A 57671-nucleotide genomic window follows, 5' to 3' on the forward strand; every position below is an offset into this window, starting at 1 on the left:
TTGGCTTTCATCGCTTTATCGGCCTCAATACCAATTCTTTTTGCATCAACAGTGTAGGTTTTATCCGTGTCTCCATAATTAAACAGGGCAAGGTAAAAGTTGTCGCCGATTTTAAGTGTAAACTGTTCTGATGTTCCGGTTTCGGTATTCCCTTCAACCGGTCTGAAAGCTTTTCCATTTTGAACAACCTTTAAAATTTCGGGATTTTGATACATGGCTTTAGCCCTTTCACTCCACTGTCCGTGTGTCGAAAAATCGTCGCCGGTTATAAAGGTGCCGGTAACAATGGCCGAAAGCATCCTCGCGCGGTTAGCGCCTTCGTTTTCGGTTGAAAGTACGACGTGATCGGCATCAATATAGTTGTACAGGTAGGTTTGCCACCAGCCATAATTTACACTGTTGAGGGTATAGCGGGTATCTTTTATAGTTTTAAAAGCATCGCAGGCAATCCGCCTCATATGTGCATAACGACCGGTTGCCAAGCTGGGGGAGATGGCAGCATAGATCAGCATCTGATCACCAAGCTGGTCAATCAAATGTTCCATGCCTTTTTTATAAGCCTGCATACCGGTGGTGATTTTAGGATCGTAAAAATGACTCGATTCGGCGGCAGCATGGCCAAGAAAATCGATCTTGATCATTTTAAAACCACAGGCTTTTAATTTACCGATTACATAATCAATATGCTGTAAGGTACCGGGGTGAGTTGGATCTGTGGCGCGGGCGCCGTCAATATCGTGGTAGACATCACCAACCTTAGTCCAGGTTTCGCCATAGGTATAGTTGCTGCCTAACACCTTACGGTTAGGGCCGCCCTGCCATCCCCAATCTGTAAAGGGGGCCCAGTAAACACCGGGCTGCAAACCCTTTGATTTACAGTAATCGGCAAAGGATTTCAGCTTGCTGAAATCGCCTTCCCAACCGCCGCTGATCATATTATCCCAAAACGAGTCGAGATCAATAAAAGCGGTATTACCATTGCGGAATGCCGGAATGCTATCGGCAAAAAAGTCGGCTACTTTAATAGCTTTATCATAGTTCAGTTTTTCCTGCATTACGCCCCAGCTGTTCCAGCCAACGGGAGTGGGCTTTGTCCAGTTAAAAGCGTACGGCGGTTCGGCAATACGGTTAGCTTTACCAAACTCTTCCATACCTGTGCGCCAGTCGGCAAACCAGCCCACAAATACTTTTGGCGATTTAACCATATTGCCGTTGACATAACCATGAGCTATTTTATCACGGTTTACGGCCTCGTCAGTATAACCGCCCCATACCTCAAAGGTGTTGGCACTATCTTTCTTGGCAATGGTACGCACGCCTGTTTTCCATATTTCGTGCTCAACAGAACCAAGCACTACTCCATTGCGGTTTTTATTATCAAAAATTGTCCCTACCTCGGCACTGGTATTAGTTAACGGTGCTTTGAAGGTTTTTGAGTTATAGCTGATGAAAGTATCGTTATCAAAAGGTACAAAGAGGGAACGGGTATCGCCGGGTATTGCAGCCATATTACCGGCTATCGGCTCCATATAATTTGTTTTCAGGTTTTTACCCTCAACATAAACCTCCACTAAAAAGTAACCTTTATGCGATGGGTAGGTATAAAACACCTGTACCATGTTAGGTAAATTATTACCGGTTAAGGTAAAAGTATGTTTTACTCCTTTGCCAAAGCCGTCGGTTACCAGTGTTTTATTGTAAGAAATGTTTTTGTACTCCTTTGAAGTAATAAGCTTTCCATTGATACCTGCTTTACTAAAACAATTGCTAAGTACAATTTTGCCGTTTTCAATAACAGAGAAGGTGCCGCCTTTTTGATCGTAACGGATAGTACTGGCAGGGCCGTACGAAAACGATATATCGCTTTGCTGGTTTGGTTGATTGTTAATCTTTTGGGTTGATGCTGAAACAATTGCCGGCTGCCAAACGCAAAGCAAGCCGGACAACTGCACAGCAATTATAAAGCGATTAAGATGTTTTTGCATGAATTTAAGGTTTATTAAATGTCTAAGTTACATTTTATTTATTGTGCACAAAGATTATTTTAAATCATAACGTTTTGTTTACGAATGCTCGTTATGCTTTTTGCGCCATCACCTCTTTTACCACGCCGTTTATCTTCATTTTAACCTTTCGCGGCTGAGTTGAGGTGATACGGTAACTGGTTATTTTACCATCGCTCCATTTAAAATCGACAGTAAAATTGCCTCTCGCCCTTAAGCCTTTAACCTCGCCGGCTTGTTTCCAGTTAGCGGGTACAGACGGCAGCAGTTCAATAAAACCAGCATGACTTTGGATCAGCATTTCGGCCAATGCTGCAGTAGCTCCGAAATTGCCGTCAATTTGGAATGGAGGCCCTGCCGAAAGCATATTGGGATATATGCCGCCGCCATCGCCATAATTCATATTGGTGGCAAGGGTAGGGTGAATGAGGTCGGTAAATAGTTTATATGCCCGTTCGCCGTCATGCAACCTTGCCCACCAGGCAATTTTGTAGGCAATAGCAAAACTCGGACCGTCATCGCCACGGGCTTCCAGCGTTTTTTTGCTGGCTTCGGCAAGGGCAGGAGTAGCTTCGGGTGTAATGAGCGATGCCGGGTAAAGACCATACAAGTGCGAAATACAACGATGATGCGGTTCTATCTCGGTATAATCTTCCAGCCATTCCTGGATGCGGCCATCTTTGGCGATAATGCCGGGAGGAGGTAGTTTTTTGAGTTTTTCCTGTAGTGTTTTACGGAAGGCTATGTCTTTACCCAGCACCTTGCCTGCGGTGATCACGTTATTGAACAGCTCGCGGATGATCTGGTTATCAATGGTTGGGCCCATACAAATGCTGGCGTGGCGACCATTGCCATCGGGCATTAAAAAGCCGTTTTCGGGCGATGATGACGGTGAGGTTACCAACCAGCCCGTTTTAGGATCATTGATAAGCATACTGCTATAAAAAAGCGCAGAGCCTTTCAGTACCGGGTAAATATCGGCCAGGTATTTTTTATCGTTGGTAAAATCATAATGCTGCCAAAGATTATCGCACAGCCAACCCGAACCTACTTTGCAAATTCCCCATGAGGCGGCTTCGCCGGGCTCTGTCCAACCCCAGATATTGGTTATTACGTGAGCCACCCAGCCATCGGCATTGTAATAGGCTTTGGCTGTTTTTTCGCCGTTTTTTACCATGCCTTTTACCAGCTCGGCAAGGGGCAGATTTAGTTCAGACAGGTTGGATACTTCAACCGGCCAGTGGTTCATTTGTACGTTAATGTCGAGGTGGTAATCGCCCGTCCATGGGGTGACTATCTGGTTAGCCCAAAGGCCTTGCAAGTTAGGCGGCAACAGGCCAATGCGGGTGCTGCAAATGCTCAGGTAACGGCCAAACTGGTAATATAAAACGGGCAGGGCGTTATCGGCCTTAGGAGTTTTATGAAAGTTGGCTAACCGGAGGTCGGTAGGAATGGTATCCTGGTAGCTACCACCTAAATTTACCGTAACCCTGTTAAACAGTTTTTGATAATTAGCGATATGCTGCTGCTTTTCCTGATCATATGGCTTTTTCATGGCTGCAGCCAGTATGTTAGCTGCTTTTTGAGTATAGTTAGGCTGTTTATAGTCGGTGCCTGCCGATACATAAATGATGGCCTCGGTGGCATTTTTAATTATCAGCGAATTTTCTGTAATGTTTTGGCTGCCTCCTTTTAAACTGGCTTTTACTTTAGCCAGGTAACGCATCCCTTTGCCATCAATACCGTTATCCAACTGCCCGAACATTTCAAGCTGATTATTTTGGGCGGCAACAGCAAAGCGCTCCGGCCTGTCCATAGCAAGGCTGAGGTTCAGCATACCGGGTTTATCGGCGGTGAGTTTAATGATGCTGATATCATCACCAAAACTGGTAAAGTATTCACGTTTGTAGGTAACGCCGTTCACCGTATAGCTACATTTAGCAATAGCGGTATTTACCGATAACTCACGGTGATAGTTGGTGTATTTAACATCTTTTGCGTCGGTTTCGGCATAGTTAAATGCTATGTTCAGGTTGCCCATGGTTTGATAACAGCCATAATTAACGCCTGCTGATCCCGGGCCTTTGCAAATAAAATCTTTATCAATAATCTCCTGCGCATCTGCATTTTTCCCCGCCAGCAGCAAGGCCCGGATTTGCGGAAGCTTTTTATAAGCCTCGTAATTATTCGCATCCTGCGGCGCACCCGACCACAGCGTGATATCATTTAAGGTGATGGTTTCCTTTTCAACACCGCCATCAGGCATCATGCCCAATCTGCCATTACCAAGTGGCAGGGTTTCTTCCCATTGATTAGCCGGGCGATTAAACCAGATCTTTAATGGTTGTGATTGTGCAAGGCACAGGCCGGGTATGCAGGCGGCTACAATGCTTAGCCCTGTCAGGTACTTTTTAAACATAGGATCTCCTGTTTATAGTGTGTTTTTTTAAAACCCTTCTTGAGAGGGGGCGCGGTGGAATGTGCGGTAGCAGGGGTGTGTTTCGTCGCTTTGTTAAACACACCCCTACACCTCCTGATTAATTTCGGAACAGGCTCTCTCAAGAGGGGAATCGCACGATCCCTACTTGTTGAGTAGGATTTTTGTCGATTTAGCCTTTAGTGGCGATAATGTTTTTCACCTCGCCATTAACTTTCACTTTCACCATACGCGGGGTAGGTGAGGTTACTTTATAAGCGGTTACTTTACCATCTTTCCATTTCATATCCACGGTAAAATTACCACGGGCTTTAAGGCCTTTAACTTCGCCCTGCGCTTTCCATGCATCAGGAATAGAAGGGATAAAATCAATGAACCCGGCGTGGCTCTGGATCAACATTTCGGCAATACCGGCCGTTGCACCAAAGTTGCCATCAATCTGGAACGGCGGACCAGCCGATAGCAGGTTAGGATATACACCGCCGCCCGCGCCATAGTTAATATCTGTTTTGATAGTTGGCTTCATTAACTCTTTAAACAGTTTGTAAGTACGGTTGCCATCATGTAAACGTGCCCACCACAGTATTTTATAAGCGATAGACCAGCTTGGGCCATCATCACCACGCACTTCCAAAGTTTTCTTTGCAGCTTCGGCAAGGGCAGGGGTAGCTTCCGGTGTAATTTCTGATGCCGGGAATAAGCCATATAGGTGCGATACGTGACGGTGCTGCGGCTCGGTTTCTTTATAGTCCTCCAGCCATTCCTGGATGCGACCATCTTTAGCTATAACGCCCGGGGGAGGGAGTTTTTTCACTTTGGCAGCCAGCGTTTTGCTGAAAGCCTCATCTTTACCCAGCACTTTGCTTGCAGTGATCACATTATTAAATAACTGACGGATGATCTGGTTATCAATGGTTGGGCCTACACAGATACTGGCGTGTGTGCCATCGGGCAGATAAAAGCTGTTTTCGGGCGATGATGATGGCGAGGTAACCAGCCAGCCGGTTTTAGCGTCGCTGATAAGCATGCTGTTGTAAAATTGAGCGGCACCTTTCAGTATCGGGTAAATCTGTTTCAAGTAATTCTTATCGCCTGTAAAATCGTAATGCTGCCAAAGGTTGTCGCAAAGCCAGCCCGATCCCACTTTGCAAACTCCCCATGAAGCACTTTCACCCGGTTCGGTAAAGCCCCAGGGGTTAGTGATCACGTGGGCTACCCAGCCATCGGCATTGTAATAAGCTTTGGCTGTTTTTTCTCCGTGTGGTACCATACCTTTAACCAGGTCGGCAAGGGGCAGGTTCAATTCGGACAGGTTGGAAACCTCAACCGGCCACTGGTTCATTTCAATATTGATATCCAAATGGTAATCACCGTTCCAAGGGGTATGAACTTCATTAGCCCATAATCCTTGTAAGTTTGGTGGTAACAGACCAACACGGGTACTGCAAATGCTCAGGTATCGGCCAAATTGGTAAAACAGAACAGGCAGCCCTTTATCCGCATCCGGATTGGCATGGAAAGCGATAAGCCTTTGGTCGGTGGTTAGTTTCTCGGCTTCAGTTGTACCAAGATCAACTTTTACACGATTAAAGAGTTTTTGGAAATTGGCGATATGCTGTTGCTTTTCCAATGCATAAGGCTTATTCAAAGCCGTGCTCATTGCGTTGTTCAATTTGCTGAGGTATTGCGGGTTTTTAAAATCGGTGCCTGCCGATACATAGATCAAAACTTCGGTAGCATCTTTAATAACCAACGACGTAGCCGTTGTGCTTAACGAACCACCGGTTAATTTCGCTTTTACTGCGGCCTTGTAAGATACGCCTCTGCCATCGGTACCATTATCCAACTGACCGATCAAATCAAGTTCATCGCCGGTAGTTAAGGTAACGCCACGTTCCGGGCGACTGATATTGATGCTCAAATTGAGCATCCCCGGTTTATCGGCGCTTAGTTTAATCAAATCCACATCATCGCTAAAACTGGTAAAATACTCGCGCTTGTAAGTAACGCCATTTACCCGGTAGGTGGTTTTGGCAAGTGCATTGTTTAATGAAAGCTCGCGTTCGTAATTTTCATATTTTACATCTTTATCCTCAACGCCTTTATACTGATAACTCAGGTTCAGGTCGCCCAACATCTGGAAGCAGCCAAAAGGTACCCCACCCGATCCTTTGCCTGTACACACAAAAGATTTATCAATAATAGCCTGGGCTTCTACGTTTTTACCGGCTGCAAGCAAACTCCTGATCTCGGGCAGTTTTTTATAAGCCTCGTAATTATTGGCGTCCTGCGATGACCCCGACCACATGGTGATATCATTCAATACCACTTTTTCGGCAGTAACGCCACCATCTGGCATCATACCCAGGCGACCGTTACCAAGAGCAACGGTTTCTTCCCAACGCTGGGCGGGTTGCTTGTACCAAAGTTTTAATTGTTTTGTTTGCGCGTGTGTAAACGTTGTAATACCTGTTATCATTACAGTTATTAGCAGGGGCGTTCTTTTTGGCATGTTTATATTAATTAGGTTTTCTGTTTTAAGCTTGTTTATTTACCCGCGGCAATTACAGGTATTTCTTCGGCGTTTTTATTCAACTCCAATACAATCACATTGCTGTTTGCATCTGGTAAGGTTTGCGGCAAATCAATGCTATAGCCTGTTATATCCTGTTTATAATTTACTTTGGTTCCGCCCAGCACATAGGCGTTGGTTATGTTAACGCCGGGCAGGTTTGGTAATGCAATTTTATCACCTTTTTTCTGAAATATGTGCAAATAGATTTTGTTTCCCTTACGTGTAACAGCATAGTTATCATTTGGAGGATAGGGGCCTCCTTTGGTGCTATAGATACTTTCGCCATATTTTTTTAACCAGGCACCCATTTGCTGCAGGGTTTCAACCTGGCGGGCTTCAATGCGGCCGTCAGGCATCGGGCCAACATTAAATAGCAGGTTGCCATTGCCGGCAGCAGTTTTAACCAGTGTTTGGATACATTCCTGCACGGTTTTTATTTTATCGTTAGGTTTCCAGGCCCATTGCTGGCAAATGGTGATGCAGCTTTCCCAAGGCTCGTTCATATTAAGCTGACCGATACGTTGCTCCGGGGTAAGATAGTCACCTACAGACTGGTCATTTAGTTTTTCGCTCTCTTTACCTAAGCGGTTATTTACAATAACGTTTGGATCAACACTTTTGATGAAATTGTAGATCTCCTGCCCGTCGGCATTGGTCCATGGTTTTTCCCAGTAACCATCAAACCAAAGCAGGTAGGGATGATATTTAGTGATGAGCTCTTTTAACTCATTCTTCATTTGCGTTTTAAAGGCTACCATATCGCCCTTAACATTCTTTGTCGAATCGTAAGGGTTGTGGATAGGGTAGTTGGGATCGTGCCAGTCGAGCACGGTGTGGTAGATGCAAAAAAGTATGCCTTGTTTTTTGCAGGCTATTGCAAGCTCAGCTACCATATCGCGTTTATAGGGTGTTTTGCTGATATTGTAGTCTGTAAATGCGGATGGCCACAAAGCAAAGCCATCGTGATGTTTGGCGGTGATCACCAGGTATTTCATGCCCGCGTCTTTTGCTGCTTTTACAATGGCATCGGCATTAAATAAAACCGGGTTAAATTCCTTATACAGATTATCATAATCTTCCTGCGCTACTTCTTTATTGCGGCTCCAGCCAATTTCGGTGCCGCGTAAAGTTACAGGCCCAAAGTGCACAAACATACCGAAGCGCCTGGTCATGAAATCGTCCAAAACCGCTTTCGGGGTTTTTACAGAAACGGCCTGCTGGCTAAAGCCAACCTGGCTTATCGAAAATAGGTAAAGGAAAATAATTGCCGCTTTTTTCATTGAGGAATTTCTGATTTGGTTATTAATAGAGGTCTTCGTCTTTATAATTTTATAAGATATGACCAGGCCGCAGGGCGGCCCGGTCATAGGGGTGTTGTTATAGTAATGCGTTGTTCCAGAAGGTAAGCTCACTCATATTAGTGTAGTTACCCTCGTTGTTTGAATTGTGTTTGATCCTGATGCGGATGTAACGTACCGGAGGCGGGTTAGGGTCAAAACTAACTTTCAATGGCGCGCTGCCATCGTCAGTTCTTTTGATCTCTTTTAGCAGCTTCCAGCCTTTGGAAATTGCCTCAGCAGTCCAGCCTGCATCATTGGCTTTTAAGTTGGTTGTTGCATTAGTCAGATCGGCTATGCCCCATACTTCAAAATCATCGGGGTTGTGGCAGCAGTTACGGCCTGTTTCTTCAATGGCAACCAAGCCTTTGTAAAGTGCACCCATATCAAAAGTGATAACTACCGGCAGCGGGCCGTTACCATCACTGTGGAAAATGTTAGGGAAACCCTGCGGGCCAACACTGCCATCCCAAAGTCTGTCGATATCTGTATCTCCTTCGTAAGGTTTGGCATCATTTGTTAAATACACTTTTTTGAAGAGACTTTTATCGCAAATAGCTACAGAATTAATTGTTGGAAAGTCTTCATAGGTAGATACATAAAAAGTATCAATAGCGGTTTTGTCAGGCATAAATGCCGAGCGGAACTGGATTTTGGTGTCGGCCTTATAATCGGGCAGAGCAATAGATAAGCTATCTGCATTGATCCTGCTAAAGCTTTCTTTTCCGGCTTTGTTCGTGTATTTAACGTCAGTGAACACGTTATGTGCACTGGTATCCATCAAATTAAAGTTAAGTTTTACTTTACCATCGGCACTGATGCCATAAGGATTTGAAAGGTTATAGTTTCTGTTTGAAAGGCCTGACTGGTAAATAGGCCCATAAACCTTAACATTGTTGACGTCGCTTGGAACAGAACGGTTGCCTTTGGCATCATACGAAAACACCGTGAATGAGTAAATATATTCATTAAGGTTTGGTACAATAACCGTTAAGCTATCCGCCGGGTTATGATTGTCTGAGTTAAAAACAACTGAGTCGGCTTTGTTATTCCAATACACAACGTATCGCGTTATGCTGGGGTCGCTGCTTGGGTGAAAGGTGAGGCCGGCGCGCAGGTTGCCCGGGCGGGGAACTATCTTACTTACTATGCCGGGATATTTAATTTCATGCCCGTTTAAGAATGATTCAAACTGCGTGTCTTGTTTGCTGCAACCGTATAGCAGGTACCCAAGCAAACCTAAAGCAGTTAATCTGATAATATTTTTAATTTTCATTTGATCTGAATTTTTAATGCTTATTGTGGGTTACCATATATTGAAAGCTCCATCATGTGGGCAAAATCACCGTTCGACCACGTGCTATGTGCCATAAACCTGAAATATTTAATAGGTGTGGAACCAGGCGGGATATTGAAGTTCACTCCCGCAGCAACAAACGAAGCATCAGCCGCGTTGGTAAACCCTGGTGTAAGGCCGGATGGCGGATTCGGAAAATGATAATTGCCTATATTCACCCAATTGCCGATAATGGTTCCAACCGGTGCATAATCAGGCAATCTTACATCCTGAGGGGTGTTGATATTCGATCCCCAGATTGAGAAATCCTTGGGGTTACCGTGCCCGTAAGCATATTGATCCGGACGTTCCCATAAAACAAAACGGCTTAACTGGGCCGATACACCCAAACTAAAAGTAACTTGCATTGGCGCAGGCGCGCCCGGTGCCGTATGCCAGCCGTTTGAGTAGCCGTCGGTTTTATTATCCCAAAGGTAGGGCACTTCCCAGCCGTAAGCGGTTGGGCTGTCTGTTGGGCTTTTATAAACTGCGAAGTTTGCTTTGTTTAGCAGTGTTTCAAAAATTGGTGTTAAAGTAACAACGGTAGTATCTGAAATGTTGCCGAATTTATCGGTAACATACACGCCAAATTGCCGCGCTACTGCCTGGTAACCCCTTACCGAATAGTTTATGGTATCTTCACTGGTATAGTGCTGATCGGCAACCTCAAGTGCCTGGGTCGATTTTTGAAAATCGAGCAAAACAACACCTATATCCCTTGCTGTGGGATTTAATGCCTTGACATTGACACCACCAAAATCAGTTGTGATATTCAGGGTAGATTTAATGATCTTATAATAAGGCTCGCCGGGATGAACTTTAACCGTTAATGGGTCTGACTTTACGTTGGCCCTGCTCACCGAATAAAGCGTTACATCATAGTCCTGGCTTTTGGCAAAGCCATCAACCGTAACTGTATCAGAATAATAGCTCGCTTTAGTTTGACGAACAGTTTTATCATTAATGCGATACTCGGCCTGTATGTATAACAGGTTATCTGAGCTTGGCAAGTCATAAGTGATATAAGCGCCGCCGTTAAAGTTTTTAACCTTTACGTTGGTAACTGCCGCGGGTTTACTTAAATCGTTGGATACCTCTTTGATATATCCGTCGTTCTTTTTGCATGAATTTAAACAAGCTGTAAACATTAGCGCCAGGAGCGCTAATGCTGTTACCGGATAATTTTTAATGCGTTTCATAATTCTTATTTATATTGAATTAATTCGTTTATGATCAATAGGGAGAGGCCTACCAGTAGGTTGTTTGTACCAGGTTGTTGTTAACCGTCAAATCGTAATCTTTTATCGGCCAAAAATAATTGCGCAACCCAAAAACAGGGGTCATCACGGTGTTAGGACGATAATAGTTTCCTGCTTCGGTTTCGTAAATATTCCAACCCTGCATAGGTGCGCTCAGCACCTGCTGAATCTCTTTCCAGCGTCGCAGGTCCCATCCGCTTTGCGCTTCAAAACAAAGCTCAATACGTCGTTCTCGGTGAATAATATCGCGTAAGCCCTCTTTGGTTGTTGGCTTTGATGGGTTTCTTGAATACGTAGCCCATGATTCAACCACGCCTTTCAGGCCGGCCCTGCTCCGCACTTTATCAATATAATTATAAACCTCAGGTGTTGGACCGCCTGTTTCATTCAAGGCTTCGGCGTAAAGCAGGTATAAACCTGCAAGCCTCATTAATGGCAAATGAAATTCGATAGATTGAAAACCATCATCATAAACCGAAAGGTAATTAGCCAGTTTTTTTGGCCAGTAGCCGGTAATGTTAAGTGTGTTACGATCTTTAGGGCCGGCTAATGAAGTATTACCACGAGCTTCCACATGGTAGGCCTGGTCCTGGTTGTAGATACCGTTACCATACCAGATACTGCCGTCGAAAGCAATGTTGGCGTAAAAACGTGTTTCGCGGCCATAATGCTCATTAATGGTGGTGTAACCTTTGGCGATATGATATTTGTCGGCATCGCCGGCTGTTTTAAGTGCGTAGCGGTTGGCGTAATCATAATCTTTATCCTCAGTAACCGGCACACCGTTGGCTGTATAAAAAAGCTCCTGTGTTGAAATTGGCACCGCGAAGGTTGAAGGGTTTGAGAATATATTTACCGCCGATTTTGGAGTTAACCTTGGTGTAGCATAACCCTGGCATGGAAAAGTTGGGTTTAAGGCCCAGATTAGTTCCGGGTTTTGGTCCCACTTTTCGGTAACAGCATTTTGGATGGTTAACTCATTACGTAACTCGTCAGACAGGGTACCAACTGTTGGCGGCGAAACGAAGGTGTACAGCTTTAACCCGTTTGCTTCACATGCATCAATAGCGGCTTTGGCAGCATCTGCAGCGCGTTTCCATTTTTGCGGATCGACGGTGGTTGAAAATAACAGCTGCCCGTCCTTGTTTTTCATACTGGCGTAATCAGGGTTGCCGTTAAACAGCGGGCTGGCCTGTGTAGCAAGCATTTCTGCTTTGATAGACATTGCGGTTAGTTGTGTAATGCGGCCCAGCTCTTTTGCCTGGTTGTTAATAACAGTAGGCAGATCGGGAATTGCCTGGTCAAGCAGTTGTACACAATAGTTAAATACCGAATCAACCGGTGCGCGTTTTACCCTTACCTCTTCGGTGCTGGCCGAGATATCAACGTTGGCTTTTATAAGCGGTACCGGGCCGTAAAGGCGGCACAGGTAATAGTGATAATAGGCTTTTAAAAACTTTACTTCGGCAATCCAACGTGCTTTTTCTGTAGGAGTAAGATCGAAGGCTTGGTCGATGTTTTCCAAAAAGATATTACACCTGCGTAGGGAACGGAATAATGCCTGCCCTCCGTTTGCTCCGTCCCACCAGTTAACACCCGGGTTACCGCTGTTTTGCATGCCGCGGATAAGGTTAAAGCCGTTTTCATTTAAAGGCTTATTGGTAAGGTTGTTAGGGTAAATGATCTCAGACGAGGTGGTGAAACCAACGTTTGAAGTGGGGTCATAAAACTGCTGCAGCGTGGCGTAGCAGGTAAACAGGTAGTTTTCGGCCTCATTGCGGTTCCTGAAAGCGTATTCCAGAGTACCGGTATTATCTGGTGTTACATCAAGATATTTTTTACATGATACACCCGAAACCAGGAGCCCTACCAGTAATAAAAGTTTATAATATTGTTTCATAATACTAAGTATTGATCAGTAAAAATTATAAGTTAACGTTGATGCCTAAGTTGAATACCTTTTGTATCGGGTAGGCAAAACCGTTTCCGCGCAGCTCCGGATCCCATAATTTAAAGGGGCTCCAGGTGTACAGGTTTAAGCCGTTAAAATAAATACGGCACTTGGTTACGTTTAAGCGTTTCAGTATCGATGGCGGCAATGAATAACCAATCTCTACCGATTTTAGCCTGATAAAGCTGCCATCGCGCATCCACCACGTACTGCTTTGGCGGTTGTTTTCAATTTGGTTGCCGGTAACGCCTAACCTTGGATAGGTAGCGTAAAGATTTTGGTTTTCCTCGCTCCAGTGGTCATCGGCAAAAGCTTTGATTAGCTGGGTATTACCGTATATGTATGGATCAGGACTTTGAATAAACGGACTAACGCGGTTAGGATCGATAAAGAACGAAACGCGGGCCTGCCCCTGGAAAAAGCAGGAAAGATCAAAGTTTTTGTAGCCGCCCGATAAACCGGCACCATATACAATTTCGGGCACGGTTGGGTTACCGATAAAAGTTTGATCGGCTCCGTCAATTTTACCATCGCCATTCAGGTCACGGTATTTGATATCGCCGCCGCCCGGAGGCACACCATTATTTGAAAATATTTGTGAAGGAGAGTTCCTGGCCTCGTTATCGTCAACAAATAAACGCTCGGCAATGTAGCCGAACTGCCTGTTTATAGTTTGGCCCGATTGATAGCGATAGGCTTCGGCCCATTGCGGTTCTTCATATTTACCGTACTTGCTGGTGGCGAGTGTAAAGTTACCACGGCCCTGCAACCAGCCTTGTTTGCCAACCTGGGCTTTATAATCTAATGACAGGTCGATGCCTTTCGAATCGGCTGTACCGATATTAGCAGTTACGTTAGGGTTGCCATATTGATCAAGTGCCTCAAGGCCCATAGTTGTAGGCAACGATGAGCGTAATTGCAGGATGTTGTAACGATGATATTTGTAAACCTCGGCAACTACGTTAAGGTTTTTAAACATGGTAAACTCAAGGCCGATGTTAAGCTGGCGTGAGGTTTCCCAGGTGATATTAGGATTTTCGTAGTTGTTGATATAAACGCCTTCGCGCCTGTAATTATTAAATGTGCCAAAATAAGCAGGGTTACCGCCGTTGAGGTTAACATCCGAAAGGTAGAAAAAGCGCTGCTGGCCAATGGCGTCGTTACCCACAAGACCGTAACTTGCCCTCAATTTTACGCGGGAAAATACATTGTACAATCCCTGGCCCCAGAACTTCTCGTCGGATACGATCCATGATCCGCCGATGGTAGGGAAGAAGCCGAACCTATGATTGGCCGAAAAACGTTCGGTACCGTTGTACCCAAAGTTAAACTCTAAAAAATAACGGCTTTTAAATGAATAAGTGGCACGACCGGCTACCGTAATGTTACGGTATGGTAATGAATACTGTAAGGTTGGCCTATCCAATATAGGGTCTTTAGCATCCGAGTATACGGTTTGCTGGCGCGTACCAATTAACGAGGCGCTTACGTTATGATCGCCAAAAGCATGGCTATAATCTAAAACACCCTGAAAAAAGATAAAGGTATTCAGATTATCAGTTCTCGGATCGCGGTTATAGGTGAGGTATTCGGTTGGTACATTTGGCACATTGTTACCGGCAGGCTGCGAGTTAAGCCACGTTAAGGTGTATTTGTTTGTAGCCTTATCATAGTTATCTACATTCGCGTTATAGTAAAACGGCGAATAACTCATTTGCGATTGGAAGTACGAATACCTGTTGGTATGGAACAAGCCGTGAAAATTAAGCCCGTCGGCTAAAAAATTCAGTTTCTGGTTTATCTCCAGTTGTGCGGAGAGCCGTGATTCTGAAAAGTTTTTATGTCCGCGTAACAATGCGGCGTACGGGTTATTGTAGGCAATGGAATTTGGCCCCGGAGTACCATTGGCTACATCGGGAGCGGCATTACCAAATAAAATGTGTTTGGCATTGCGGTTTGCCGAATCGGCCGGGAAATACGCCGGGAACAACACCGGGCTGGTGTGTACAGCTACGTTATATAAGTCGGTAGAGAATGAGGCATCAGCGGTAATAGGACCATTATACTCATTAAACGAACCCACCAACCTCACAACAAGCTCAGTGCTTTTGCTTAAGTTGATATTAACGTTTGAGCGGAGCTGGTAGTTTTCAAACTTTACGTTATTGTTGTTATTGTTGGCGATATCCTGCTTTAAAATACCATGATCAACATTGTATGATCCTGATACATAGTAGCGGGCAACATCACCGCCGCCGCTCACGCTTAAGTCTGCACGTTGGGTAGCGGTGCGTTTTTTGAAAAGCATGTCCAACCAATCTACAGCGGGATAAACATATTTATTGCTGCCCGGATCGCCGCGAAGCGCCGCTTCTGTATTTAATATTTTATTAGGTGTAAAGGGTGGTGGGCTTGTAGGATCGCGGGTTACGGTAGCTTCGTTAAAAAGCTTCATATAGGTGATAGGATCACTAAGCTGCAGCGTTTTTGCCGATTGACTTATCGAGTTCTCTACTCGGGCATTGATCTTGGCCTTACCAACTTTCCCTTCTTTGGTGGTTACCAAGATTACGCCGTTTGCGCCACGCGCACCATAAAGGGCTGTGGCACTGGCATCTTTCAATATCGAGAAGCTGGCAATATCATCAACCTGCAAACGGGCAAGATCTGAAGCTGTAAGCTCAACGTTATCGATCAGGATAAGCGGATCTTTTTTATATCCGAAGGTTGTTACACCACGGATAAAGAAGCTTGAGTTATCCAAACCCGGCTGACCGGTGGGCTGGAAAGCGATAATGCCCGCCACCTGGCCGGCAAGTGCATTGGTTAAGTTACTGGCCGGGATTTTCAGGTCCATAGGTTTAACGGTAGTTACCGAACCTACAACTGCTTCACGGCGTTCCTTTTTGCCGTAAGCTAAAACCACAACTTCATCAAGGCCGCGTTTTGATTCTTTCAGTACGATATTAACCACCAGTTTGCTGCCGGTAACTGTAAATGTTTGATCGATAAAAGTCACGTACGATACTTTAAGGATGGTACCCGGCTCGGCATCAATCACAAACTTACCGTTGGCATCGGTAGTTGTACCCAGATTTTTGCGGTTAGTAGCAATAATATTTGCGCCCGCAATTTTCCCGCCCAATGTGTCGGTCACGAGGCCGGTAATGGTTACTTTACTTTGTGCATTTGCAAATTGTGTCGAGCAAATAAAGCTCAGCAGTAATAATACAAAGCAATAAAATCCGGGTACAGGCTTATGAGAGGGCTTAAGCTCGCGCCGGGTTTTGATTAATTGGTAAAATTGTTTCATGAATTGGTTGAATAATTGGTTTTTTGGTTTTGAGTTTAGTTTGGGTGCTTTGGTTTTGAATGCCATTTAAATGCGAAGCAGGTAAAAGGTTTTTGCAATAATTAAAGGTTTGATCATGTTTACTTGGTCTTTAAAATATGTTAAGTTGACATTTAAAAGTTTTGAGGCGCGTTTATAGCTTATTACTATTGTTTGAAAAAAATCAATTGGTTAAAAAATAAACTACCTGGCACGTGTTCCCTTTGCTGTTTTTATTTTTATCGCTGTCAATTTTTAGATTGAGCGTATGTGAGCCTTTTTTAAGATCGGTACTGAAGGTTACATACCATGGCAGGTAGATCCAGGAGCTAAACTCTGTGTACAGGTCCATCTTTTTTTGGGCACCACCATCAATACTGTAGCTGATAATACCTGCGTCAGGACCAGACGCGATGGCCATACCTATAGCCGTACCACTAAATGGCAACGTCAATGACGCGCCGGGTTTAGTGCCGATAAGCATAGGCTTATGAACAAAACCTTCGCGGGTTGCCAGGTTATTATTTGGAGCCCAATCGGGGTTGATGGCCCAATCGTTTAGTTTTTTTGCATTTTGGATGCTGTAATAGCGGCCATTGTCAATATTGAATGTGTTAAGCGGCCATGGTAATGGATTCGTTTTTTGGACAATAGCCTGCTGCTTATCAAAGCAGGTATTAAGCAGTCTTTTTATAGAGGCAAAGTAAAGTTCCTGCCCATAAATGGCCGGGTGCAGGTCTTTAAAATCATATTGCCATGAAAACTCATGGTTGTTGAGTTTGTCGGTAACTTCTTTGGCCAAATTGATGGATGGTAAACCGTAGTGCTCTGCAACCAGTTCATGGTTTTTTATTTGAAGCGGGGTTTTGCCGTTGTTATAATCCCTGATCTTATCCGGATCAACAAACGACATCATCACAATATCCATTTGCGGATTGGCTTTTTTGGCATGCCTTACAATACCTTCTAAAGTGCGTACTTCGGTCAGGCTATCCAGGCCGTTTACATTATCATTTACTGCGGCCTCAACAAATAACAGATCAACTTTGCCAGAGTCAAGCACATCCCGCTGTAAGCGGAAAGCATGGGGAACACTTCCCAATGATGGGATCCCGGCCTGTATAAAATGAAAATCAGTTGATGGAAAGCGTTCGGTAAGGTAGCGGCTTATCTTTTCGCTCCAACCAGGATTAAAGGTGATAGACCCACCCAAAAAGGCTACCGTAGCTTTTTTGCCCGAATAGAATGCGTTAAGGCTGTTGGCCAGGCCGTTGCGGGTGGTAAAGTAATCGGTATATGGTAATGTTTTTTTCACAGGATAGCTGTAACTGATGATCCTATCGGCCCATTGTTCCGGGTGTTCAATAGGGAAGTGGTGCCCGTTCAGTTCCTGCGGACCAGTAGTTACCGGGTAGATCGTCATCGGCCCACCTAAGGCAGTATAGCGTTGTGCAAGGATATTAGTATTATCTGCGTTGGGTACTACCTGGTCGTTTATACCTATGATGTGCATTACAGGTACTTTAAAAGCTGCAAGGCCATCAAGGTTATCAATTGGATTGTCTTTGTAATCGAGCGCCTGTTGCTCTGTTATATGATATACCTGCTGTAGCTGTTTCCAAAGATTGGCATCGCCCGGGGCGCTTAATTTACCACCAGGCCAGCTTTTGATATCGCAAACCGGGGCTTCATTGTAAATGCAACTAACTTTATCGGGGTTGCGTTTAGCCCAGCCATACACATATAAACCTCCGCGGCTTACACCCTCAAGGGCTACTTTAGCGGCAAAAGATTGTTTGGTGGTTAAATAGTTGTAGAATGCATTCCATACCTGTAAAGCGTAGGGACTGCCGTATTGGTCGTCAACATTTACAAATGCTACGTGAAAACCTTTGGTTAGCAGGATACTATCAATATCAGTATGCCAATCCGGAAAGGAAGCCCGCCATACCCATGGATTGCCTTCCAGCGGCTTTTTAGGATTTACGTAATAGGCTTTATGAGGGCCTATGGTGATGTTAACACGTTCAAATCCCTTCCAGTTATCGTTAGCTGTATTTTGAATGGTATATACGGCTGGGGCATTGCCCGCAACCCCATTTTCATGGTTTTGTGCTGAGGCAATACCGGCCGTGAACCCAAATAATAGCGTAATTAGTAAAGTTTTAATCATTCAGTATTGGTTATAGCAATTCCATTTCAAAAACTTCGTCCTTTTTTTGGATTGCTGTTTTCGATTAAAAAATGTTTGGTAAAAACCTTATTAGCTGTTGTTTATAATCAGGATAAAAATATGTAGGGTATTAACAATAAATTGCACTTAAATTGATTTGTTTCGATACTATTTTGACATTGTATTTTTGATTTAGTGCTCAAAATGACCTTTTGAAACAATTTAGTTGTAATAAGTGTGTTTTCTACAACAAAATAATGCTGAAAAAGCTAAAAGTTGCGCAAAATTGTATTGGTTGTATTGGTTTAGTTAATGGTTTATAGTTCATAGCAGGGCCGCTAAAAACTTACGAAGCTTTTAAAACTTCGTAAGTTTGGGTTGCCTAATGCCCGATTGCAGTTAATAACGGTTCTTCAGGCTCATCCGAATAAGCTTTATTCTTTACAACATAACCCTTTATACCATAATAAAATACGTATACATAGCAAACAAGCGGCGCTATGAATGCCATTCGGATACCTGAATTATCTGATATTAAGCCCATTATTGGCGGGATGACTGCTCCGCCTACAACACCCATGATCAGCAGTGACGAAGCTACCTTGGTATAATCGCCTATGTTTTTGATACTGAGGGTAAAAATTATAGGATACATTACCGAGGTAAACAGCCCGACCATTGATAATGAAATTATGGATACGTATCCGCTTGTAAGCACCGATACCAATATCAGTGTAAATGCACCAATACTGCAAATAGTAAGTACTTTATTGGGTTTAACCTGCTTAAGCAAAAATGCTCCGAATAAACGCCCGGCTAAAACCAGCGCCATATAAAGTGTGATAAACAACGCCGACTTTTGTTCGGTAATGCCGGTAATATTCAACGATTTTGTATAGCGGATGATGAAACTTACCACACCAACCTCGGCGCCTAAATAGGCAAAAACCGCCAATACACCCAAGATTGTATGCCTAAACTGAAATACCCCCGAAAGTTTTTGACGACTGTTACCCTCATGTATAACCGGCAGTTTCAAAAAATAGAGTACCACGCAAAGGGCAATAAACAGTGCAGCCAGTGTAAGATAGGGGGGGATAACCAAATGCGCCTCGCTGCTTAAAAATGTTTTTAACTGTTCGGGGGTAAAGGATTGGATGAGGTTTGCCGGGATATCTTTTTCATGCAACAAAAATTTGGAACCGATGAATGGCCCTATAGTAGCTCCCATAGAACCAACGGCAGCAGCCAGGCTTAACCGACTTGATGCATGATCCGGATCGCCAAGTTTTGAAATGTAAGGAGTGGCTGTAACTTCCAATATAGCAAAACCTGATGCCATGGTGAATAATGCTAACAGGAATACCGGGTAAAACCGGGTGGTGGCAGCCGGATAAAATATGGCAGCACCAATAGCAGCCAATATAAGGCCGGTAAGCATCCCTGCCCTGTACCCCATTTTTTCGATAAAACGACCCGCGGGTAAAGCCATCAAAAAATAAGCTCCAAAAAATGCCGACTGGATCAGCGACGATTGCAGATCAGATAATTGGCAGGCCCTTTTCAGGTGCGGGATAAGCACATCATTAATATTGCGGCTCAAATTCCAGAAAAACATCAGGCTCATTACTATTAGTAGCGGAGCCAGGTATTTCGATGCGTTACCGTTGGTTTTGTTCATGGTTAATATCTTGATTTATCGTCTGTATCCTAATTCGGCCCCGCCGCTTACAGGCATGATGCAACCCGTTACAAACCGTGCCGCGTCCGAAAGCAGGAAAACTGCAGCGTCGGCCACTACATCGCCCTCGGGGCAATAACCTAAGGCATGGATATCATTCAAATATTTTTCTATCGATCCGGGATCCGGCTGTTCGGCTGCCCACTGTTTAAGCAATGGCGTCCATACACCGGCCGGCGAAATTGCGTTTACCCTGATGCCATATTGCGCGTAGTCAAGCGCCATTGATTTGGTCAAGGCATTGATGCCGCCTTTGGTTGCCGTATAAGCAGCATGCTGGCTTTGCCCAATATCGCCGGCCATGCTGCTGGTATTTAAAATGCAGCCTTTTGATGCTTTAAGTAAGTCTATGCCATATTTGGTTGTCCAGAAAAGACTTTTTAAATTAATGTTCATCAGGGCATCCCACTCATCCTCTTCCGTTTCATCAACAGGTTTTGAGGGATGGGCTATTGCTGCGTTGTTATGGATAGCATCAAGTCTGCCATAATATTGTTGAATGGCATCAAAAGCGGCTTTTACATCAGCTGCCTTTGATACATCGCCCGGTATGCCCTCATGGCTTCCGCCGAAATGGTCAAGCGCCTTATAAAGGGCACGCTCGTTAACATCCATTATGAAAACGATTGCCCCCTCGCGGATATAGGCTTCGGCACAGGCCAACCCAATGCCCGATGCGCCTCCGGTAATAAATATTACTTTGTTTAATAATTGGTCCATTTTTGGTTTTTAGGTGGTTGCCAGGTCGCTGCTGTTGCCTGCTTCGGCAGGTACGGCGTAATAGCCCCCGCTAATGTTGGCCGGATTTTTAAAGTATTTGGCCAAATGCGGTATGTGTTCCAAAAATAAGTTTTCGTGACCAATAGCCACATGGTTAAACAATACTAAATGCTGATGGATCTGTCCCATATCGCCAACATGCGGCACTACCGGAATGTTAAACTTTTTTGCCAGCAAGCTTATCGTCAAAAATTCAGATACACCGCCAACCCGTACGCAATCAACCTGGCAAAAATCCATGGCGCCGGCCTGCAAAAAGTTTTTAAAGATGATCTTGTTGGGGATGTGTTCGCCGGCTGCAATTTTAAGCGGTGCAATTTCTTTAGCCAGTGTTTGATGGGCCAATACATCGTCAGGGTGGGTAGGTTCCTCTATCCAATAAGGATTGATCGTGCTTAGCTCTTTACAAATGGAGATAGCTTGCGGCAGGTTCCATTTTTGATTAGCATCAAGCATAATGGTTGTTTTGTTACCAGCTTCGGCACGTACCAGTTTCGCCCTGCGGATATCACGCTGCGGATCATTTGAGCCTACTTTTAATTTCATGGCTGTAAATCCCCGGTCAAGGGCGCGTGCTACGTTCTCTTTGATCTTCTCATCCGAATAATTAAACCAGCCTACCGATGTATCATATGCCTTATAGCCAGTTTGCAAAACCCCGTTGCGCAGTGTACGGCCTGTAAAATTGCCTTTTAAAATGTTTTCAGCTTCTTCAACGGTCAATACATCTTCAAGGTAATGCAGATCAAGCGTAGCTACAAGTTCTTTTGGGCTTAGATCAAGTAGAAGCTTCCAAAGCGGCACCTGGCGGCTTTTGGCCCAAAGATCAAAACAAGCATTTACTATGGCCGCCAGGGCCAACTGCATAACCCCTTTGTGCGGCCCCAGCCAACGATAAGTAGGCGAGTCAAGTATCGAACGGTAAACCGAACCGAAATCAGCCATAAGTTCTTCGATCTCGCGTCCTTTGAGTGTTTCAGATAGATATTGTATGGCTTTGCATACCAGGTCGTTACCGGCACCAAGGGTGAACGCCAGGCCAATGCCTTTTATACTGCTGTCAGTATGCAGCTCGCAAATAGCATAAGCATACTGGGTTGAATCGTTCACGGCATCAGATCCGGCGCCATTACCCAAATTAAAACGCTTGTCGGTAACTTCAATTTTATTGATGTACATGTAAGTAAATATATTTTGCAAATAGTTTCAGGCTGTTTCAACTGAAATAGCCACTGTAAAATCTTGTTTCCTGTGTTTATAAATCGGTTTATTATATCTTTTTGGATAAGATATGATATTGTAAAATTAGCGCCGTTTGAATTTTTGCTTTCATTTTAATTGACAACTTTCGATAGTATATTTGCTTATATTTACTTTTTCTGTTCATATCTTGTTAAAATGAAACCAATTTTAGCCGTATTGTCTGACGGGGTGCAGTCAGAAGACCTCTTTGTTGCCAGGGAAGTAAAGCTTCCTTTTTTCTCAAGTGAGTTCCATTTTCACGAAGAATGTCAGCTTGTACACATTATAAAAGGCTCGGGCAAACGCATCATCGGCGATCTGGTTGATTATTTTGAAAGCGGGGAGCTTATTTTTCTTGGTTCAAATATTCCGCATGTTTGGCATAATACCAGGGAACAACCAAACGAGGATGATCCAGAAGCTTACGCGCATTCATTATCTATTCACTTCAACCCATCAAAATTGTTGATGAATCTTTCGGCGTTTGGTAACGTACGTAAAGTTGAGTCGTTTTTAAGTAAGGCGCAAAGAGGGGCGGAGTTAACGGGCCAAAGCCGGGAGCTGGTAATAAAACTAATGTACCAGATAGTACAACAAGAAGGGTTGCAAAGGATCATCACCCTGCTCGAGATCCTTAATATCATGAGTGCAGACACCGAGCACAGCCTGTTGGCCAGTATTAATTATATCAATTACTATCAATATCATGACAGTAAGCGTATGGATCAGGTATTTAAGTACATTTTTGATAATTTCAGAGAGGATATCTCATTAAATACTATTGCTGATGTGGCCAACATGAATACTTTTGCGTTTTGCAGATTTTTTAAAGCGCGTACGCAAAAGTCATTTACCCAGTTTGTAAATGAAACAAGAATAGGCTATGCCTGCAAACTGCTTAGTAATAAAGAAAACAGTATAACAGATATAGCCTATGAGTGCGGTTTTAATAACGTATCGAACTTCAACCGCTTTTTTAAAGTGATTAAAAAGGTTAGTCCGCGCCAGTACCGAAATCAGATATTATCTTAGTTTGCGGTTAATTTAAAGAGTTTTTAAACCTGTTTAATGAACTATTAGCAGGCGTTGTTTCGGCCCATTTTATTTCATCGTTCATGAAATGCTCGGTACGGCAACCATTGTTACGGATACTTTTTATAAAATCAAAATACAAGTCATTAAATACATATACGTTTTCTTTTAGTATAGCGTAATTGCTGAGTATGAAACCGAGTGTATTAACTTTAACTATGATCTGTTTTGAATCGTCGCACAGTTTAATGTGGCTTTTAATATTATTTACAACAGCAAGGTGATTGCTTACAGGCAAAGTTAGCTTTATTTTTAACCCGTCATAAAGCACTCTCATAAAGGGGGTGAAACCGCCAGCCTGCTCACTGTAAATGCGGCTTATTTCATTGAAAATATCCCTTGCCTTGTCTTCATAGCCCGATGCCAGGTATGACTCGGCCATGATAGTTTTCAATATCAATGAATATCCTGCGGAATAACCCTGGTATACCTTATTTAACCCGTTAATAAATTTGGCCGTTTTATTGTGTTTTTGGCAAATGGTTGATGTGTATAAAGCCAACAGGTAAACCACTTCGGTAAAGCCTTTTGAAACACCTGTATTTGGGACCGGATTGAAATAAAACTTGGTGATCTCAGTGAGCGACTCCTTTTTAATAATGCCGTATTTCAGATAAAACAGTATAGTTTCGATGCAATTTACGGGGTTGATTGGCAAATTTTGCAGACCTTTTAAATTATGCTGTTTTAAATCGCCAAGGTGTTTTTCAATCTTTGTCAAATCAAGTTGTATCACCGCAATAACAGCAAGGCAGGTTTTTATAAGTATTTGTTGCTGGGTTGATAAGCGGAATTGCAAAAAAGTTTCCAATACCTCTTCATAGCCAATATCAATAAACTCAAGGCTGATGAAATAATTAAAGAAATCTTCACTGCATACCTGTTTAAACAAATCCTCCATCCGCTCGGTCATGCGTGCGTTCACATGCTGGATTTTTAACAATTCACCAATAAAACTTATGATCTCTGATTTTTCATTTGGCAGTAGCTGCACGTTCAGCAAAGCTTTGAGCTCAAATTTGTAATCCTTATATATGGCGTTATAAATAAACCATTTTATAATCGGCAGTTTTTTATCCCTGCTAAATACAAGGTCGGTTAAGTTTACCAGGTTATCGTCAAATATATAATTGTTGTTATACATAAGGATCATGGCGAGCGCATACTCAAGGGTAGCTTCATCAGCCATTTTAACGATAAAATTCAGCTTATTTTCGCGTGAAAGGTTCAATTCTTCAAGAATCCCGGCGTTGATCATTTCCTGGTAAGCAGATCCGTACTTTTTGATCAGTTCGTAAACCTTTATTTTGCTAACCTCATACACTTTATTATCGGTATCCATTTGGTTGATGATGCCGGTGATGAGCAGCAATTTTTCAATTGCATAATGTCCTTTATAAACACTGTGATAATAGTTTGAGCTTACAAGATCATAGCTGGTAAGCTCATTGAAATGATTTAAGCTAAAGTTATCGCCATAGCGCTGGTAATAATATTGGAAGTATAAAGGATGGCTTAGTTTATCAATAATAGGTAAAGTTATATCATGAGCAATATTGGGGTTTATATTATCACAAAGTTTTTGGATTTCTTCAGAAGTGAACAGCGGCACGTTAAGCTTTTGATTGGTATCCATCATAAAGCCGGTGAACCATACATCGGGCTTGGCGATGACATCTTCCCTGAAGTTGCTCCAGGTTGATGAACGCATGGTTAAAATAACTTTAAACCAGGGATATTTATGGTACATGGCTATAATATCGGCCAGTTGATTAAATACTGTTTCGAATGTATTGTTCCTGAAATAAAATTCATCAAAGCCATCAATGATCAATATGAAACGGCCGCTAAAGTCTTCGGCTATTTCGGCTAATGCCTCAAGGTCTTCATCCGGGGAGAGACCGATAAGGCCCATCAGCCAGTGGTTGAGGTGTATATTTTGCAGCGATGAATTGAGCGTATTGCCATTAAAAAACAATATCAGATCCTTTTCATCTTTTTGCATATTAGCTTTTATCAAATCCTTTACCCAGTGGCATAACCCAATTGTTTTGCCGTAGCCTGCCGGAGCGGTGAAAACGGTAGCAGTGTAAGGTTGCTGCATGAATATTGACAATTGCTCGTTAATAAACTTTCGGGGTGTAGTATACTGAAACGGCATGCCCGAATGATTAACCTGGGTTTGCAAGGTGAAATTGGTAATCCGTTCTGCTTTGGCTGTTATTTTGCCAGGTTTATACGCATGACTCTCCTTTTTGACAATCGTTTTTTGCCGGCTTTGGCAAAACGCATCCCAACCGGTGTATCCACAAAACTCAGCAAGCGCGTTCATTGTGAACAACGACGGGGTGAACTTACTGTATGCAAACCCAAAGATCCGCTTCAGCGTAGTTTCACTAATGCTTTTTTGCGTTTTGTTGAATAACATTAATGACAAGGCCTTACAGTCGGCAGGGGTGATGTAAGCCATGCCCGCTTTTTCCGTTAGTTCTTTTTTTAATAAATCAAAATGATACGTCGAAAATAGATGCATCGGTAAAGGTTTTAAAAAGTGAATATATTAACTATAAAGTCAGTCAAACAAAATAGCACAACCCGTATCGGCAAAAACTCTTGGTAACTTATATAATAAAACTTATAAAAGGTTAAGGTAACTCCCTGGGGTAACGGGAGATTGTAAATACATGGCTAAACAAATATTTTCAATATTTTGTTCATTCAATAATACGTATGTTAACTGGGAATAGATTTATATTTTATGAAAAATGATATTCCGTTAGGTTGTATTTTGTTAATGAATAAAATGAACGGAAAATGAACGGAGAAAACAGAATGAACAAATGTGCAGTAATACTGAATAATATGGCTGGACTGATTTTTAATGAATGAAAAGCCTTTTTTGTATTGCATAGGCTTGATTTAGCTTTACGAGGTCATTTCAAACATCTATGCCTTATGAGAAACCTCGCCTTTAACAAGAACGCTTTTTTAGTGTTATTTATTTTATTGGCATTGTTTAATATTAAATATGCGCAAGCGCAACGGACATATGCCACATCCGAGCAACACGGAGCAACAGGTGTTGCCTGTGTAAACTGCACAATGTTAAATGCTGCAAACGCGGCAGATGGTAATGTTCAAACATTCTCTTCCATAAATGTAACTGTTGGCTTAGCAGCACAAACCTACCAGGAGTTAATATTTCAAAGCGCAAAATCATCAGGCACCCCGGTCACTGTTAAGTTAGGATCGGGTGATAAACTGTTAAGCCTTACAGCCCTCGGAGGGGTTTTCTTACAGGCATATAACGGTAATACATCCATTGGTAGCCCGGTAGCCGTTGCTACATTGCTAACAGCACTAAGCAATAATAACCAGGTTGAGGTAAGTATAACACCGGCCCAGGCTTATGACAGGGTAAGGGTAACGGTTAACGGAGGCTTAGCCGGTGTTTTGGCAAATACTTATTTATATGATGCTTTTACTAACGGCACTGGTGCCGGTATTTGCGGTATGGCGGTTGATGAACTACATGGTATATCATCGGCTTTACTTGGTTTGGGTGCTAACGTGGGAGGCGTAGCAAATCCTCAGAACGCCATCGACGGTAATATTAATACAGCATCCACCTTAAACGCAGGTGTGGGTTTGCTTGGTGCATATGCTCAGCAAACTGTTATATATGAAAGTCCGTCGGTAACAGGCGATTCTGTGAGAATGACATTGTCAGTACCGCAAGCACTGATAGACGTGGGATTGCTGTCAAATATTTCGGTATCAACTTATCTTGGCAATACTTATAATAATGATCAAACGGCAATAAGTGCGTCGCTTTTAAATCTGCGATTGCTCAATCTAACTAATAACAGGCGGAAGGTTACGATAACCTTTGCGCCTACTCAAGTTTTTGACCGTGTGCAGCTTACCCTTGGCGGCGTAGCCAATGTTTTATCAACCCTTGATCTTTATGAAGCTATTAGATTAATACCAAGGCCGGTAACAAAAATTAATAATGCATTGGGCGTAACAGCTCAAATTAATTCTGGTTCAACGGCCACCCTTACTGCAAATGCCGTTGCCAATACTACATTTAACTGGTATACCCAGGCGACCGGCGGTTCGCCGGTTGCAACAGGGCCAAGCTATACAACACCGGCGCTCACAGCATCTACTGATTATTATGTATCTGCTTCGCGTACCGGTTGTACTGATGAGTCAGAAAGGACGAAAGTTTCGCTTACTGTAGGCACTACAACGCCAACACCTCCTGTAAACCCATCAGGTGTGCGGACTTATGCAAATGCACAGCAACCGGGAGCTGGTGGCTTGCTATGCCTTGGTTGTACGGTTACCAACCCTGGTAATGCTTCAGATGGTAACCTGCAAACCTATTCAACTTTAAATGTAACTGTTGGCCTTGCAGCCCAAACCTATCAAACCTTAACATTCCCCGGCGGTACCAAGCCTGTAGGTACACCTGTTACCGTTAAATTAGGTACAGGCGATAATCTACTTAGCCTTACAGCGCTTGGCGGCGTTGTTTTGCAGGCCTACAATGGCAATACGCCGGTTGGCTCGCCGGTTTCTGCCGCAACTTTATTATCGGCTTTAAGCAATAACAATCAAACTGAAGTTAGTTTTGCCCCAACGCAGGCTTATGACGGCATCCGTGTAACGCTTAACGGTGGGCTTGTTGGGGCTTTAAGCAGCATTTACTTATACGAGGGCTTTGTAACCACAGCAGGCCCCGCAGTTTGTAATACTGCTATAGATGAGTTGCATGGCATCTCTTCAGCGCTGTTGAATTTAGGGCTTAATGTAGGAGGCGTGGTCAATCCACAAAACGCTATCGACGGAAACCTGAACACAGCGTCCACATTAAATGCCGGCGTTGGCTTATTAGGAGCTTATGCGCAGCAAACAATCATATTTTCAAATCCATCGGTAATAGGCGATTCGGTAAGATTAACCCTTTCGGTGCCTGAGGCCTTACTGCAGGTTGGTTTACTGGCAGGTTCGTCGGTAAACACTTATTATGGTAATACCGATAATAATGATCTTACCTACTTAAGTTCATCATTATTAAAGGTTCGTTTGCTCGACCTTACCAATAACAGGCGTAAGGTTGTGATCACTTTTGTGCCGGGTAAGGTTTTCGACAGGGTGCAGCTGAGGTTAGGAGGTGTTGCCAACGTATTATCAACCCTCGATTTATATGAGATCCAGCGATTAATTGCCAAACCGGTAATCAAAATAAATAACGTAGCATCCAATGATGCCCAGATCTGTACGGGTACTACGGCGACATTCACTGCTACCGCAGTTCCTAATACAGTATTTCACTGGTATACACAAGCAACAGGCGGATCGCCGGTATTTACCGGGGCTGCCTTTACAACTCCTGTTTTAACGGCTTCGGCAACCTATTACGTTGCCGCCATGCGCAGCGGATGTACCGACGAGTCGGACCGAACTAAAGTAACTGTTACTGTAAATGCTGTACCGGCAGCACCGGTTATAGCCAACAATACTGTTAGCGTTTGTTCAGGGCAAACCGCTACGTTTACCGCCACCAGTGTAGCCGGCGTTACCATAAACTGGTATAGCGCCGCTACCGGCGGTACATTATTGCACACCGGCGATAGCTTTACTACACCGGCCCTAACTGCTGCCACAAGCTATTATGCCGAAGCAGTAGTTGCCGGCGGAAGCTGTGCAAGTGCAGCCCGCACCAAGGTAACTGCTAATATTACAGCGCCACCAGTTGCTCCAACACTTACTGCCGCCAACGTAACCATTTGTAGCGGCGGTGTAGCTACTTTATCGGTAAGCGGAGCGGTGGCAGGTACTACTTATAACTGGTACGCTGCTGCAACCGGAGGCACCCCGGTATTTACAGGGGCGACTTATACTACAGCCGCTTTAACCGCTAATGCAACTTACTATGTTGAAGCTGTAAATGCCGGCGGTTGCAGCAGCACTGCACGTACACAGGCAACTGTTACCGTTACACCTCTTCCTGCTGATCCAGCAGTATCCGCAGCAAACTCATCGATAGCTGCCGGGCAAAAAACAAGTATCAGCGTAACCAGTCCGCAGGCTGGTATTACTTATAACTGGTATACATCAGCAAATGCAGGTGCACCGGTATTTACAGGTACTACCTTCCAAACACCTTTATTATATAACAACACAACTTACTATGTAAGTGCTGTAAACGCTACCGGCTGCCCTTCGGCAAACCGCACTGCCGTTACTATTACAGTAACTATCAATACTAATGCGCCTTGTACGTTTGCTAATCAGCAAACGATGACTGTAAACGGCCTTTGTTTGGGTTGCACCGTTACCAATCCGGCTTTAGCTACTGATGCGGATACCACTACAGCTTCAACCATCAATGTACTGGCAGGTTTGTTAGGTGGTAATATTCAACAGGAACTCCGTTTTCAGCAGGCAGGTTTCGCAGGCGATACCATTAAACTGGTACTGCAAAATCCTAATGGTTTGTTAGGTGCTGCTGTTTTGGGTAATATTGGTGTAACACTTGCCAATGGCACAACCACTACAGCAAGCTATCAGCTTAATAACGCGCTGATCAAAGTATTCCTGCTTGCAGGCAGCTCTAATAAATATGCGGTTTATATCCCGGCAACCGGCGCCTACGATCGCATCACAATCAGCATCAACTCGGGTGTTGCAAGCTTGTTAACACCGCTTAATATTTATTATGCTTCGCAACAATTCCCGAAACCGGTGTTTAACCCAACTTCACCAGAAATTTGTAAGGGCAGCAGCGCGGTAGTTAATATTACTTCGCCAGCTAACGGGACATTTACCTGGTTTACTACGCCAACCGGCGGTACTTCGGTACATACCGGTACTTCATACACCACACCGGTATTAAATGCCAACACTACTTATTATATCGAATATACCCGCGGCACCTGTACAGGTACCGTAAGGTTCCCGGTTACTATTTTGGTTGATGATGTGCCGGCCGCACCAACTGTTACTGCCCAAAACGTAACTATCACCAGCGGACAAACAGCTACTTTAAATGCCACTGCCAGCAATGGCGCTACCATACAATGGTATGATGCAGCAACAGGCGGGAACCTTGTGCATACAGGTAATCCGTTTGTAACACCTGTGCTAACTGCCAATAAAACTTATTATGCAGGTACTGCCTTAGGTAGTTGCGTATCTGCCACCCGTACATCCGTTAATATTACTGTGCAGCCAATAGTTATACCTACTGTATCGGTAACACCTCCAACAGTTGCGCTGAATGCAGGACAAACAACTTCGTTTACTGCTTCATCAACTACGCCGGGGGTAACCTTTAACTGGTTTACTACGCCAACAGGTGGTACAAGCATCTTTACAGGCGCTACCTATACTACACCGCCGCAATTTGCCAATACTACTTTTTATGCCGAAGCTACAGTAACTGCTACCGGTGTAAAATCAACTACAAGAGCGCCTGGTGCAGTAACTATCAATCAACAGGCTTCAAATCCTGTACCTTGCGATGCTGCTATCGATCAAACCAATACTACAAGTGGTTTATTATGTTTAGGCTGCGGTATACTCAACGCAACGGGTTCGGTTGATGCAGACAGGAACACATTCTCGCAATTAGTAGTTCCGGTTGGGTTACTGAATGCTTATGCAAGTCAGACATTAAGGTTTACGAATCCTGGTCTTGCAGGCGATAGCGTAGTTGTTGAGTTGGGTGTTCCCGGAACGTTGGCCAGTGTAAGCGTACTTTCTCAAATTCAGATAGGTACTTACAATGGCGCCACTTTCAATAACGACTATACAAATGTAAACGGATCACTGATCAATATCCAGTTATTGAGCGGCACCAGCCGTTTCAGGGTGGCGTTTAAAGCAACCCACAATTTCGACAGGGTAGAGGTTAGGCTGAACGCGGCGCTTGCAGGCGTATTCAGCAGCCTGAATATTTACGATGCTTCGCAATCGGTAGCAGCTCCGGTTATCGCTGTTTCGCCGGTAACAACCTGTTCAGGTGCGCCGGTTACAATTAGCGCTACTGTTCCGGCTAACGTAACTGTGAAATGGTATACTTCGGCTACCGGCGGTACTGCTGTTGGTACAGGAGCTAATTTCACTACACCGTCCCTTAGTGCTACAACAACTTATTATGCCGAAGCAAGCCGCACATCTGACGGTTGTACACAAACTGTACGTACTCCAGTTAACATCAATGTGGTAACCATACCGGCAGCGCCTGTTGTGGCAGCGCCTAACGTAACTGTATGTGTGGGGCAAACAGCCTCGTTTAATATAACCCCGGTTACCGGTGTAACTTACAACTGGTACTCGGCAGCTACCGGCGGCACATTAGTGCATGCCGGTAACAGCTTTACGACTGCTGCCATCAACGCAACTACCAGCTATTATGCAGAAGCAGTATCTGGCGGAAGCTGTATCAGTACAACCCGTACCAAGGTAACAGCAACTTTAGCACCACCGCCAACAGCACCTGCACTTAACGCTACAAGCGTTAGCATTTGCGATGGTAGCGTTGCAACTTTAGCTGTAACCAGTCCAGCTGCCGGAAATATCTATAACTGGTATACCACAGCAACCGGTGGCGCGCCTGTATTTACCGGACCGACTTATACAACTGCTGCCTTACATAACAATACAAGTTATTATGTAGAAGCAGTAAACGCAGGCGGCTGCACCAGTGCCCAACGCACCCAGGCCGATGTTACTGTTGTTCCGCTTCCAGCTAATCCAACTTTATCGGCAAATAATACATCGGTAGCTGCCGGACAGAAAACAACTATAGGCGTTACCAATACGCAAACCGGTGTTACCTATAACTGGTATACATCTACTAACGCGGCAACACCAGTATTTACCGGTACTACTTTTGAAACACCTTTACTTTATAGTAATACAACTTATTATGTAAACGCGGTTAACAGTACCGGTTGTACATCGGCCAGCCGTACGCCAATCACCATTAACGTAACTATCAATACCAATGCTCCATGTACGTTTGCTAACCAGGAAACTGTTACGGTAAATGGAATTTGCCTGGGCTGCGGTGTAACCAATGAATTACTGGCAACTGATGCCGATACTACAACAGCATCAACAGTTAATGTATTAGCCGGTTTACTGGGTGGGTACGCTCAGCAGGAACTGCGTTTCCAACAGCCGGGTTTTGCAGGCGATACTATTAAACTGGTATTACAAAATCCTAATGGATTATTGAGCGCGGCAGTTTTGGGCAATATCCAGGTAACACTATCTAACGGTGCTACTCCAACTTCAACGCTTGCGCTTAACAGTGCTTTAATTAAAGTATACCTGCTTGCAGGAAGTTCTAACAAATACGCGGTTTATATCCCGGCTACCGGAGCTTACGACCGTATCACGGTAAAAATAAACTCAGGCGTGGCAAGCTTGCTTACACCGTTGAATATTTACTATGCGGCACAACAATTCCCTAAACCAATATTTAACCCAACTGCTCCCGAAATTTGTAAAGACAGCAGCGCGGTGATCAATATTACATCACCTGCCAACGGAACATTTACCTGGTACAATGCGCCGATAGGAGGTACTATTGTGCATACAGGTGCATCCTATACAACACCGGCTTTAAATGCAAACACCACTTATTATGTAGAATACAGCCGTGGTTCATGCGCGTCAACCGTAAGGTTCCCCGTAAATGTTATTGTTGATGATGCTCCGGCCGCGCCAACAGTTACGGCTCAAAATGTAACCATCACAGCCGGACAAACAGCTACTTTAAATGCCACCGCCAGCAACGGCGCAACTATACAATGGTTTGATGCACCGACAGGCGGCAACTTGGTATTTACCGGCAACCCTTATGTTACCCCAGTTTTAACCGCTACTAAAACTTATTATGCAGGTACCGCACTTGGCAATTGCGTGTCGGCTACGCGTACACCTGTAATTATCAGCGTACAGCCTGTTGTAATACCTGATGTAAGCGTAACCCCGCCAACTACCACAGTTAGTCCGGGACAAACAACTTCGTTCACTGCGTCATCAACCACGCCGGGAGCAGTATTTAACTGGTTCACTACGCCAACGGGCGGTACAAGTATCTTTACAGGAGCCACCTACACAACTCCACCTGAATTTGCCAATACTATTTACTATGCGGAGTCATCTATCCCGGCAACCGGCGTAAAATCTGCTACAAGGGCGACCGGTATAGTTACCGTAAATCAACAGGGCTCGAATCCTGTACCTTGCGACGCAGCTATTGACCAAACTAATACCACAAGCGGTTTACTGTGTGTGGGTTGCGGGGTGCTGAACGCTACGGGATCTGTTGACGCAGATCGCAACACCTTCTCACAATTATTAGTTCCTGTTGGATTGGTTAATTCATACGCCAGCCAAACTCTACGCTTTGCCAACACTGGTATAGCAGGCGACAGCGTAATAGTTGAATTAGGTGTTCCCGGAACACTGGCCAGCATAAGTGTACTATCACAAATTCAGATAGGTACTTATAATGGCGCAGCCTTTAATAATGATTACTTCAATATAAATGGCTCACTGATTAATATTCAGTTACTGAGCGGTACAAGCCGTTTCAGGGTAGCCTTCAAAGCCACCCATACGTTCGACAGGGTAGAGATCAGGTTGAACGCAGCCCTTGCCGGTGTGTTCAGCAGTCTGAATGTTTATGATGCTTCACAATCGGTTCCGGCACCTGCTATTACGGCATCACCGGTAACAGCTTGTTCTGGTACGCAGGCTACGCTGACAGCCACTGCTCCGGCAAACGTAACTATAAGGTGGTATACTTCGGCCACTGGTGGCTCACCAGTATTTACCGGTGCTACCTTTACTACTCCGGCATTAACCACATCAACAACCTATTATGCAGAAGCCAGCCGTACTGCCGATGGTTGTTCGCAGGCTGTTCGTACGCCAGTACAAGTAAATGTTACTGCGCCACCGGCTGCCCCGGTTGTGACGCTACCTAATACAACAGTTTGCGCCGGTCAGCCTGCAGCCTTTGCCGTGACTCCGGTTAATGGTGTTACTTATACCTGGTATGCTTCGGCTACTGGCGGCACTCCAATTATTACAGGCAACAGCTTCACTACTCCGGCTTTAACCGCTACTACTTCCTATTATGTAGAAGCAGCAAACGCAGGCCAGTGCAGTAGCAGTGCCCGTACCAAAGTAACTGCTAATGTAACTGCTACTCCTATTACGCCAACAGTATCGCAAGCAAGTACACAAACCTGCTCTGGTTCTTCGGTTACTTTAACCGCATCCTCAACTCAGCCTGGGGTTACCTTTAACTGGTATACAACTGCAACGGGCGGTACTCCTGTACATACAGGCGCACAATATGTTACGCCTGCTTTAACTGCCAATACATCGTATTACGTTGAATCTGCTACCGGCACCTGTACAAGTGCCAACCGCGCCAAAGCTGATGTTATCGTTAATCCAACCCCGGTTGCGCCGACTATTACGGTGGTTCCGGTCGGCGGACAGATCACATCCGGACAAACCGCTCAGTTATCAGCCAGTTCAACAACTGCTAATGTTACCTTTAACTGGTATAGCACAGCTAATGGTGGTACGCCGGTTCATACTGGGGCAAGCTTTACTACACCTGCCTTAACTACCAATACGACTTATTATGTTGAAGCGGTATCAAATACAACAGGTTGTATCAGCACAACCCGTACACCGGTTACAGTAATTGTTAACCCGGTATTCTCTACTTCATGCGATTTTGCATCAACCCAAACTAATACTACCAGCGGCGTAGCCTGCTTACTGTGCGGTGTAACAAATCCTGATAATGCTGTAGACGTTGATACAGTCAACTTCAGCCAACTTAACCTTGGGGTAGGTGCTATAGGCTATGTAGGCCAGAAACTGATTTTTGGCGATGCAGGCCTTGCCGGCGATACTGTGACTGTGAAAATTAAAGTACCGGTTAACCTGGCATCAGTAGGTGTATTAGGTCAGCTGCAGATAGGCTCGTTCAACGGTAATACGGATAATAACGACAGGATTGCACTGAGCAGCACACTGATCAAAGTAACCATACTTGCAGGCGGCCAAACAGCTTTGGTGAAATTTGTTCCGAAAGCTGCGTATAACGCGGTTGAGGTTAGGCTAACCACAACCGTATCGCTGTTTAACTCATTAAATATTTATTACGCAACCAAGCAGGTACCAATACCTCAGCTTACTGCTAAAACAGATAATATATGCGCCGGTGGTACTGCTACGTTTGCAGTGGCCAACCCGGTTGCAGGTGTAACTTATAAATGGTATTCGGCTGCTGTAGGAGGTACTTTGCTGCACACCGGCAATAATTACACTACCACTGCTTTAAATGGCACAACTAATTTCTATGTAGAAAGCAGCCGTACATCAAACAGCTGTCCTAACCCTAACAGGGTTGCCGCGACAGCAAACGTAACGCCGGCTCCGGTAAATCCGATACTTGCACAAAACGCGGTATCAATTTGCTCGGGCGATGCAGTTACCCTGTCGGTAACAAATGCAGCCGGTGCAACCGTGAACTGGTATGATGCGCCAACCGGCGGTACCTTAGTATTCACCGGTGCCAACTATCAGGCTACACCAATTGCAACAGTTAGCTACTATGCAGAGATCACTAATGGCAGCTGCATAAGCCCATCGCGTACAAAAGCTACTATTACAGTAAATCCTCGTCCGGCAGCACCGGGTGTACAAGCAAGTACTGTACAGGTTTGCCCTGGCAGTACCGCTACTTTAGCTGTACTTAACCCTGTTGCTGGTGTTAACTACGAATGGTTTGCTGCAGTAACCGGCGGCGCAGTGCTGCATACAGGTAATACTTATACTACAGCGGCTCTTACTTCGGATGCAACCTATTATGTACAGGCAACCAATGCTACTACAAGCTGTTCAAATAACGGTGCACGTACAGCTGTTGATGTAACGGTAACCAATTCACTTACAGCTCCTGTATTAAGCGCTGCTACCACTAATGTATGCAGCGGCGGTAGTGCAACCTTAAGTGTTAACAATCCGGTTAACGGCTTAACATACAAATGGTACACAGCTGCAACAGGTGGTGCACCAGTATTTACCGGGCCGATATTTACCATTAATAATTTAACAGCTGATGCATCATACTTTGTTGAATCATCAAACAGCTCAGGATGTACAAGCCCAACTCGTGCCCGTGCCGATATTACCGTACAGCCCATACCAACGGCTCCGGTTATACAAGCCAGTGCAGGCGGTCTTAATGTTTGTGAGGGTGAATCAACAAGCCTGAGCATCGCCAACCCGGTAACAGGTGTGGTTTACCGCTGGTATACCGCTGCAACCGGTGGCACATTGTTGTACACAGGCACACAGTATAATACACCCGTTTTAACTGTGGATGCTACATATTATGTTGAGGCCGCTCAGGCAGGTAACTGTAATGCCTCAACCCGTACGCAGGTTAAGGTAACGGTTAACCCATTGCCTGCTGATCCAATACTGGCCAGCACCAACGTACAGGTTTGCTTGGGGGCTCCGGCTACATTGAAGATCCAATCACCTGTAGCGGGTATCACTTACCAGTGGTTCAGCACCGCATCACAAACTACCAAACTGTTTGAAGGTACAACCTACATAACAGGGCCGCTTACCGCTAACGCAACTTATTACGTTGCAGCGGTAAATGCTTCAGGTTGCCAAAGTGCCAACTTAACCATTGCCCAGGTGAGCATTCAGGCAGCTCCATCGGCACCTGTAATTGCTAATGGTAGCACCGTACAAACCTGTATCAACAGTATTGTAACGCTTAGTATTTCAAATCCGCAAGCTGGGTTTACCTATAACTGGTACAGTGCAGCTACCGGTGGTACACCATTGGCTACAGGTACAAGCTTTAATACACCGGCACTGGCGGGTAATGTAACTTACTACGTCGAGGCGGTGAACAGTACAGGTTGTACATCAACCGGCCGTACATCGGTAGCAATCAATGTAAATCAAATCCCAACTGCGCCTACGGTAACAGCACAGGGTGGTGGAAATACCACCGTATGTTCAGGTAATACGATAGCGCTTACAGCTACCAGTACTACGCCTAACGTAAGCTTTAACTGGTATACAGCTGCAACCGGAGGTTCACCAATATTTACTGGTGCGACTTATACAACGCCTCCACTCACTGCTGCCACAACTTATTATGTTGAAGCGGTAAGCAACGGCAGTTGTGCTTCAACTACACGCACGGCTGTACAGGTAACTATAGGCAATACTACAACGCCGACACCACAGGTGGTAGCGGCCGATCTGTCAGTGTGTCAAAACAGCGCGGCCACAATTCACATCAGTAACCCTGATGCGGGTACCACCTACAACTGGTATAACGTAGCAACTGGTGGCAGCTCGCTATATACCGGCACTGCGTTTACAACACCGGTATTATCGGCCAATACCACTTATTATGTGCAAGCTTCAAACAGTCAAAGCTGTAATGCTTCGGCAAGGCTGGCTGTAAATGTGGTTATTGTTCCGCAGCCAAACGCACCGGTGCCAACATTGGCTAACGTGCCTGTATGCAGCGGAAATACAGCTACTTTATCGGTACAATCGCCGCAGGGCAATATCATTTACAAATGGTATAGCAATGCAGCCCGCACCAACCTCTTGTTTACCGGTTCAACCTATACAACTGATCCTATCCTGGCAAACACAACTTTCTATGTTGACGCCAGCAACGGATCATGCGCCAGCTCGTCGGCTGCAACTGTTCAGGTGACTATTTCGGCACCACCATCAACTCCGTTGCTGGTTAACAGCGCTCAAACCGCTTGTGGTGGGTCGCAGGTGCTGCTAAGTATTTCGAACCCACAACAAGGCTTTAGTTATAATTGGTACACTGCGGCTACGGGCGGTACCCCGGTTTATACAGGTACAAACTTTACCACGCCTTCGTTAACAGCCAGCAAAACTTACTATGCCGAAGCTGTTAATGGTACCGGTTGTAGTTCAAGTATAAGGGCATCTGCAACGGTTACTGTACTCGGCGCTCCAACTGCACCTACAGTAAGCGGACCAAATGCAGGTATCTGTCCGGGCAGCACAGCAACACTTACAGTCAGCAGTACTGCTAATGTTACCATCAAGTGGTATGCTAATGCAACAGGAGGAACAGCACTGGCTACAGGCGACAGTTTCACCACTCCGGCGCTAAATCAAACTACAACCTACTATGCCGAAGCATCAAACAGTGGTGGTTGTAATTCAGGTACACGTACATCGGTAACCGTACAGGTATTGCAAAAACTTGCAACGCCGGCGGTTAATGTTACAGAAACTACCGCAACAAGTATAACCTTTGGCTGGGCTGCTGTAACCGGGGCAACCGGATATGAGATCAGCTTAAATAACGGTTCCACCTTCAGTAGTGTAGGCACCGCGCTTATCTATAAGGTTGATAATCTGCAACCATTGCAAAGCGCTACGATAGTGGTAAGGGCCTTGGGTGCATCTGGTTGTGAGCTGAGTGATAATTCGGCAGCGGTGACCGGTACAACAACCAACCCGCTTGGTAACAGCATATTTATCCCTAACGCCTTTAGCCCTAATGGGGATGGCAATAATGATACGTTCCTGGTATTTGGCACCGTGATCAAAGGCATGAATATGTCGATATATGATCAGTGGGGTGGATTAATCTTCAAATCTACCAATCAGTCGGCCGGATGGGATGGAACATATAAAGGTAAGGCGCAGCCGGTAGGTGTATATGTGTACTACGTTGAGGCCACGCTAAACGACGGAGAAGTGATCAAAAGAAAAGGAACTATCAATCTACTACGATGAGAAATAAAATCACAATTGTAACCCTGCTATTGCTTATTGTGGTAGCAGGGCGGTTATCAGCTCAGGTTGACCCGCATTTTTCACAGTACTACGCTTACCCGTTATGGCTCAACCCTGCATTAACCGGAGTTATCAATGGCGATTCGCGCGTGAACGCAAACTTTAAAAGCCAATGGGCAACCATCAATAACGCCTATCAAACGGCGGCTATCTCTGCCGATATGCGCGCAACTGATAAACTTAGCCTGGGTGTAAATATCCTCGACCAGTCATCGGGCGGGCACAGCTTTAATTACCTGAGTGCTTATGGAGCTTTAGGGTATGCTATTTCTATCTCAGCAGATGGTAACCAGCGTTTAAGCTTTGGTGTTCAGGCGGGGATCATCAACCGTAGTTTTGATATGAACAAGCTTCAGTTTGGCAGCCAGTACACCCCAATAGGTGGTTTTGACCCCAATATGCCAAGCTTTGAAAACTTCAATACCACCAACAGTACTGTATTTGATGCCAACGCCGGTGTTTTTTATTACGATGGGGATCCGTTTAAGGATGTAAACGCTTTCGGGGGTATAAGCATAGGCCACTTGTCGAGGCCTAAAGATGCTTTCTCTGCAAATTCAGCAGGTAAGATCCCCTTGCGTTATACCGTTCACGGCGGCTTTAAGATCAAAGCTTCAGACTTTTTCGACCTTACACCAAACGCTGTTTATATCAAGCAACAGGGTGCGGATATAAAGGGCCTGGGCGCTTATTCTGAATTTAAGTTTCAGAACGATAATGGCCTTATCCTTGGTTTCCTGTACCGCTTTAAGGATGCTGCCGTTGCCGATGTAGGTTACCACGTAAAAAGCCTGATTATAGGCGCCAGTTACGATGTAAACACATCATCCTTAAACCGTGCCACAGGTGGCAATGGTGGTTTTGAATTATCCCTGAGCTATGTATTCCGCAAACGTGTGCAGGAACCTGAACCTGTTTGTCCAAGGCTTTAATTGCTTAACTATGAGAGCTATAATTATAACTATTTTCTTATCGGCCATTACCCTGACGTGTTTTGGCCAGTACGGTAAGGATTTTCGTAACCTGGGCGATAGGGCATTTGCGGATAAGGATTATTACGAAGCTGCCTTTTATTACCGTAAGGTTGCAGAAGGTATGCACCTGCTGCAAAGCAAGGAGGTGCCTTTTCAAACCATGAACAAGGCGCCCAAAAAGGATAAGCCATCGGATGCTACTTATGTGAGTTACAGGCTGGCCGAATCATACCGTTTGTATGAAAATTATATAGAGGCCGAAGGCTGGTATAAAAAGACCATCGATGCCCCGGATGCGGCAACATATCCACTGGCAAGGCTTTGGCATGGGGTGTGCCTACGGGCTATTCAGCATTTTGATGATGCTATTACTGAATTACAGCAATTTAACGTCGGTTATGATAAAACTGACGAAAACAAAGCTATCGCCAATAAGGAAATAGCTAACTGTACTTTCGCAAAAGAGCAATATAAATATCCGCAATTACTCGAAGCTGTAAAGCTAAAAGGGGATTGGAATTCGGACGGATCAGATTACGCCCTGCTTCAAACAGGTGATAACTTTATGTTTACCTCATCGCGCTTTGCAAAGGATGATAAAAAACACATCAACCGTATTTACACTGCCAATGCAGCCAGCGGCCTTAAACCGCAGGTAATTACTTTAAAAGATAATGATGCCAAAAAAGATGCCGAATACGGTACGCCATCATTAACCCCCGATGGTAAGCGGATGTACCTTACCCGCTGGTATAAGGAGGGAAGCAAGGTTTACCATAGTATTTATTTTACGCAAAAGCAGGATAGCACCTGGCAGCCACTGCATAAACTCGGCAGCAATGTTAATGCTGATGGTTACAATGCAATACAGCCGTTTGTTTCTGCCGATGGTAAGAAACTGTTCTTTGTTTCGAACAAACCTGGTGGTTTTGGCGGCGATGATATTTGGGTGAGCGATTTGGGCGATGACGGTGATGCCACAAACGCAGTGAACCTGGGCAGCAGCATCAATACAGATCGTGATGAACAGGCACCTTATTATAATGCTGATGAAAAAAGGTTGATATACAGCTCGAAAGGTTTTATTGGTTTAGGTGGATTTGATTTTTTTGAAAGTAAAGGTGATATCGGCAGCTGGAGTGCCCCGGTAAACATGGGCTATCCGATGAACTCGGCCAAGGATGACCTGTATTTTATGCCTGATAACAAGGATACCAACAAATGGTACATCAGCTCGGACAGGGAATCAGATTGCTGCTTGAACCTGTTCGAGGTGCATAACAAAAGCTTTATTCTGGCAGGCATAGTTACCGATTGCGAAACGCATAAACCACTACCCGGTGTTAAGGTAAGCTTTATCGACTCGCTGACAAAACAAACCCTTAAGGAAGTGACCACGGGGGCTGATGCCAAATATGCTTTTAAAGTAACCTCAAAAAGGCCATACAATTTAAAGCTCGAAAAAACAGGCTATTTCGCGAAGGTCCTACCTATCCCCGCAAGCGGTCAAATGAGCAACGATACGTTGTATAATGCCGAGATCTGCCTGCAAGCTTTTGAAAAAGATAAGCCTATTGTGATCAATAACATCTTGTATGATTTCAATAAGGCAACGCTACGGCCCGAATCTAAAACAGTGCTTAATGAATTAGTTACCATCATGAAAGATAACCCTAAGCTGATTATCAGGCTTGGCGCGCATACCGACTCGGTGGGCAGTGTAAAATATAACATCAAGCTATCACAAGCCAGGGCGCAGGCATGCGTGGATTATATTATAAGTCAGGGTATAACAACTGAGCGCATCTATGCCAAAGGATATGGAAAAAGTATGCCTGTTGCGCCAAACTCCTTACCTAACGGTAAAGATAACCCGGCAGGGAGACAACTGAACAGGCGCACAGAATTTACAGTGGTAAAAACAGAGTAATCATGGATTTATTAACCTAAGCTATTTTTTATGAAAGAATCAGCAACATTTCACCGACCGTTTTTAAGAACAAAAGGATTTTCAACGTTTCACATTCACATTTTTGAGCTGATACTGCTTGGCAAGGCCAATCGCGAGATCAACAGGCTTATGGGGTATACACCCAAATCGCACATGGTGGTTGACCACTCGCGCCAGGTTATGAATAAGCTGCTCTCATACGAGGGCCTGTGTAAACGTGATTATAAGGATAGGGTAGTATACCCCCGCAAATACCAGTTTTGGTGGAAAAAGCTGCTTGAAAAACATAAAAATACCCTGATCCAAAAAGCCATAATACCAGAATATTATGAAGATGTAGCGCCAGGTATTTAAAGATAAAAGGGCATATTGTTAGTTGATGTGCCCTGGGTTGTAATGGTTAGTACGAGCCCCGCGGATAAGTTTCTGTGGGGTTCGTTGTTTTTATTATTTCCGTAGAGACGCATCACATGCGTCTGACGCAGGATGAGGCACTTTTCCAATTTGGCAACTCCCATAATTGCATGGGGGAGACGCATGTGATGCGTCTTTACATTGAATTTAATAGCCGTAACAATTCAATTACAAATCCATCGTCGCCTAAAATAAAAGTGTAATTAATACACACTGAATGTTTTAAATAGTTATTATTGTGTAAGCCAATTGTTTGAACAGCCCTTTTAGCAACACTGCATTTTATATTTTTTTGCCTTGTACATAAATCCTTTTAGCAGAGCGAGGGGATAATGCTGCTTTTATGGCTGTTCATTTAATGTAAACCAATAATAATCTCAATATGTCATTAAAAACAAAACTCACCTACGTTTTTTTGACAGGATTAACCTTCCTGCTTTATTCCTTTAAAAAACCGTTTGACAAGCCGCGTGTGCTTGTATTTTCCAAAACTTTAGGCTGGCACCACTCGTGTATTCCCTTTGGGATAGCTGCCATTCAAAAATTAGGCAACGAGAACGGTTTTGATGTAGATACCACCACTAATTCGGCCAATTTTAATGACGATAACCTTAAAAAATACCAGGCCGTAGTATTTAATTGCACCACGGGTAATGTGCTTAATGCCGTTGAGCAAGCTGCTTTTGAGCGTTATATCCAGGCAGGTGGTGGCTTTATGGGCGTACACTCTGCCGCCGATACCGAATATGACTGGCCATGGTATGGCAAACTGGTTGGTGCTTATTTTTCAAGTCACCCCAATAATTCAAATATCCGCAAAGCGACAATCGATGTAACAGATAAAAGCCAGCCGGCTACTGCCAACCTGCCAGCAAGGTGGGAGCGTACCGATGAATGGTATAACTACAAATCTATTTACAGCGGTATTCATGTACTTGCAAGTCTTGATGAAAATACTTATGATGGTGGCACCAATGGCGCTAATCACCCCATAACATGGTATCACGAGTTTGATGGCGGGCGTGCTTTTTACACCGGTTGCGGCCATACTGACGAAAGTTACAGCGATCCTTTGTTTTTAGGTCAGTTGCTGGGTGGCATCAAATATGCTATGGGCAATGGCAAGCCGCTTAATTACAATAAATCCTATTCAAAAGTAGCACCCGATCAAACGCGGTTTATTAAAACTGTACTGGTGAGCAACATTGCTTCGCCCATGGAACTGGCCGCAGCTAAGGATGGCCGCGTGTTTTTTACCCAGCTTATGGGCAACTTTTCGGTTTATAATACCAAAACCAATAAGTTTAAGGTGATCCATAAATTCCCGATCACTTATGAGGGTGGCACTGGGGTTATCGGCCTTACGCTTGATCCTGATTTTGATAAGAACCAGTTTGTTTACATTTATTATATGCCCGCCGGACAAACTGTTGAGCCGCTTAATTTTCAGCTTTCACGTTTTAAATTAAGCCCGGCAGATGTACTCGACCTGAAATCGGAAAAGATTTTACTTAAAGTGCCCGTACAAAAGGTAAGCGGTGCACATCATGGCGGTTCGCTGGCATGGGATAAGGATAAAAACCTGTACCTGTCTACAGGTGACAGCTCAAGCCCGTTTCCTTCCGATGGTTATGCGCCTTTGGATGAGCGTCCCGGCACGGAACATTATAGTTTGGACGCGCAACGCAGCGCGGGTAATACCAATGATTTTAAAGGTAAGATCCTGCGTGTTCATCCCGAAGCTGACGGTACGTATACCATCCCGGAAGGAAACCTTTTCCCTAAAGGCACAGCCAAAACCAAGCCCGAAATTTATGTAATGGGCTGCCGTAACCCTTACCGGATTGCAGTGAACCCTAAAACGTCGGTTTTATACTGGGGCGAGATTGGGCCCGATGCAGGAAACGATTCACCACGCGGGCCACGCGGATACGACGAGTTTAACCAGGCGCGTAAAGCCGGTAACTTTGGCTGGCCGTATTTTGTGGGCAATAACTTTGCTTACTCACACTGGGATTTTGTGAACGCTAAGCCCGGACCAAATTTTGATCCTAAAGCGCCTGTAAATAATTCGCCTAATAACACCGGGCTCAATGTGCTGCCTCCAGCTACACCGGCGATGATCTGGTATCCTTATGCAGCTTCTGATGAGTTTCCGGAATTGGGTATGGGCGGCCGCTGTGCCATTGGCGGTGATTTTTATGAGTTTGATAAGAGTATTAAAAATCCAAACAAATTCCCTGAATATTATGATGGTAGTTTGTTTGTTGCCGATTGGATGCGCAACTGGGTGATCGACCTCCGTTTTGATCAGAATGAAAACTACCTGCGTAACGAAGCCTTTATGCCAGGCAACGGAGATTTCAGGCGGCCGATTGATATGGAGTTTGGGCCAGATGGTGCTTTGTACATGCTGGAATACGGTTCGGTTTACGGAGCGCAGAACGAGGACGCCCGGTTAGTTAAAATTGAATACAATACGGGCAACCGTGCGCCGATAGCAAAAGCCAGCATTTCGGACACAGCGGCTTTCAATAAGTTTAATAAAATAAAGTTCCTGACTTCTGAAGTAAAGGAATTTCCGGCTAAGAAGGAAATAGCAGGGCAGGCCCCGCTTAAAGTAAGCTTCAGCAGCCAGAACAGTAAAGACCTTGACGATGACGATAAGATCACTTATCAGTGGCTATTTGACGGTAAAACCGTTGGTGCAGCAACACCATCGGCCAGTTATACATTTACGAAGCCGGGTGTATATAAAACCATTTTAAAAGTTACTGATAAAGGCGGTTTATCCGGTCGTGATACAGTGATTGTAAGGGTAGGCAATACTAAACCTGAAGTAACCATAGCAAGTGCAGATAATAAATCATTTATATGGAAGGGTAAACCATTCCGTTATCATGTGATGGTTAGTGATAAGGAGGACGGTAAGATCGACCCTAAAAGAGTGAAACTGTTTTACATCTACAATCCACAGCCGTCGGCCAACAGCACAATACAAAACTTAAGTGCTTTATCAACTACTGAAGTAAGCTATCCCGGCAAAGGTTTGATAGCCGGTAGTGATTGTAAATCGTGCCATACTATTAATAAAACTGCGGTAGGGCCAAGCTTTTTGGCTATTGCTAACAAGTATAAAACACAAAAGGGAGCTATTGATCAGCTCTCTAAAAAGATAATCGCGGGCGGTGCAGGCAGTTGGGGCACAGAACATGTAATGAGCGCCCACCCGCAACTATCAAATGCCGATACGCGGGAAATAGTGAAATACATTTTTTCGCTTACCGATAAAAAGAGTCCGGTGTTGCCGCTGCCTTTAACCGGTACGCTCAATTTGAAATTTAATGATGCTGAGCCGCGTGGTGAGTACACCTTGCTGGCTTCTTATACCGATAAAGGCGGTAAAGTTGTTGGTCCGCTAAAGGCTACGGATATGGTAGTTTTGCGGAACTCAGCGGTTAAAGCTGTTTATGCCGATGAATTGAAAGGTTTCAACCGGTTCAAAAATGACCTTTCGGCAGGTAATCATAAATCATATATGCTGTTCAGGAATATAGACCTGACCAATATCAGCAAGTTTGCTTACAAATACGCGTCGAAGGACTATGATGGCGAGATAGAGGTGAGAATAGATTCGCAAGCCGGACCGGTGATCAGTTCTGCGGTTTACCAAACCACAGGCTCATGGGATAAAACCGGCGAAATAACCGGGCAGTTAACTAAGCCAATAAGCGGAAAGCATGACGTATATTTCTTCGCCATAAAACATTCTAAGCCAAGTGACGGTATTTTAAATTTAAAGGATATTCAGTTTGTTGAGTAGCCTTATCAATAATCACGTCATTGCGAGGAACGAAGCAATCGCGAACTTTACAGATCGGACTTGCCTGGCGCTCTGCTTCTTGGGGATTGCTTCGTGCCTCGCAATGACAGCTTTTTATAACCATTTTATAAGGATAGTCCATTTAGTTTAAACCATGAAAAAATCAATCATTCCTATAGCCCTTTTAGCCGCCATGACTTTAGGGCAACAGAAAGCCTCGGCACAAGGCAAGCCATTATTTACCAATTCAATAGGGGTACAGGCCTATACCTTTCGCAGCAGCATGCCCAAAGCAACTGCCGCTGTGCTGGATACCATAAAATCATTAGGCATTACCGAAATTGAAGGCGAAGGGCCAAAAGGCATGCCACCCGAAGAGTTCAGGAAAATGTGTGACGACCGCGGCATCAGCATCCCATCAACCGGGGCTGGATATGAGGCTATTGTGAATGACCCGGGCAGCGTGATCAAGCTGGCTAAGATACTGGGTGCTAAATATGTGATGGTTGCCTGGATTCCGCATGGTAAAGAGTTTACTTTAGATGATGCCAAAAAAGCAGCTGCTGATTTTAACCGGGTAGGCAAGATCCTGAGTGAAGCAGGTTTAACCTTCTGTTACCATAACCACGGCTATGAGTTTGGTACTTATAACGATGGTACGTTGTTCGATTATATCGCCCAAAATACCGACCCGAAATATGTCTCGTTCGAGATCGATATCCTATGGTCGTTCCATGGCGGGCAGGATCCTGCTGCGCTGATCAACAAATATCCGTCGAGGATTAAACTAATGCACCTGAAAGATATTCGCAAAGGTGTAGCTAACGACCTTACCGGCGGTACGGATACTAAAAATGATGTGGCCTTAGGTACCGGGCAAATTGATATTTCGGGAGTGTTAAAAGCTGCGAAAAAGGCCGGCATTAAACATTACTTTATTGAAGATGAAAGTCCTTCGTATAGCCAACAGTTGCCTGTTACAATAGCCTATCTGAAAGGTTTAAAAGATTAATATATGAGCAATTTAAACCGCAGGCAAGTGTTAAAAGCAATAGGTTTAACGGCAGGTGCCGCTGTATTAAGCGAACCAGGAGTTTCGGCAGCACCGATAGCGCCCAAAGCGGGGAACGGCTTCGTTTACTCGTTAAACATGAGTACCATCCGCGGGCATAACCTTGGTTTTGTTAAGGAGCTTGAAGTGGCTGCCAAAGCCGGTTTTACTTCTGTTGAAATCTGGATTGATACCCTGCAATCCTATTTGCAGGGCGGCGGCTCATTAAGCGAAGCCAAAAAGATTATCAACGGCCTGGGACTTAAAATTGAAGATGCCATAGGCTTTGCCCCATGGCTGGCCGATGATGAAGCTATCCGCAAAAAAGCGCTGGTGCAACTACAGCAGGAAATGGAAATGCTGGCGCAGATAGGCTGCCATCACATTGCTGCCCCTCCGGCTGGTATGACCAAAGGGCCGGTGCTTGATCTGGATGTAGTTACCGAACGATACCTTACCATCTTGAAAATGGGCGAACAAACGGGTGTTATGCCTCAGCTGGAAATGTGGGGCGGATCGCAGAATCTCAAGCATATAAGCCAGTTACTTTATGTGGCTACCCAATGCGGTAATCCTAACGCACGGATGTTACTGGATGTGTTCCATATTTTTAAAGGCCAATCGGCAGTGGAGAGCCTGAACTATGTTGGACACCACGCACTTGATATTTTTCATGTGAATGACTACCCGGCAGGGATCAGTCCGGAGCAAATCTCCGAACCCGACAGGATCTATTGTGGTGATGGTATTGCCCCGCTTAAACGGATCCTGCAAATAGTTAAAAACCCCGAACGGCCACTGGTGATTTCGTTCGAGGTTTTCAATAAAAGCTATTATGCGCAGGATGCTTTAACGGTAGCTAAAACAGCGTTGGCAAAAATGAAGGCGGTGGCCCCCTAAGCCCCTGAAGGGGGAATTACTTACAGTTGTTTATTTCCCTCCATAAACAAACTCAATGCTATCCTTTAATGTTAGCCCGCTCATATTTTGACCTACATAAATAACAGTATATTTTGATGGCTTAGTGATATCATACGCCTTTAGCAGATCAACAGTAACAGATAAGCTATCTTTAGGGTTAACTTTGATATAGCTGCTGGCAGGCGGCGGCATTATTCTTTTAGCCATAGCGCCTTTGTATAACATTTCCTGGCCGCTTGCATCTTTAACGTCGAGATATTTGCTCATGAGCGGTTCAAATGGGGTATGCCATTTGCAAAACTGACGAGCGGTATCGGCATCGTTATAAACCGTGAATTTTAGTTCAACAGGGTCGCCGGCCTTGATGGTATTCTTTATTTGCAATTTGGCAAACAGGCCTGGGCTTGCAGCAGGAGCAGAGTTTTGATCTTTAGCAGAATCGGAACCGGCAGAGGTGCTTTTTACCTTGTTAACACTACATGCAGATAAGGCCAGCAGGGCCGCAGATAAGATTATTTTGTAGTTTTTCATGCGGCAAAGGTAAACACTTCAATTGCCATAAGGAGGATAAACCATCTAAAACATCTTTCTTGAAATTATAAGCATGCTTCAATGTAGTAATGCTCTTTACCGGAAATATGAAACTTCAATTTAACCCTTTCTTAATATTAGTATACGTAATTTTGTAGTTATTATGGAGCAAATAGCTTTAATTTCAGCATCAAAACATATTAGTCCGGTTATCAAAAAAGACCAGCCGGACGATAGCTATAAATTTCAGCCGCTGCCCGAACACTCCGGCAATTATCCTTATCATTTATCGGTACATGATGTGGTGACTGGTATTGCTGATGATAAAATGGTTTTTCATATGGTGGGAGATACGGGCAGTATCCGTAACCCCGGCTCACAAAAACGCATAGCAAGCTTAATGGCCGCGCAATATAAAGCGTTTTCCGGCGCCGACAAGCCCATGTTTTTATATCATTTGGGTGATGTTGTTTACAACTACGGTGAGGCCCACAACTATTACGACCAATTCTTTGAGCCTTACAGTGTATATCCTGGGCCAATTATTGCCATAGCAGGCAATCATGATAGTGATGTAAACCCGGCTGCCGCAATGCCGTATCAAAGCCTTGATGCTTTTACAACCGTGTTTTGCGATACGGTTTCACGCCCGGTAATGCTGAGTCGCAAGATAGATCGCAAAAGCGTGCCGCAGCCCAATATTTACTGGACAATGGATACTCCGCTGGCAACTATCATCGGTTTGCACACAAATGTGCCTAAATACGGCGTTGTTACTCTTGAGCAGCGCGATTGGTTTATAGGGGAACTAAGATCGGCGGATAGCCAACGGCCTGATAAAGCTATTATTCTTTGCATGCACCACGCCCCTTATTCAGCAGATATTAATCATGGGGCAAGTTTACCGATGATTGATTTTCTGGAAGGCGTTTTTGAAGAAACCGGGATCAGGCCCGATATTGTTTTCAGCGGGCACGTGCACAACTACCAGCGTTTCAGCAAACAATATGATGATTTAACAGCAGTGCCATACATTGTAGCCGGTACCGGAGGGTTTGACGAATTACACCCCATTGCTTTGACTGACAATGAAAGGTTCACTGCCGAAGACTCACGCTTTGATGGTGTAAGCCTTGAACATAATTGCGATACCAAACATGGTTTCTTAAAAATAAGCCTCGAACGGAATAATCAGGGACTTAATTTAACAGGTGAGTATTATACGATAGCAGATGAAGACGAACATACAGCTGTTTTGACGGATAGTTTTGTTGTGAAGATCTGAAAGATAAAAAGCATAAACAAAAAAGGGAGGCCAAAGCCTCCCTTTTTTGTTTGCTATTAAAGTTCAATAGCCTGTATTGCTTTGTCCAAAGCTGTTTCCTGTAAGCCGGGCATTTTTACACCTTCAACTCTGAAAGCTTTGATATCCGTCATTCCTAAAAAGCCTAAAGTCGTTCTTAAATAAGGTTCGGTAAAATCATAAGGTTTCATAAAACCTTCTGAGTATACTCCACCCGATGAAATGGCCAGATATACCTTTTTGTTTTTTACCAGGCCTTCAGGACCTTTTTCGCCATAACTGAAAGTTTTGCCTGCGCGGGCAATATGGTCTATCCATGTTTTTAAGGTTGATGGGATACCGAAGTTATACATAGGTGTATCAATAACTATGGCATCGGCACCCATTAGCTCAGCAATTGCTTCGTCTGAGTGTTTAACGGCTTCAACAAGCTCTGGCGTTCTTTTTTCTTCGGGAGTATAAAAAGAAGTTAGGTGCGCTTCTTCCAGGTGCGGAAATGGGGTGGCTGTTAAATCATGTGTGGTTAATGTATGATCCGGATGCGCCGATTGTAATTCACTGACAATGGCATTGCCTAATTTTACGCTGAATGATGCTGCGCCCTGCGGACTACTGATTAGATGTAATATTTTCATTGCTCTATATTTTGTGAAAGCAAAATTACCCTACTTAACTATCAAAAAGATACTACTATCCTAAAGGATACCGGTATCCTTTAGGATAGTAGTAATCATGTTGTATATATTTGTTTGAACATCAGATAGATGTGTTGTTTGCATAGTAGCTGCTTATCTGCTTTGCATGATTTACGCAGTTTTAAAAATCAGTGCTTCGTAACGCCTCGCCAATTACCTGAAAAACCTCGTTTTTATTAAAATTTAAAGCTTTTGTGTTTTTTTAACCTATTCATTACCACGTATTTATACGTGGGTCGATTGCGTATAAATACGCGGTAATTAACGTGCATACACTTGCAGGTTACTAAAGCCAGATACCCAACTTTGAAATAACATCAGCAGTCAAACTGCAACCACCTATAAACATCTAATTATCATGATTTACCAGACCTTAAGTTTTTTAACTGAGCAGTTGAACAACTATCTCAAAACAACCGATGGCAACAGCGGGCTCAGTTCAAGCTTTACCCAGCTTAAAAATGTGGCCCACCTGAGCGATGACGAGATCAAGGGGCTTGAGAATGTCCTGGTAACACTGGTAAATATCTCGGAAGAATTTACCATGAAAAACATCCCCAATTATGTACGCAATGGCGATGATATTAACTATCGTAATGCACCCATGTACCTTAACCTGTATGTTTTGTTTTCGGCGTGCCTTCATTCTTCATATGAAAAATCACTGATCTTCCTTTCATATATAGTTGAGTTTTTTCAGGGGAAGAACACCTTTACTAAACAAAACAGCCCGACCACAAAAGTGGGCCTTGGCGATTTTCGCCTCATCCTTGATATCTACTCGCCCACATTTGAGCAGGCCAATTACCTGTGGAGCACGCTGGGCGGCAAGCAATTTCCATATGTACTGTACCGCGTAAGACTCATTGAAATATTGCGCGACAATGTGACCGAAACACGCGGCATCATTAAGAAGATAGAACTGACCGATAAACTGAGTTAATGATTAGTGCGGGCGATTAACCTATAAATGATAACCCGATGGTACTTGACCTGAACTACGAAACACTGTTTGAGATTGACATCCGCCATCATTATCACCTTGACGACGGTGTTACGCTTTTTGATACGCTGAGTGCCGATGCGCGGTTGGCTATGCTGGGGCGTTACGATATAGGCAGTTTCATGAGTGTAACACCTACCAATGCTACCAGGGCCATGTTTGCAGGTTTGCATATCGTTTATAAACAAACAGAAACCGGCATTATAACCGGCATCCCATATACCTTAAATGGCACCAAGGAGCAGCCGCAGATAGTACCTGCAGATACTACGGTATTTAGCTTTAATTTGGCCATTAACGATGGACTTTTTGCCAATTACAGTTCGCTGCCTTTGAAAGCGCCGGATGGTATGGTGTACTTTTTCACTAACGATCCTTCGTATTCGCCGCGTGTAGCCCCTTTTTTGACTGCCACGCCAAATGTGTACAAAGCTGCTACCGATTATTACCCGGGCGATATGCTGGTTGATAACCAGGCTACGCCAACCAAATTATTTATCGCGCAGCAAAAAAATAACCTTGATCCAACTGCCGGAGCTACGCCTGCAGGTAACTGGATTACCGATCCGCTTGTTGGCGGAAAACCTTTGGCTTACACCGGTAGCAGCGACCTGATCCGCCAGTCCGGGCGCATATTTACCTACCAGGTAACAGTAGCAGGCAAAGCTCCAGTACTAACTATAAAAGATCGGGCCGGAAATGTGGTAAATGTACTTACCAGTATGGAAACAGGTCCGTTGAATATTATAAAGGCCGATCTGGGTAGTTTACCCGAAGGCTTATACACAGCTCACCTGGCTGATACAGGTTATACAGATGATTTTCCGTTTTACTACAGCATAAATTCATCGGCCTGGGCTTTTATTGATATCTGTGTCAAAACAAGCAACGCCGTATATAATCTGTTACAGGCTGATACCACGCTGAAATCGCCGGTGTTTAGCTTACGGTTTAAAAACAGGGCAACTTATTGGCGGTACATAGGTAAAATTTTCGGAGCAGCATCAGTGAGTGATAATGCATTGCCTCTTACAAGGCAGGGTTTTATAGCCGTGAAGGTAAAGGATAAAAATAATAATCCAACTACTATTGACCTGCCAAACGCAACGGCGTCGCTTATTAAACCAGAAACCAATCAGATTTTTTCAGACATATTTTTTTAAGAAGTAAAAAACAGTAATATGGCAACAACATACAAAACTCCGGGTGTTTATGTGGAAGAAATTCCGCTCCTACCTCCATCGGTAGCCGAGGTTGAAACGGCTATCCCTGCCTTTATAGGCTACACACAAAATATTAGCTATAACGGGGCCTCACTGCAGTACAACCCTATCAGAATCAAATCGCTTAAAGAATATGAGCAGATATTTGGTTTTGCTGAAAACACGTTGTTCACCACTGCCGGAACAGCAACCGGTATCAAAATCAAAAAAGCGGCGGGCGTGTTTTCATTTGATGCCGCTGTCGATGACCCTTATGCGGCGCTGAAATTCAGGATGTACTATTGCTTGCAGCTTTATTTTGCCAATGGCGGCGGTCCCTGTTACATTGTTTCGGCGGGTCAAACCGGTGCGGCAGTTAACGTTGATAAAGCCCTGCTTACCAACGCGCTCGCCGCGGTTCAAAAAGAAGATGAGCCAACTATCCTGCTTTTTACTGATGCGGCTACCCTTACCGTCGCTGCCGATTATTATGGCTTATATACCGCGGCTTTGGCCCAGGCGGCATTTTTACAGGACAGGGTAGTGCTTATTGACCCGTACGTGGCAGTTGCCGATAAAGGGAAAAAAGCATTTGGCGATATCGCAACGGCATTCCGTACCGCTATTGGAGTTAATAACCTTAGTTACGGTGCTGCGTACTACCCATGGCTGCAAACCAGTATCAACTATTTCAGCAATGAAAGCAAGCAATTGATTGTAACAGGTGCAGGCGTTACCGCAACAGATTTTCCAGCCACTGCTGTTCTTCGTGATGATGCCAATACAGCCAATTCTATCTATCACATCAACAGTGATCTGTATAACTATATTAAACAGCAAACCAGCCTGTTCTCGGTTATTTTGCCTCCGGCAGCGGCAATAGCAGGTGTTTATGCTTATGTGGATAATACCCGCGGTGTTTGGAAAGCGCCGGCAAATGTAAGCCTCAACCTGGTATCGGCACCAATGGTTAAAATTGATGATTCCGATCAGGAAGATATGAACGTAACCAGCACAGGTAAATCGGTAAATGCTATCAGGGCATTTTCGGGCAAAGGTGTATTGGTTTGGGGGGCACGTACACTTGCAGGGAATGATAACGAATGGCGTTACATATCAGTAAGGCGATTCTTTAACATGGTTGAAGAATCGGTTAAAAACTCAACGCAACCCTTTGTATTTGAGCCTAACGATGGTAACACATGGGCAAAGGTACGCGGTATGATAGCCAACTTTTTAATACTGCAATGGCGCGCAGGTGCCTTACAGGGCGCCAAGCCAGAGGATGCCTTCTTTGTACACGTTGGTCTGGGCGAAACCATGACCTCGTTGGATATACTGGAAGGCAGGCTCATTGTTGAAGTGGGTATGGCTGTGGTTCGCCCGGCTGAGTTTATCATTCTGCGTTTCAGTCATAAAATGGTTCAATCTTAAATCAATTAGTCATGGCTTATAAAACACCCGGAGTTTACGTGCAGGAAATTGCACTGTTTCCGCCATCAGTTGCCCAGGTTGAAACCGCTATACCTGCCTTTATTGGTTTTACCTCGTTTGCGTTAACACCAGAAGGTAAATCGTTGTTGAATGTACCAACCCGTATAAAATCACTATTGGAGTTTGAGAGCCTGTTTGGCGGCGCTTACGTACAGCAAACGTTTAGGGTTACTGTTGACCCGGCTACGAACCAAATCCTGAATGTTGCACCTGATAAAACTTTTCTCCTGTATCCATCGTTAAGGCAATACTTTGATAACGGCGGAGGGCCATGTTATATAGTTTCGGTTGGAAATTATTCAGCCTCAGTAACAGCACCGCCTATATCCGCTGGTATCGATGTCCTGTCGGCCGAGGATGAGCCTACCCTGATCCTATTCCCTGACGCGGTTACTTTGGTAAGTGCAGGCAAGCCCGATCTTGTTGCCTTTAGCGGCCTGCAAACCCAAGCATTAGGCTTGTGTGCCGCTTTGCAAGACAGGTTCTCAATATTTGATGTTTTACAGGGCTATAAACGGCAGGATGCCACTTATAAACCTATTGATAACTTCCGCAGTTCTATCGGCATTAATAACCTTAACTATGGGGCGGCTTATTATCCGTGGATTATAGTTAGTTATGACATTAATCTTGATTTCAGGCAGCTTGAGTTTTGGAGTAATGCCGCCGTGCCTGCCAAGATCACCAACTATGATAGCTTTTCCAAAAGCGCCGCCGAAAAAGCGCTGGTGACAAACTTGCAAAACGCTATAAAAGATAGCGATAAAGTAATTGGCTCAATATTTAGCACCGCCGCAGACGCAACAGCATTGAGGTCAACCGGCGTTGATGCTGTAAAGGCAAAGTTAACTGCCCTGGCAAATAATATCGCTAAAAACGTAACTCCTGATGTGCAGTTAACCGCTTATCTTGACTTGTTAGCGGCTATTGTAACAGCTGGTAAGAAGGCTAAAGATGCACCTGCTGTTAGCGCATTATACGGCAATGATATTGACGCGCTTAGCAAAGATGCTAAACTGGAAACTGCTATTACCAAACTAATAGCATATGAAAAAAATGCTAAGGTGGCTGCCAATACTACGGCTGGCCGTAACCCAACACCTGTTTATTCTGTATTAGATAATACACCATGGTTAGCAAACTCAAATTACGCTGCAATAGCTGCCAATGCCGATAATTTTACCAAAGACGCGGCGGGCGCGCTTTCCATTTTACAGGCATTGCAGGATACCGTTGCCACTATTTTAACAGGTCTTGGTGGTTTAATAAATGGAGCCCTGTTTTATGAAAACCTGGCCGAACAGGCATTGTTTGCAGGTAGCGCATTCTTTGGTAGCGTTAACTCGGCAACAACGCTTAAAATGAACACTATCCCACCATCGGGAGCAATTGCAGGGGTTTATGCAAATGTTGATGGCACCCGCGGCGTTTGGAAAGCACCGGCTAATGTGAGCCTTAATAACGTGATTGGCCCTGCAGTAAAAATTGACAACAGTGACCAGGACGATATGAACGTCACCGCTACAGGTAAATCAATCAATGCTATTAGGGCATTTGCCGGTCGGGGCACCCTCGTTTGGGGCGCACGTACCTTAACAGGTAATGATAACGAATGGCGCTACATTCCGGTGAGGCGTTTCTTTATTATGGTTGAAGAGTCGGTTAAAAAGGCTACCTATCCTTTTGTGTTCGAAAACAATGATGCCAACACCTGGACAAAGGTGAGGGTAATGATCCAGAACTTTTTAACACTGCAATGGCGCGCCGGGGCCTTACAAGGCGCTAAACCCGAAGACGCGTTTTTTGTACACGTTGGCCTTAACGAAACCATGACCGCGCTTGACATTTTGGAAGGCCGCATGATAGTTGAAATTGGTATGGCTGTAGTAAGGCCTGCTGAGTTCATCATCCTCCGCTTCTCACATAAAATGCAGGAGAGTTAACTAAATCAATTGAATTTCATTTAAAACAAATAAAATGGCAAATTATCCTCTACCCAAATTCCATTTCCAGGTTGACTGGGGTGGCACACGCATCGGTTTTACCGAAGTAACCGGCTTACAAATCGAGACCGAAGTGGTTGAATACCGCGAAGGCAGCAGCAAGGAATATAACAAGGTAAAAATGCCTGGCATGCGCAAATACGGCAACATCACCCTAAAACGCGGCACATTTGCTAATGATAACGAGTTTTATGACTGGATGAATACCGTAAAACTAAACCAGATAGAACGTCGCGACCTTACCATCAACCTGCTCAATGAAGAGCATCAGCCGGTGGTTACCTGGTCGGTTAAAAATGCCTTCCCGGTTAAGATCCAGTCGGCAGATTTAAAGGCAGACGCTAACGAAGCTGCAATTGAAACGCTTGAAGTTGCGCACGAAGGTTTAACCATTAAAAACGGCTAATCATGGCCTTCGACGCTAAATCGGGTTATCCGCCTTTAGGCTTTCATTTTAAGGTGGTGTTTACGGGCATTGGCGATGAAAATATCGACAGCCGGTTCCAGAACGTATCAGGTCTATCCATGGAGATGGAAACAGAATCCAAAAAGGAGGGTGGCGAAAACCGTTTTGAACATGCGCTGCCGGTGAGGGCGAAGTTTCCGGCACTGGTGCTAAAACGGGGGCTCATTACCGAATCAAAACTGCTGATGGACTGGTGCAATAATGTGTTCAAAAATTTCATTATTGAGCCTAAAGACCTTACTGTAAGTCTGCTTAACGAAGAACATGACCCGCTTTTAACCTGGAACGTAGTACAGGCCTGGCCCAAAAAATGGAGCCTGAGCGATTTGAACGCCGAACAAAACAGTATCGCTATTGAAAGTTTTGAGCTGCAATACCAGTATTACACCCTTCAAACCTGATGCTATGCCAATCGAGATCAGAGAACTGAATATCCGCTTAAGCGTAAACCAAAGTCCGGCCGAACAAGATTCAAAACCTTCAGGAGGAGGTGGGAGCCAGGGCGGAGGAGGCGGTGATAAAGACGAGATCATTGCCGAATGCGTGGAACAGATATTGGAGATTTTAAAAAATAAAAATGAACGCTGATGGCCGATAATGTAACCAAAATGAAGATCGTGGCCTGGTCCGATCCGAAGAGC

General features: G+C 44.5%; 32 protein-coding genes (2 of these 32 cut by a window edge). 17 read left to right on the forward strand and 15 right to left on the reverse strand.

Going from position 1 to position 57671, the window contains the following annotated elements:
• From AC1DUD_RS22635 to AC1DUD_RS22690, 12 genes are all read right to left on the reverse strand, one after another.
• Window positions 1-1985 carry the 5' portion of an alpha-galactosidase gene (locus AC1DUD_RS22635; protein WP_477378603.1) on the reverse strand. 94 nt of this gene lie to the left of the window's left edge, so the window shows 1985 of its 2079 coding nt (coding positions 1-1985); it begins with the start codon at window positions 1983-1985; its stop codon lies off the left edge, out of view.
• Between the two features lie 91 nt (window positions 1986-2076).
• Window positions 2077-4422 (reverse strand): glycoside hydrolase family 95 protein, encoded by a 2346-nt coding sequence (locus AC1DUD_RS22640; protein ID WP_477378605.1) that lies wholly within the window; start codon window positions 4420-4422, stop codon window positions 2077-2079.
• 190 nt (window positions 4423-4612) lie between these two features.
• Complete coding sequence (locus tag AC1DUD_RS22645) at window positions 4613-6952, reverse strand: glycoside hydrolase family 95 protein (protein WP_477378607.1); 2340 nt, start codon at window positions 6950-6952, stop codon at window positions 4613-4615.
• A gap of 35 nt (window positions 6953-6987) precedes the next feature.
• Entirely contained in the window at window positions 6988-8295 is a 1308-nt protein-coding gene (locus tag AC1DUD_RS22650) for an alpha-L-fucosidase (protein WP_477378609.1), read from the reverse strand.
• Window positions 8296-8392: 97 nt separating this feature from the next.
• On the reverse strand, window positions 8393-9628 hold the full coding sequence (locus AC1DUD_RS22655) for a DUF4998 domain-containing protein (protein WP_477378611.1): 1236 nt from the start codon (window positions 9626-9628) through the stop codon (window positions 8393-8395).
• A gap of 20 nt (window positions 9629-9648) precedes the next feature.
• Window positions 9649-10887: a DUF5000 domain-containing lipoprotein gene (locus tag AC1DUD_RS22660; RefSeq protein WP_477378613.1), complete on the reverse strand. Its 1239-nt coding sequence runs from the start codon at window positions 10885-10887 to the stop codon at window positions 9649-9651.
• A gap of 49 nt (window positions 10888-10936) precedes the next feature.
• A complete protein-coding gene (locus AC1DUD_RS22665) occupies window positions 10937-12847 on the reverse strand; it encodes a RagB/SusD family nutrient uptake outer membrane protein (protein ID WP_477378615.1) in 1911 nt (636 codons plus the stop codon).
• A gap of 25 nt (window positions 12848-12872) precedes the next feature.
• Complete coding sequence (locus AC1DUD_RS22670) at window positions 12873-16211, reverse strand: SusC/RagA family TonB-linked outer membrane protein (RefSeq protein ID WP_477378618.1); 3339 nt, start codon at window positions 16209-16211, stop codon at window positions 12873-12875.
• Window positions 16212-16413: 202 nt separating this feature from the next.
• On the reverse strand, window positions 16414-18402 hold the full coding sequence (locus tag AC1DUD_RS22675) for an SGNH/GDSL hydrolase family protein (RefSeq protein WP_477378620.1): 1989 nt from the start codon (window positions 18400-18402) through the stop codon (window positions 16414-16416).
• 382 nt (window positions 18403-18784) lie between these two features.
• Window positions 18785-20083: an L-fucose:H+ symporter permease gene (fucP, locus tag AC1DUD_RS22680; protein WP_477378622.1), complete on the reverse strand. Its 1299-nt coding sequence runs from the start codon at window positions 20081-20083 to the stop codon at window positions 18785-18787.
• Between the two features lie 15 nt (window positions 20084-20098).
• Window positions 20099-20863, reverse strand: a complete 765-nt coding sequence (locus AC1DUD_RS22685) for an SDR family NAD(P)-dependent oxidoreductase (RefSeq protein ID WP_477378624.1) — start codon at window positions 20861-20863, stop codon at window positions 20099-20101.
• A 9-nt stretch (window positions 20864-20872) separates the two neighbouring features.
• Entirely contained in the window at window positions 20873-22102 is a 1230-nt protein-coding gene (locus AC1DUD_RS22690) for an enolase C-terminal domain-like protein (protein ID WP_477378626.1), read from the reverse strand.
• A gap of 219 nt (window positions 22103-22321) precedes the next feature.
• Between AC1DUD_RS22690 and AC1DUD_RS22695 the strand changes: the two genes are divergently transcribed.
• Window positions 22322-23197 (forward strand): AraC family transcriptional regulator, encoded by an 876-nt coding sequence (locus tag AC1DUD_RS22695; protein WP_477378628.1) that lies wholly within the window; start codon window positions 22322-22324, stop codon window positions 23195-23197.
• Window positions 23198-23204: 7 nt separating this feature from the next.
• Here the strand turns inward: AC1DUD_RS22695 and AC1DUD_RS22700 are convergent, their stop codons facing one another.
• The gene (locus AC1DUD_RS22700; RefSeq protein ID WP_477378630.1) at window positions 23205-25790 is read right to left on the reverse strand and encodes an NACHT domain-containing protein; all 2586 of its coding nucleotides are present in this window, start codon (window positions 25788-25790) and stop codon (window positions 23205-23207) included.
• Window positions 25791-26212: 422 nt separating this feature from the next.
• Here AC1DUD_RS22700 and AC1DUD_RS22705 point away from each other — a divergent pair, with 422 nt between their 5' ends.
• The 7 genes from AC1DUD_RS22705 (at window position 26213) to AC1DUD_RS22735 (ending at window position 48312) form a co-directional block, all read left to right on the forward strand.
• Window positions 26213-39139, forward strand: a complete 12927-nt coding sequence (locus tag AC1DUD_RS22705; RefSeq protein ID WP_477378632.1) for an Ig-like domain-containing protein — start codon at window positions 26213-26215, stop codon at window positions 39137-39139.
• Window positions 39136-40131: a PorP/SprF family type IX secretion system membrane protein gene (locus tag AC1DUD_RS22710; protein WP_477378634.1), complete on the forward strand. Its 996-nt coding sequence runs from the start codon at window positions 39136-39138 to the stop codon at window positions 40129-40131. Before AC1DUD_RS22705 ends, AC1DUD_RS22710 begins: the two co-directional genes overlap by 4 nt.
• A gap of 10 nt (window positions 40132-40141) precedes the next feature.
• Complete coding sequence (locus AC1DUD_RS22715; protein WP_477378636.1) at window positions 40142-42103, forward strand: OmpA family protein; 1962 nt, start codon at window positions 40142-40144, stop codon at window positions 42101-42103.
• Window positions 42104-42133: 30 nt separating this feature from the next.
• Window positions 42134-42478, forward strand: a complete 345-nt coding sequence (locus tag AC1DUD_RS22720) for a hypothetical protein (protein ID WP_091211191.1) — start codon at window positions 42134-42136, stop codon at window positions 42476-42478.
• Window positions 42479-42920: 442 nt separating this feature from the next.
• Window positions 42921-46361, forward strand: a complete 3441-nt coding sequence (locus AC1DUD_RS22725; RefSeq protein ID WP_477378639.1) for a ThuA domain-containing protein — start codon at window positions 42921-42923, stop codon at window positions 46359-46361.
• A gap of 154 nt (window positions 46362-46515) precedes the next feature.
• Window positions 46516-47373 (forward strand): sugar phosphate isomerase/epimerase family protein, encoded by an 858-nt coding sequence (locus AC1DUD_RS22730; RefSeq protein WP_477378641.1) that lies wholly within the window; start codon window positions 46516-46518, stop codon window positions 47371-47373.
• 3 nt (window positions 47374-47376) lie between these two features.
• Window positions 47377-48312: a sugar phosphate isomerase/epimerase family protein gene (locus AC1DUD_RS22735; protein WP_477378643.1), complete on the forward strand. Its 936-nt coding sequence runs from the start codon at window positions 47377-47379 to the stop codon at window positions 48310-48312.
• A 30-nt stretch (window positions 48313-48342) separates the two neighbouring features.
• Here the strand turns inward: AC1DUD_RS22735 and AC1DUD_RS22740 are convergent, their stop codons facing one another.
• Entirely contained in the window at window positions 48343-48864 is a 522-nt protein-coding gene (locus AC1DUD_RS22740; protein ID WP_477378645.1) for a protease, read from the reverse strand.
• 163 nt (window positions 48865-49027) lie between these two features.
• Here AC1DUD_RS22740 and AC1DUD_RS22745 point away from each other — a divergent pair, with 163 nt between their 5' ends.
• Window positions 49028-50149, forward strand: coding sequence for a metallophosphoesterase family protein (locus AC1DUD_RS22745; protein ID WP_477378647.1), 1122 nt, complete (start codon window positions 49028-49030; stop codon window positions 50147-50149).
• 56 nt (window positions 50150-50205) lie between these two features.
• On the opposite strand, the gene AC1DUD_RS22750 is transcribed toward AC1DUD_RS22745, so the two are convergent.
• Window positions 50206-50802 carry an FMN-dependent NADH-azoreductase gene (locus AC1DUD_RS22750; RefSeq protein ID WP_477378649.1) on the reverse strand — a complete coding sequence of 199 codons (597 nt, stop codon included), beginning with the start codon at window positions 50800-50802 and terminating at the stop codon, window positions 50206-50208.
• Between the two features lie 418 nt (window positions 50803-51220).
• Here AC1DUD_RS22750 and AC1DUD_RS22755 point away from each other — a divergent pair, with 418 nt between their 5' ends.
• The 8 genes in view from AC1DUD_RS22755 to AC1DUD_RS22790 are tightly spaced (at most 38 nt apart) and all read left to right on the forward strand, a layout consistent with a single transcriptional unit that may run on beyond the window.
• Window positions 51221-51805 (forward strand): Pvc16 family protein, encoded by a 585-nt coding sequence (locus AC1DUD_RS22755; RefSeq protein ID WP_477378651.1) that lies wholly within the window; start codon window positions 51221-51223, stop codon window positions 51803-51805.
• 38 nt (window positions 51806-51843) lie between these two features.
• The gene (locus AC1DUD_RS22760) at window positions 51844-53028 is read left to right on the forward strand and encodes a hypothetical protein (RefSeq protein ID WP_477378653.1); all 1185 of its coding nucleotides are present in this window, start codon (window positions 51844-51846) and stop codon (window positions 53026-53028) included.
• Between the two features lie 18 nt (window positions 53029-53046).
• Entirely contained in the window at window positions 53047-54501 is a 1455-nt protein-coding gene (locus AC1DUD_RS22765; protein WP_477378655.1) for a phage tail sheath family protein, read from the forward strand.
• Window positions 54502-54512: 11 nt separating this feature from the next.
• Window positions 54513-56504, forward strand: a complete 1992-nt coding sequence (locus AC1DUD_RS22770; protein WP_477378657.1) for a phage tail sheath family protein — start codon at window positions 54513-54515, stop codon at window positions 56502-56504.
• 34 nt (window positions 56505-56538) lie between these two features.
• A complete protein-coding gene (locus tag AC1DUD_RS22775; protein WP_119408240.1) occupies window positions 56539-56970 on the forward strand; it encodes a phage tail protein in 432 nt (143 codons plus the stop codon).
• A gap of 2 nt (window positions 56971-56972) precedes the next feature.
• Window positions 56973-57431: a phage tail protein gene (locus tag AC1DUD_RS22780; RefSeq protein ID WP_477378660.1), complete on the forward strand. Its 459-nt coding sequence runs from the start codon at window positions 56973-56975 to the stop codon at window positions 57429-57431.
• Window positions 57432-57435: 4 nt separating this feature from the next.
• Window positions 57436-57618 (forward strand): DUF5908 family protein, encoded by a 183-nt coding sequence (locus tag AC1DUD_RS22785; protein ID WP_477378662.1) that lies wholly within the window; start codon window positions 57436-57438, stop codon window positions 57616-57618.
• A protein-coding gene (locus AC1DUD_RS22790; protein ID WP_477378664.1) for a CIS tube protein crosses the window boundary here: on the forward strand, window positions 57618-57671 show its start. Its footprint extends 618 nt past the window's final position; the window shows 54 of its 672 coding nt (coding positions 1-54); its start codon is at window positions 57618-57620; its stop codon lies beyond the right edge, outside the window. The genes AC1DUD_RS22785 and AC1DUD_RS22790 overlap by 1 nt, the downstream gene beginning before the upstream one ends.

Source organism: Mucilaginibacter sp. P4_A11 (genome assembly GCF_056402535.1).

What these genes read in the sequence shown, in the direction of transcription:
- AC1DUD_RS22640 (WP_477378605.1), bottom strand. Translation starts at nt 4,422, where the DNA reads ATGTTTAAAAAGTACCTGACAGGGCTAAGCATTGTAGCCGCCTGCATA.
- fucP (WP_477378622.1), bottom strand. Translation starts at nt 20,083, where the DNA reads ATGAACAAAACCAACGGTAACGCATCGAAATACCTGGCTCCGCTACTA.
- AC1DUD_RS22710 (WP_477378634.1), top strand. Translation starts at nt 39,136, where the DNA reads ATGAGAAATAAAATCACAATTGTAACCCTGCTATTGCTTATTGTGGTA.
- AC1DUD_RS22755 (WP_477378651.1), top strand. Translation starts at nt 51,221, where the DNA reads ATGATTTACCAGACCTTAAGTTTTTTAACTGAGCAGTTGAACAACTAT.
- AC1DUD_RS22645 (WP_477378607.1), bottom strand. Translation starts at nt 6,952, where the DNA reads ATGCCAAAAAGAACGCCCCTGCTAATAACTGTAATGATAACAGGTATT.
- AC1DUD_RS22665 (WP_477378615.1), bottom strand. Translation starts at nt 12,847, where the DNA reads ATGAAACAATATTATAAACTTTTATTACTGGTAGGGCTCCTGGTTTCG.
- AC1DUD_RS22775 (WP_119408240.1), top strand. Translation starts at nt 56,539, where the DNA reads ATGGCAAATTATCCTCTACCCAAATTCCATTTCCAGGTTGACTGGGGT.
- AC1DUD_RS22765 (WP_477378655.1), top strand. Translation starts at nt 53,047, where the DNA reads ATGGCAACAACATACAAAACTCCGGGTGTTTATGTGGAAGAAATTCCG.
- AC1DUD_RS22720 (WP_091211191.1), top strand. Translation starts at nt 42,134, where the DNA reads ATGAAAGAATCAGCAACATTTCACCGACCGTTTTTAAGAACAAAAGGA.
- AC1DUD_RS22770 (WP_477378657.1), top strand. Translation starts at nt 54,513, where the DNA reads ATGGCTTATAAAACACCCGGAGTTTACGTGCAGGAAATTGCACTGTTT.
- AC1DUD_RS22655 (WP_477378611.1), bottom strand. Translation starts at nt 9,628, where the DNA reads ATGAAAATTAAAAATATTATCAGATTAACTGCTTTAGGTTTGCTTGGG.
- AC1DUD_RS22685 (WP_477378624.1), bottom strand. Translation starts at nt 20,863, where the DNA reads ATGGACCAATTATTAAACAAAGTAATATTTATTACCGGAGGCGCATCG.
- AC1DUD_RS22730 (WP_477378641.1), top strand. Translation starts at nt 46,516, where the DNA reads ATGAAAAAATCAATCATTCCTATAGCCCTTTTAGCCGCCATGACTTTA.
- AC1DUD_RS22650 (WP_477378609.1), bottom strand. Translation starts at nt 8,295, where the DNA reads ATGAAAAAAGCGGCAATTATTTTCCTTTACCTATTTTCGATAAGCCAG.
- AC1DUD_RS22715 (WP_477378636.1), top strand. Translation starts at nt 40,142, where the DNA reads ATGAGAGCTATAATTATAACTATTTTCTTATCGGCCATTACCCTGACG.
- AC1DUD_RS22780 (WP_477378660.1), top strand. Translation starts at nt 56,973, where the DNA reads ATGGCCTTCGACGCTAAATCGGGTTATCCGCCTTTAGGCTTTCATTTT.
- AC1DUD_RS22740 (WP_477378645.1), bottom strand. Translation starts at nt 48,864, where the DNA reads ATGAAAAACTACAAAATAATCTTATCTGCGGCCCTGCTGGCCTTATCT.
- AC1DUD_RS22660 (WP_477378613.1), bottom strand. Translation starts at nt 10,887, where the DNA reads ATGAAACGCATTAAAAATTATCCGGTAACAGCATTAGCGCTCCTGGCG.
- AC1DUD_RS22760 (WP_477378653.1), top strand. Translation starts at nt 51,844, where the DNA reads ATGGTACTTGACCTGAACTACGAAACACTGTTTGAGATTGACATCCGC.
- AC1DUD_RS22745 (WP_477378647.1), top strand. Translation starts at nt 49,028, where the DNA reads ATGGAGCAAATAGCTTTAATTTCAGCATCAAAACATATTAGTCCGGTT.
- AC1DUD_RS22695 (WP_477378628.1), top strand. Translation starts at nt 22,322, where the DNA reads ATGAAACCAATTTTAGCCGTATTGTCTGACGGGGTGCAGTCAGAAGAC.
- AC1DUD_RS22675 (WP_477378620.1), bottom strand. Translation starts at nt 18,402, where the DNA reads ATGATTAAAACTTTACTAATTACGCTATTATTTGGGTTCACGGCCGGT.
- AC1DUD_RS22750 (WP_477378649.1), bottom strand. Translation starts at nt 50,802, where the DNA reads ATGAAAATATTACATCTAATCAGTAGTCCGCAGGGCGCAGCATCATTC.
- AC1DUD_RS22735 (WP_477378643.1), top strand. Translation starts at nt 47,377, where the DNA reads ATGAGCAATTTAAACCGCAGGCAAGTGTTAAAAGCAATAGGTTTAACG.
- AC1DUD_RS22700 (WP_477378630.1), bottom strand. Translation starts at nt 25,790, where the DNA reads ATGCATCTATTTTCGACGTATCATTTTGATTTATTAAAAAAAGAACTA.
- AC1DUD_RS22690 (WP_477378626.1), bottom strand. Translation starts at nt 22,102, where the DNA reads ATGTACATCAATAAAATTGAAGTTACCGACAAGCGTTTTAATTTGGGT.
- AC1DUD_RS22725 (WP_477378639.1), top strand. Translation starts at nt 42,921, where the DNA reads ATGTCATTAAAAACAAAACTCACCTACGTTTTTTTGACAGGATTAACC.
- AC1DUD_RS22785 (WP_477378662.1), top strand. Translation starts at nt 57,436, where the DNA reads ATGCCAATCGAGATCAGAGAACTGAATATCCGCTTAAGCGTAAACCAA.
- AC1DUD_RS22670 (WP_477378618.1), bottom strand. Translation starts at nt 16,211, where the DNA reads ATGAAACAATTTTACCAATTAATCAAAACCCGGCGCGAGCTTAAGCCC.
- AC1DUD_RS22705 (WP_477378632.1), top strand. Translation starts at nt 26,213, where the DNA reads ATGAGAAACCTCGCCTTTAACAAGAACGCTTTTTTAGTGTTATTTATT.